A 54,060-nucleotide genomic window follows, 5' to 3' on the forward strand; every position below is an offset into this window, starting at 1 on the left:
GTGCCGGAGGGACTGGTCGAGCGCGAGGCGGAGCCGGCGCGGATCGACGCGCTGGTGGCCTCGGCACGCGACGGGGCACGCGACGGCGGCGGCCTGCTGTTGATCGAGGGCGCGCCCGGGATCGGGAAGACCCGCCTGGTCGCCGCCGCACGCGCCCGGGCCCGGGCGGCGGGTTTGGCCGTCCTGTCCGCTCGCGGCGGGGAGCTCGAACGTGACGCCTTCTGCGATGCCTGCTACGAGGTCACCGGCGGCAACCCGTTCCTGCTGCGGGAGCTCCTGGTGGCGGTGCGGTGCGAGGGCATCGGCACCGGCGGCACCGGCGTCGCCGGGGCCACCGCGGTCGGTCCGTGGGACCAGGGGGAGCTGGCCGCGGCGGTGGGTGCGGCGGGTGGACCGGGCTGCCCGGGCACGGCGGTCCGGTCGATCCCGCGAGCAGTGGGCGCGGCTGCGGCGGCTGACCGACCGGCCGTTCGCCGTGAACCACCAGATGCGACCGTTCGGCGAGGAGGCGTTCGCCGCCACGCTGGACGCCCGGGTGCCGATCGTGTCGTTCCACATGGGGGTGCCCGCCGCTCTCATCGCACGCGTCCCCGACAGCGGTGCCCTCGCCGTCCAGCAGGTGATGGACCGGCGGCGGGCGGAGGCGGCGGGCCGGGCCGGCGCCGACGTGACCATCGCCGTGGCCGCGCCGATCGGCGCATCCTGAGCTCAGGGTGCCGTCCGCCGGTCCTCTCCGGCCCGGCCGCCGTCCTCGTCCTCCGACATCCGCTCGGCCAGCTCGTCGATCACCAGGTCGTCGCGGCGCAGCGTCCCCGTGCGGTACGCCGAACGCCCGATGATCTGCGAGATCACCGGGGCGGTGATCACCTGGAACCCGATCACCAGCACCAGCGTCACGGCGCTCTCGAACTCCAGGCGTACCGCGGTGCCGAGCAGGATGAGCAGCAACCCGAGCGTCTGCGGCTTGGTGGCGGCCTGCAGCCGGGCCGGCAGGTCGGGCAACCGGACCACACCGAGCGCCCCGACCATGCAGAACAGGGCGCCGAACAGCAGCAGGACCGCCGTGACGATGTCGCCGAGGCTCACCGGTGCCGCTCCCAACGTTCGACGAGTCGTGCCGCGGTGGCCGATCCGATGAAGGTGACCAGCGCGACCGCGGCCAGCAGCGGGATGTTCGAGCTGTCCCGGTAGAACGCCACGTACACCGCCGCGGCGGCCACGATCAGCACGACGAAGACGTCGAGCGCCGCGATCCGGTCGAGCGTGCTCGGGCCACGCAGCACGCGCAGCAGCGCCAACAGGCCCGCCACGCACAGCATGATCAGCGTGATGGCGAAGACCGCGTTCATGGCTCACTCCTGACCAGCAGAGTTCGCGTCGTCACGACGTCACCAGCCCTCGGTCGCACGCCGTGAGCTCCTCCGCCGTACCGAAGGCCACGATCACCCGCCGCTGCAGGTACAGGACCATCCGGCGCACCCGCGCGACGTCGCCCGTGCCACGCAGGCCGAGCGCGTAGACGTACCAGACCCCGCGCCGCCGGTCGATCTGCAGCACGTAGCTGCCCGGGGCCAGCGAGAGCGCACCGGCCGTCATCGTGATCACCCGGTCCGATCCGGCGAGCATCGGCACCGCGATGATCCCGGCCCGGGCCCGGGGCCCGTAGCGCAGCGTCTCCCAGCTCACCTGCACCCCGGAGACGGCGAGGTCGTAGGTCAGGAAGCCGATCAGGCTCAGCAGCGGCAGCGGCCGGAACGGCAGCCGGGGTCCCGTCGACGGCATCGGGAACAGCAGCGTCACGATCACCGCGACGAGCAGGCCGCCGAGCACGATCTTCACCGAGATGGTGCCCCACAGCAGGACCCACACCACGGTCAGCCATATCACCTGCGGCCACCGGTTGGCCGCCGGGGCCGGTGTGGTCGGGACGGCACCGTCGGCTGCGCTCATGGCGTCCGCTCCTCTCCGAGCACCGCGACCTGGTAGGGCGCACGGTCGAACAGGTCCTGGCCCGCCCGCCCGGTGACCGCCGACAACGGCCCGGCCACCATGGCGATCGTCAGGCTCACCGCCACCAGTGCGCCGGTCGCGACGTACATCGGCTTCGCCGTCCGGGCGGTGCCGACGATCAGCTCGTCGGTCGGGTCGGGGTCGGTCAGCGGCGGCTTCTCCGCGCCCCAGAACACCCGGACCCAGACGCGGACCATCGCGTAGAGGGTGAGCAGGCTGGCGAGGATCACCACGCCGGCCACCAGCGACGTCTCCAGCCCCGCGCCGGCCCCGGCCTGCAACAACGCGAGCTTGGCCACGAACCCCGACGTCGGTGGTATGCCGGCGAGGGTGAGCGCGGGGACCGCGAAGAGCACGGCCAGCGCCGGGGAGGTCTTCGCGAGCCCGCCCATCGCGTCGATCGACACGGTGCCGGTCCGGCGCGTGATCAGACCGCTGACCAGGAATAGCGTCGCCTGCACCGTGATGTGGTGCACCACGTAGAGCGCGGTGCCCGCGATCCCCGCCGCGTCGAACACGGCCAGCCCGAACAACATGAACCCGATGTGACTGACCAGCAGGAACGACAGCAGCCGGTTGAGGTCGTCCTGGGCGAGCGCCCCGAGGGCTCCGATGAGCATCGTGAGGGAGGCGATGACCAGCAACAGGGTCGACGGCCCGTCCAACGGGAAGATCAACGTCTGGGTGCGCAGCAGCGCGTAGATCCCGACCTTGGTCAACAGGCCCGCGAACAGGGCGGTGACCGGCGCGGGCGCGTTCGGGTAGCTGTCGGGCAGCCAGAAGTGCAGCGGCACCATGGCCGCCTTGATGCCGAACACGACGACGGTCATCAGCGCCAGCACGGTCTGCAGGCCGGTGGGCAGCTCCCCGACGCGTTCGGCCAGATCGGCGAGGTTGACCGAGCCGGTGGCCGCGTAGACCAGCGCGATCGTCGTCAGGAACAGCAGCGACGACGTCAGGCTGATGATCACGTACGTCATCCCGGACCGGATCCGGGTCGCGCTGGTCCGCCGGGTGATCAGCACGTAGGACGCGGCCAGCATGATCTCGAACGCCACGAAGAGGGTGAACAGGTCGCCGGTCAGGTAGGCCAGCGAGACGCCGGTGGACAGCAGCAGGAAGATCGGGTGGAACGTCGTGCTCGCCGTCTCCCGGCCGTAGTCGGCGATGCGCTGGTCGATCGCGTACAACAGCACCGCGAGGGTGACCAGCGTCGAGATCAGCAGCAGCAGCGCGGCCAGCCGGTCGGCGACGAGCACGATCCCGACCGGGGCGGGCCAGCCGCCCAGCTCGGCGACCACCGGAGCCCCCTGGTCCGCCGCCACCAGCAGGACGGCCGCGACGGCGGAGACCACCGCCAGCACGACGATGCCGATCAGCCGCTGTACGAACGCCGAGCGGCTGAAGAGCACGGTCAGCGCCGCGCCGAGCATCGGCAGCAGCACCGGCAGGGTGACGAGCGCGCTCATCGGCCCACCCCCCGCCCGGAACCGGCCGGCCCGGAGGTCACCGACGGCTCGACGGGATCCCCGGACGCGGCCGCGGACCCGGGATCGTCCTCGTCCTCGCTCATGTCGTCCGAACCGGCCTCCTCGCCCATCGAGGCCTCCGGTGCGCGGCGGTGCGCGATGCGGCGGTCCTCGATGTCGTCCTGCACCTCGTCGTGCCCGACCAGCACCCACGAGCGGTAGCCGAGCGCGAGCAGGTAGGTGGTCAGCGCGAACGTGATGACGATCGCGGTCAGCGCGAGGGCCTGCGGGAGCGGGTCGGCGATCTGCTCGTCCGGCGCGGAACCGAGGATCGGGGCGCGCGCGGGTGGGCCACCGGCCAGTTGCAGGAGCAGGTTCGCGCCGTGGCCCAGGACCACGATGCCGATCAGCACGCGCATCAGCGAGCGCTGCAGCAGCAGGTAGAAGCCGACGCCGTAGAGCACCGCGACCACCACGGCCATGCTCATGTTGATCGTATTCACGAACGTTCCCCCGCCCCCTGGGCGTCGCGCTCGATACCGCTGCCCAGCGAGCGCAGCAGGTCGAGCACCACACCGATGATCAGCAGGTACACCCCGACGTCGAGGAACAGGCTGGTCACCAGGTCGACGTCGCCGACCACGGGGACCGCCACGCTGAGCTTCGCGCTGGCCAGCACCGGCGCGCCGAAGGCCGTCGGGGCCAGCGCGGTCAGCACCGCGATGCTCAGCCCCACGCCGACGAGCATCGGGGGGCGGAGGCGGATCCGGCTCCCGACGCGGGCGCCGAGGTCCGTACCGCCACCGGCGATGTAGCGCAGCACGAACGCCAGCCCGGCGACGAGCCCGCCGGAGAAGCCGCCGCCCGGCCCGTAGTGGCCGACGATCAACAGGTACAGCGAGAACACGAGCACGGTCGGGAACAGGATCCGGACCACGACCTCGAGCAGCAGCGTGCGTTCGGCGGTGGGCGGGTGCTCGCCGGGCAGCATCCATTGCCCGGACGGCTCGTCCCACTGCTTCCACGGGACCCGCTCCGGGGTGTTCGGAGAGGCGGTCACTTCGCCGCCTCCGCGGGGACACGTACGTCGGCGGTCATCGGAGTAGCTCCTCCTCGTGTTCGGGGGAACCCGAACCGCTCTTCACCTGCCCGTCCCGCCGGCGGTCGTGGCGGGTGGCGAGCACCAGGCTCGCGGTGCCGGCGGCGGCGATGAGCAGCACGGTGATCTCACCGACGGTGTCCAGGGCCCGGAAGTCGACCAGGATCGCGCTGATCACGTTCGTCGCCCCGGCCTCCGGGGCGAGCCGGACGAACTCCGCGCTCGTCGCCGGCGGGGCCTCCCGGGCGCCGCTCAGCACGACCCCCGCGATCGCCACCAGGATCCCGCCGGCCCCCGCGATCAGCGCCTTGCGTATCCGGGTCCCCGAGGACGAGGTGTTCTCGGCGAAGTGCGCGGGCAGCCGGCGCAGCACGAACACGAACGCGACCAGGGTCAGGGTCTCGACCAGGAACTGGGCCAGGGCCAGGTCCGGAGCTCCGTCGACGATGAACAGCCCGCCGATGCCGTAACCGATGGCCCCGACCAGCAGGACGGCGGTGAACCGGCGGTGGGCCCGGACCAGGGCCAGCGCGGCGATGATCACCATCAGTCCGAGGGGCAGCTGTATGAGGGAGTGGAACGGCATCTGGTCGTCGGGCCACTGCCCGCCGATCAGCAACGCCGTTCCCGGCAGCACCAGCACGGTGATCAGCAGGATCGCGAGGTAGGTCGGCAGCGAACCGACCTGCACCCGGCCGGTCACCCGCACGGCGAGGCGTTCCAGACCGGCGACGACGGCCTCGTACCCGCGCTGCGCGCTGACCGGGTGGCGCAGCCGCGTGTGCACCACGTTGACGGCGGTGCGGCGTGCATGCAGGGCGAGACCGCCGAGGACGGCGACGGCGGAGAACGCGAGGGGCAGGCCGAGCCCGTGCCAGAGCGCGAGGTGGTACCCGGCGGCGAGCGCATCGTCACCCGCCGGGTAGGCGGTGGCGTAGCCGTCGGCGAGCGCGTCGACCAGCGGGTAACCGGCGCCGAGGGCGAGCCCGCCCAGCGCGGCGATCCAGGTCGGCACGGTGAGCGCGAGCGTCGGCCGCGACACCTCACGGGCCTCGACGCCGGGTTTGGCTGCGAACGCGCCCCACAGGAACCGGGCGGTGTAGGCCGCGGTCAGCACCGAGCCGGCCAGCAACCCGAGGGCGACGGTCCAGCCACGCGTCCCGCCCTCGTGCAGGAAGGCCTCGAACGCGGCCTCCTTGCCGACGAAGCCCAGCAGCGGCGGGATCCCGGCCATCGACATTCCGGCCAGCCCGGCGACGGCCGCGAGGGCCGGTAGCTGCCGGCCCAGCCCGGAGAGCTCCCCGATGTCCCGGGTCCCGGTGATCTTGTCGATGGTGCCGACGACCATGAACAGCGGCGCCTTGAACAACCCGTGCGCCAGCAGCAACGTCAGCCCGGCCATCGCGGCGATCCGCCCGCCCGCCCCGAGCAGCACCATGAGGAAGCCGAGCTGGCTGACGGTGCCGAAGGCCAGCAGCCGCTTCAGGTCGATCTCCTGCAGGGCTCGCCAGCCACCCAGCAGCATCGTCCCCAGCCCCAGAACGACGACCGGCACCCACCACACGGCCCGGTCGGCGAAGGCCGGGGACAGCCGCGCGACGAGGTACACCCCGGCCTTCACCATCGAGGCGGCGTGCAGGTAGGCGCTGACCGGGGTCGGCGCGGCCATCGCGGCCGGCAACCACGGGTGGAACGGCAGTTGCGCCGACTTGGTCAGGGCGCCCAGCAGGATCAGGACCAGCGCCGCGGTGACCATCGCCCCGGACGGCGGCGCGGCCACGATCTGCGAGATCCGGTAGGTGCCCGCCGCCTCGCCGAGCAGGACGATGCCCATCAGCATCGACAGCCCGCCGAACACCGTCACGAGCACCGCCTGCAGCGCCGCCCGGCGGTTGGCCCGGTGCTCACCGCTCTGCCCGACGAGTAGGAACGACGCGATCGACGTCAGTTCCCAGAACACGTAGAGGGTCAGCAGGTCGTCGGCCAGGACCAGGCCGAGCATGGCGCCGGCGAAGGCCAGCAGCAGGGCGGCCGAGCGGGGGGCGTCGCGGCTCTTGCGCCCGAAGTACCCGGCGCTGTAGGCGAAGATCAATGCGCCCAGGCCGGCGACGAGGATGATCATGACGAGCCCGAGGGCGTCGAGCCGGAAGCTGAACTCCAGACCGAGCGCCGGTGCCCAGCCGGTGGTGGCCTCCAGGCCTGGACCCAGGGCTTCACGGGCGTTGGCGAGCGCCCAGATCAGGGTCGCGCCGGGCAGCACCGCGGCGACGCCGAATGCGGCTCGACGGCTGCGCGCGGAGACGACCGGGAGCAGGCCGGCCATCACGAGATGCGCGACGACGAGCGCGAGCAAACGACAACCTCCTAGGGCTCCGCCGTGGCGCCCGGCGACGATCAGCGCGCGGGCCGGCCCGCCGATCGCGGGCCGCGACCGGACTGCGCGAGCAGGCCGGCCGTCTGGCGGGGTCGGACACGGGCAAATCGGACGGGGCGGACGGCGGGGCATCCCAGCGCCGTCGCCGCCCATCCTATCGGGGGACGCCGGACGTCCGCTGTCCCACGGCCCGGATCCGATCATCCGTGTGAGAAGCCTCGCTCCGGACCGTCCGCCGGCGGCGAGCCACCGGCCCTTGGTTCAGGACTCCGGCGAGACCGGCTGAGGGACACCCGTCAGCTGCCTGACGCGCCGTCCGGCCACGGTGACCACCACCAGGCTGAGCAGCGCAAGCAGCGCCATGCCGACCAGTAGCACCGGGTACCCGGCCAGGCCGGTGAGACCAGCCAGCAGCATCGGGAATCCGAACCCGATGTAGGTGAGTCCGTAGTAGACGGCCGTCAGACCGGCCAGGTCCTCGGGCCGGGCAATCCGCTGCACCTCGAGAAGTCCCGAGACGAGCGAGATGCCGAAACCCGCGCCGAGCACGACCGAGGCGATCATCGCCAGGGCCAGCGAGCCCGACGCCGCCGTCCCGGCGGCCAGCAGCGTGCCGGTCACGACGAGGGCCAGGCCGAGGCGAAGACCGAGGGTGCGCGAGCGCCGGTCGAGCCTGCGCGCGAACGACTGGATGCCCACCCCTGCGGCGAGGGTCAGAGCGGTGAGCAGCGTCGCGAAGATCAGCCCGAAGCCCGCGGTGCGCCCGCCCAGCGCGACGGGCTGGACCGCGAAGGAGATCGACGGTGCGCCGAACGCCCAGGGAGCCGCCGGCACGACGAGGCGCAGGAACCGGCGCTGCCGTGCCGCCGGCACCGCAAGGTCCGACCACAGCGTGCCCCGCCCCGGCCCGCGGGGCACGGCCACCGCCGGCCGGGTCTCGGGCGTGCGGAGCAGCCACCCGATGGCCGGGATGGTGATCACGATGTGCACCAGGTAGGGCAGTTCCATGGGCAGCGGCGCCCACTGGGCGAGCGAACCGCCGACGGCCGGCCCGACGCCGAAGCCCGCCGACAGTGCCAGCGCGGCGCGACGGGCACCGGAGCCCTCGTCGGCAGCGGGGTCCCACGGGGGCTGCGAGAGCTCCTTGACCCACGTGCTGCCCACCGTCATCGCGACGCCGATGACCACCCCGAACAGGAACCGTCCGGTGTAGAGCGCGGCCTCGGAGATCCCGTCGACCCCGCCGAGGGCGAGCACGGCGCTCGCCGGCACGGACGCGATGACACACGGCAGCAGCAGCCGACGCCGGCCCCAGCGGTTCGAGGCCGGCCCGCCGATCAGCAGCCCGGGTGCCAGCCCGGCCACGTAGACGCCGAAGAACGCCGCGACCGTCACGGCCGTGAAGTGCGACTGCTCGCGATACATGACCATCAGCGGGCTGAACTGGTTCGCCCCGTACCCGATGGTGAACAGCACCGCCACGACCCGGACCCACGGCCGCACGTCGGCTCCTTCGTCGCCGACCGGATCAGCTGCTGCTCTTCGCCCTCTGCCGCCAGGTGGTCAGTGCCCGCTCGGTGTACCCGTTCGGCTCCGTCCGGCCCGAGAAGACCAGGTCGAGCGCGGCCTGGAACGACTCGCTGCCCTCCAGGTCCTTGCTCATCGGCCGGTACCCGGGCTCGTCGGCGTTCTGCTCGTCGACCAACGCGGCCATCCGGGCGAACGTGTCGCGCACCGTCTGCTCGTCGACCAGGCCGTGGTGCAGCCAGTTCGCGATGTGCTGGCTGGAGATCCGCAGCGTGGCGCGGTCCTCCATCAGGCCGACGCCCTCCAGGTCGGGCACGGTCGAGCAGCCGATGCCCAGCCCCACCCAGCGCACGACGTAGCCGAGGATCGCCTGCGCGTTGGTCTCCAGCTCGTGGCGCTTGTCCTCGTCGCTGAGTGCTGCGGTGGCGCTCTCGGAGAGCACCGGCACCTCGAGGAGCCTGCGGCGGTCGGTGAGCGGACGCTCGGCGAGCTCGCGCTGGCGGGCCTTCACGTCGGTGCGGTGGTAGTGCAGCGCGTGCAGGGTGGCCGCGGTCGGCGACGGCACCCAGGCGGTGTTCGCGCCGGCCTGCGGGTGTCCGCCCTTGGTCTCGAGCATCTCGGCCATCGCCGCGGGCTTGGCCCACATGCCCTTGCCGATCTGCGCGCTGCCCTCGAACCCGGCGCGCAGCGCGACGTCGACGTTGCGGTCCTCGTAGGCCTGCAGCCAGGTCGTCGACTTCATGTCGTTCTTGCGCACCACCGGGCCGGCGGCGAAGCAGGTGTGGATCTCGTCGCCGGTGCGGTCGAGGAAGCCGGTGTTGACGAAGATGACCCGGTCGGCGGCGGCCGCGATGCACGCCTCCAGGTTGACCGTGGTGCGCTTCTCCTCGTCCATGATGCCGATCTTGAGCGTCCGCGGCTCGAGCCCCAGCGCCCGCTCGACCGCTTCGAAGATCTCGACGGTGAGCCCGACCTCGTCCGGGCCGTGCTGCTTGGGCTTGACGATGTAGACGCTGCCGGCGCGCGAGTTGGAGTACCGGCCCAGCCCGCGCAGGTCGTGCAGCGCCGCGGTGGCCGTGACCAGCGCGTCGAGCAGGCCCTCACCGATCTCCTGGCCGTCGGCGGTGCGGACGGCGTTCGTGGTCATGTGGTGGCCGACGTTGCGGACCAGCAGCAGCGAGCGGCCGGGCAGGGTGAGCGGGTTGCCGCCGGCGGCGGTGTACTCGCGGTCGCCGTGCACCCGGCGCTCGATCGTCTCGCCGCCCTTGCGGAACTCGGAGACGAGCTCGCCGGTCATCAGCCCCAGCCAGGTGCGGTAGGCCTCGACCTTGTCCGGCCCGTCCACCGTGGCGACCGAGTCCTCGAGGTCGACGATCGTGGTGACCGCCGCCTCGAGCACGACGTCGGCGACCGAGGCGTGGTGCTGGCGGCCCACCCGGTGCTCCGGGTCGATGGTCAGCTCGACGTGCAGGCCGTTGCGGCGCAGCAGGATCGCGGTGCGTTCATCGCCGGTCGCCGCGCGGTGGCCGGCGAACTGTGCCGGGTCGGCGAGCGTGCTGCGTCCCGACGCGGTCTCGGCGACGAGGGCGCCGTCGGCGGCCGAGTAGGAGGTCACGTCGGCGTGGCTACCCTCGGCCAGCGGGAACAGCTCGTCGAGCAGCCGGTCGGACTCCGCGATGACCTGGGCGCCGCGTGACTCGTCGTACCCGGGGGCGAGTTCGTGGTCGAGCGGCAGCACGTCGGTGCCGTACAGCGCGTCGTAGAGCGAGCCCCAGCGGGCGTTGGCGGCGTTGAGCGCGTAACGGGGGACGGTCGCGGGGACGACCAGCTGCGGGCCGGCCACCTCGGCGATCTCCGGGTCCACGTTCGACACGTCGATCGAGGCCTCGGCCTGCGGCAGCAGGTAGCCGATCTCGGTCAGGAACGCCTGGTAGGCATCCAGGTCGCCGACACCGTGCTCGCGATGCCAGGCGTCGATGCGCTCCTGCAGCTCGTCGCGGCGGGCCAGCAGCTCGGAGATCCGGCCCGCGAAGTTCTGCTGCAGCCCGGCCAGCGCCGACCAGAAGGTCTCGGGAGCGATGTCGAGGCCGGGCAGCAGCTCGTCGGCCACGAAGGCCCGCAGCGCGGGATCGACCTGCAGCTCGCCGGTACCGGTCGCCTGATCCGTACTCACCGTGTCCACCATCCTCGCTCGACGTCCGTTCGCAAGTCTTTTCTATCAGATGGATCGTTTTTTCCGTAGTACGGAACTTTGGGGTAGCCTGGCGATGTGACGGGATCCTCATCGGCAGCCGTACCCGCTGCGACCGGCGTGCAGTCGCTGGCCCGCGGGTTCGAGCTGCTCGAGACCCTCGCCGACGCCGGTGGTGAGGCGGGGCTCTCCGAACTCGCCGAACGCACCGGACTCGCCCCGGCCACCATCCACCGGTTGGTCCGCACCCTGGTCGGGCTGGGCTACCTGCGACAGCTGCCGTCCCGTCGCTACACGCTGGGCCCCCGCCTGGTCCGCCTGGGCGACACCGCGGAACGGCTGTTCGGGCGTTGGGCCACGCCCGTGCTCGGCGACCTGGTCGGCGAGATCGGGGAGACGGCGAACCTGGCGGTCCTCGACGGCGACCACGCCGTCTACGTCGCGCAGGTGCCCTCACCGCACTCGGTGCGGATGTTCACCGAGATCGGCCGCCGGGTCCCGCTGCACTGCACCGGCGTGGGCAAGGCGCTGCTCACCACACTGCCCGACGCCGACGTGACGGCACTGCTCGGGCGCACCGGCCTGCCCGCCGTCACCGACACCACGATCACCGATCCGGTCGCGCTGCGCGCCGAGATCGCGCTGGGCCGGGAACGCGGCTACGTGATCGACGAGGGCGAGCAGGAACCCGGGGTGCGGTGTGTCGCGGCGCCCGTACCCGGCCCGCACGGGCCCGCTGCGGTGTCGGTGTCCGGGCCACAGGGCCGGGTCGACGAGGCGGCGCTGGCCCGGATCGCGCCGCTGGTCGTGGCCGCCGGGCTGCGGCTGGGCGCGATCCTGGCCGACACCTGAGGCCCGGCTAGCAGCTGGTGGGTGCGGGGAGGCCGGCGAAGCGGTCGGCGAGCCAGCTCACCGCGGCGGGCCCGCCGAGGACCGCGCCGCCCACGTGCTCGGCGCCCGGCAGCTCGGTGTACTGCACCGTCGCCCCGTGCGCGCACCAGTCGGCACGCAGGCCGCGGCCCTGCGTCGCCGGGATCAGCTCGTCGGCGCCGCCGTGGTAGACCAGCGCGGGGAACGCCGGGGCCACCGAGCCGGCGTCGTTCTCGGCCAGCCGGTCACGCACCTCGTCGCCGGCCAGCGCGTCCGGCACCGCGCTGAGTCCCTCGGCGGTGAAGGGCAGCCCCTTGGCGACGATCTCGGACACGCAGTCGTCGCGCACGTCGTCGTACAACGCCTGCCCGGCGGGGGTGAGCAGGTCACGTAGCGCGAGCTCCGGATAGGCCGCGTCGAACCCGGCCGTCGCGGCGACGATCAACCCCGTCGCCTGCGGCGAGTCAGAACCGCTGGCGAACACGGCGGCGAGATCAGCGGGCACACCCCCGGCCGCCACCCCGCGGACGTCGAGCTCGGGCGCGTACACCGCGGCCTGCTCGGCCGCGGCCGCCGCGGCGCCACCGCCCTGCGAGTACCCCCAGATCCCGACCGGCGCGTCGGCGGACAGCCCGGCCGTCGGGACGACGACCGCGGCGCGTACCGCGTCGAGCACGGCGCGCCCCTCGGAGCGAGCGACGACATAGGTGTGGTCGCCCGGCGTGCCGAGGCCCTCGTAGTCGGTCACGACCACGGCCCAGCCGCGGGCCAGCGCCTGCTGCACCAGCCCGAGCTCCTGCTCGGTACCGCTTGCGAGCTGCGCGGACGGCGCGCACTGATCACCGAGGCCGTGCGTGCCGACCGCGTAGCTCACCACCGGCCGCTCCCCCGGGCCGGTCCACTCGCCCGGCGGCAGCAGCAACGTCCCGGAGACGACGTTCGGCTCGCCGGTGGCCGAGGTCGAGCGATAGAGCAACGACCAGGCCCGGCCGGGCAGGGACACCGGCGGAGCGATGAGCGCCGGGGCCGGGTCGGCGGCGAGCAGCGCACCGGGCTGCGGGTCGTCGGCCGGGACCGCCGAGGCGGCGGGCGTGCCGGCCAGCGAGAAGGCAAGGGCGAGACCCGCGGCGATGATCAGGGTCAGCCGCAGCGATCGGCGAGGGCTCACACCCGTTCAACCCCCGGGGCGACCGGAGGTTACTGATCAGTTTCGATGAGGCCCTCACCTCCCGGAAAGCGGCACACGCTCCTCGCATCGGCGGTCGTGGCGGCGGCGACGCACGGGTACGGTCGGGTCGCATGAGCAGCGCGGACTCGGCGGACGAGGCCTCGACCCCGAGACGCGTCGCGATCGCCTGCCAGGGCGGCGGAAGCCATACGGCGTTCACTGCCGGCGTGCTCGGGCGGTTGCTGCTCGCCGAGGAGACCGCTCGGTACCCGGTGACCGGCCTGAGCGGCACCTCCGGCGGCGCGGTGTGCGCCCTGCTCGCCTGGTACGGCCTGCTCGAGAACGACCCGGACGGCCCGGCCGACCGGGCCGGCCGGGCCCGCGCCGCCCGGCTGCTGGAGCAGTTCTGGACGGACAACTCCGCGGCGGGGCCGTGGGAGCGGCTCGCCAACGCCGGGCTGATGTGGGCGAGCACCCTGCAGGACCACGGCCTGCTGCCCGTCATCAGCCCCTACGACACCCCCGTCTCGGTCACCGCACTCGAGGAGTTCCGCGGGCTGCTGCAGCGGCAGGTGGACTTCGAGCGGATCCAGGTCGACACCGCGGGGCGCCACCCTGTGCTGCTCATCGGGGCCGTCGATGTGCTCTCCGGGGAGTTCCGGACGTTCCAGAGCCGCCGGGACCGGATCACCGCCGATGCGGTGCTCGCGTCGGCGGCGATCCCGAACCTGTTCCGGGCGGTCCAGGTGGACGGTAGGACCTACTGGGACGGACTGTTCTCACAGAACCCACCCGTGCGCGAACTGGTCGACACGGCTCCGGACGAGCTCTGGGTCATCCAGATCAACCCCACTCAGCAGGACAACGAGCCGACGTCGGTCATCGACATCGCCGACCGCCGCAACGAACTGGCCGGCAACCTGTCGCTGCACCAGGAGGTGCGGTTCATCGAGAAGATCGACCAGATGCTCGCCGACGGCCGTCTCATCCCCGGCGACCGGTACAAGCAGATCGTGGTGCGGATCATCGAGCTGCCCCGGACCCCCCTGACCGAGCGCTTCGGGTCGGCGTCCAAGCTCAACCGCGACCCGGAGTTCCTCCGCGGATTGATGGCGCTCGGCCGGCGGCAGGCGGACGAGTTCCTGGCTGCACTGGCGTTCGAGCGGGCGTGGGCCGGCGGGGATCCCGACACGATGCTCGCGTCGTTCACCGACGACGCCGAGGTGGTCTCCACCGCACCGTTCCCCCTGCGGGGCGCCTTCCGTGGGCCGGAACAGGTGCGCCGGTTCGTGGAGGAACACCTCTGCGGGAGCCTCCAGGTCGATTCCACCCACAAGCAGGTCGCCCGTGACCGGGTCACCTGGCGGGTCCGGGCACGCGACGGCGACTCCGGGGCCGCGCTCGAGGGCCGCGCCGAGGCGCGGTTCCGGGACGGGAAGGTCGCCGCACTGTGGCTGGGCGGTTGAGCCCCTCGCCCCTCCCGATCACTCCCGCTCCTGCGGCCGGGTCCGCCCGGCGACGGCGACGAAGTCGGCCACCAACGGGTGCGGCGCGGTGCGCGGCCACGCCAACGTGATCGGCACCAGCGGCGCGTCGGCGACGAGCCGGTAGCGGATCGCCGGGTGGCTGTAGAGCCGTCCGGTGGACGCCGGGGTCAGCCCGACGCCCCGGCCCGCGGCGATCGCCTCCATCCACTCGTCGACGTTGCGCACCCGCACGACGGTCTCCGGGCGGCGCCCGTGTTGCCACAGGTCCAGCGTCGTCGTCCCCGACACCACGTTGATCACCACAGCCTCGGTCTCGAGATCGCGCAGCAACACCTCGTCGCGGACGGCGAGCGGGTGGTCGGCCGGTAGCGCGACGACCCGCGGCTCCTCGGCCAGGACCAGCGTGCCCAGCCGCGGATCCTCTGGATCACCGGGCAGGAACCCGACGTGGGTACGCCCGTCGGCCAGGCCGGCCACGGTGTCGTCGTAGCGGCGGATGTCGACGACGACACCCGGGTGGACCTGCTCGAACGCCCGCACGATCGGGGCGGTGTACTCCGCGGTCGACCCCCAGGTGAACCCCACCCGCAGTGCCGGCACCTCCCCGCCGGGCACGCCCACCGCCTCCTCGACGACGGCGAGCACCCGGTGCGCGTACGGCAGGAACCGGCTCCCGGCCTGCGTGAGCTGCACGGTCCGGCGGTTTCGCCACACCAGACCGGCACCGATCAGCCGCTCCAGGGCCGCGATCGTCCGGCTGAGCGCGGGCTGGGTGATCTGGAGGCGTTGCGCGGCCCGGGTGAAGTTGCGCTCCTCCGCGACCGCGACGAACGCACGCAGATGCCGGAGCTCGACGGTGCGTTCAGCCGTCATCTCCGTGATGCCTCCCGTGCATAAGAGGTGCCAGATTGGCATTTCCTCCCCACGGCCGTCGAGACATAGCTTTCCCGGCAATCCGAAACGACCTCGCGAACCAACGACGTCCCGAGGAAGGAAACGACCGACGATGGTCCAGCTCCGTGGTGTGATCCCGGCGCATCTGCTCCCGTTCACCGCCGACCTCGAGATCGACGAACCCAACCTGCGCCGGCACCTGCGCGCGCTGCTCGACATCGACGGCGTCACCGCCATCACCACCAACGCACACGCCTCCGAGGTCGCCACGCTGACCGCCGACGAACAGCGCCGCCAGCTCGACATCGTGCTCGACGAGGTCGCCGGCGCCGTCCCGGTGATCTCCGGGGTCTACCAGGACGGCACGGCCAAGGCCGCCCGCATCGCCGCCGACGCCGAGACCGCCGGCGCGGACGCGCTGCTGGTGTTCCCCTCGGTGGTGTTCGAGGGCGGCTCACAGGCCCGCCCGGAGATGGCGTTCGGGCACTACGCCCAGATCGCCGCCGCCACCAGCCTGCCGATGATCGCGTTCGTCTACCCCGCCACGTCCGGGCTACGGCTGGGCACCGACGCGATCGTGGCGATCTGCTCGCAGATCGACAACGTCGTCGCGATCAAGGAGTGGTCCAACGACATCGTGGCCTACGAGCGCAACCTGCGGGCGCTGCGCGCGCTGGACAAGCCGATCGCGGTGCTGTCCAGCTTCTCCCGCTCGCTGCTGGCCTCGTTGGTCCTGGGCGCCGACGGTGTCCTGTCCGGGCACGGCAGCGTCGTGGCCGACCTGCACGCGGAGCTGTTCGCCGCGGTGGGCAAGCAGGACCTGGCCCACGCCCGCCGGGTCTGGGACCGGATCCAGCCCTTCGCCGAGGCCTGCTACGCCGACCCGTTCCTCGACGGGCACAACCGGATGAAGGTCGCCCTCGAACTGCTGGGCCGGATCGACGCCGCGCACGTGCGACCCCCGCTGCAGGCCGTCACCGACACCGAACGCGACCGCCTGCGCGTCGCGGTGGAGCAGGCGGGGTTGGCACGTGCCTGAGACCTGCTCGCAGGGTCGAAGCGACGGCGCCGGGCTCTTCGACCCCATCGAGATCGGCGGGGTCCGGCTGCGCAACCGCACCCTGCTGCCGTCGATGACCACCCGCCTCGCCGACGACGTCGGGCACGTCACCGACGCGACGATCGCCTACTACCGGGCGCGCGCCGAGGGTGGCGTCGGCCTGGTCACCGTCGAGATGGCCTCCCCGGAGATCGCCGGCAAGCACCGCTTCCGTGAGCTGGGCATCTACGACGACACGTTCCTGCCCGGGCTGCGCCGGCTCGTCGCCGTGCTGCACGAGGCGGGAGCCGCGGCGTCGATCCAGCTCGGGCACGGTGGCAGCCGGGCCCGCGGCGCGGTCTCCGGCGTCACGCCGGTGGCGCCCTCGGCGGTGCCGACACCGGTGTTCGAGATCGAGCACGAGATCGCCGTGCCCGAGGCCATGTCGCCGGAGCGCATGCGCGAGACCATGGACGCCTACGTCGCCGCGGCGCGCCGGGCCCAGCAGGCCGGCTTCGACGTCGTCGAACTGCACGGCGCACACGGCTACCTGATCTCGCAGTTCCTGTCGCCGATGGAGAACACCCGCACCGACTCCTACGGCGGAACGCTGGCGAACCGGGCCCGGTTCGGGCTGGAGATCCTGCGCCGGATCAAGGCCGAGGTGCCCGGGCTGGCGGTGATCTTCCGGATCGGGGTGGAGGACTTCTTCCCCGGCGGTCTCACCGCCGAGGAGGGCATGCAGGTCGGGCGGTGGGCCGAGCGCGACGGCGCGGACGCGGTCAGCGTGACGGCCGGGCACTACCGGTCGCTGCCCGCCGCCGAGCGGATGATCCCGCCGATGGCCTACCCGGCCGCGACGTTCCTCGACTACGCGGCCCGGATGAAGGAGCACGTCACCGTCCCGGTGATCGGCGTCGGGCGGCTCGGTGATCCCGAGCTCGCGGCCCGGGCCGTCGCCACCGGGCAGCTCGACGTCGTCGCGCTCGGCCGCCCGCTCATCGCCGACCCGCGATGGGTGGCCAAGGCGCAGGCCGGGGAGCCGGTCCGGCGCTGCCTGGCCTGCAACCACTGCGTCACCGACATGCGCTCGGGCGCCCGGTTGTCCTGTGTGGTCAACCCGGTGACAGGGCGCGAGGCCGACTTCGCCGACGCGAGCGCACCCACGGGCCGGCGGATCGTCGTGCTCGGCGCGGGCCCGGCGGGACTGTCCTACGCCTCGCTCGTCGCCGACGGCAACGACGTCACCGTGATCGACCGGGCCGACCGCCCCGGCGGCGCGTTCCGGCTCACCGGCCTCGCGCCACGGTTCAACGACGTCGCGGCCGCCGAACCCACCTTCGCCGCCTACATCGGCGAGCTCGAGCGCGACTGCCGGCGCAAGGGCGTCCGGTTCCGGTTCGGTGCCGAGGCGACCCGTGCGGACCTGCACGACGCGGACGTCGTGGTCGTCGCGACCGGCGCGCACTACCGGCTCGGACTCGGCACGGTCGTCCCCCGGCTGCTGCACACCCGGGCCGCCCGCAGCAGCGTCGCCGCGCGGCTGTTCGCCTCGCCACGGCTGCGCGACTGGCTCTACTACCGGCTGCGAGCCGGCCGGGGTGCCGACCTGGCGCGCCGGCTCCCGATCGGCGCCTCCACCGAGGTCGTCGTGATCGGCGACGCGGCCCGGGCAGGCAAGGCCCGAGAGGCGATCACCAGCGCCTTCGACGCGGCGCTGCACCGCAGCTCCCTCCACGCACGAACCGTCTGACGAAACCCAACGAGGGGTTGTGCAATGACAGACACGTCCGTGAGCGCCCCACCGACCCCGCCGGACACCCGGCGGCAGAGCACCAAGGTCGCGTTCGCCAGCCTGATCGGCACCACCGTCGAGTGGTACGACTTCTACATCTACGGCACCGCCGCCGCGCTGGTGTTCCCCCAGCTCTTCTTCCCCGACTTCTCCCCCGGCGCCGGCCTGCTCGCCGCGCTGTCCACCTACGCCGTCGGGTTCGCCGCCCGACCCTTGGGCGGGATGGTGTTCGGACACTACGGCGACCGGGTCGGCCGCAAGAAGATGCTGGTCATCTCGCTGCTGGCGATGGGCCTGGCGACGCTGGCGATGGGCCTGGTGCCCGGCTACGCGCAGATCGGCATCCTCGCCCCGATCATCATCGTCGCGCTGCGCTTCGTACAGGGCGTCGCGGTCGGCGGCGAGTGGGGCGGCGCGGTCCTGATGGCCGTCGAGCACGCCCCGCCGGGTAAGCGCGGCTTCTACGGCTCGTGGCCGCAGATCGGCAGCGCGCTCGGGCTGGTGCTGTCCACCGCGGCGTTCTCCGCGGTCGGCGTGCTGCCCGATGACGCGTTCCTGTCCTGGGGCTGGCGGGTGCCGTTCCTGCTCAGCTCGATCCTGATCATCGTCGGTCTCGTGGTCCGGTTGCGGATCATGGAGTCGCCGGTCTTCGCCCAGCTGGAGGCCAGCGGAAGCACCGCGCGGATGCCGGTCAAGGAGGCGATCACCCGGCACGGCGGCAGCGTGCTCGGCGCGGCCGGCGCGTTCATCATCATCAACACCGTCTTCTACCTGGTCACGGTGCTCGGGCTGTCCTGGGCGACCACGCACCTGGGCGTCCCGCGCGGGGAGTTCCTCGGCGCTGTGCTCGCCGCCGCCGTGATCATGTGCTTCACCGTGCCGCTGTTCGGTGCGCTGTCGGACAAGGTCGGCAGGCGGCCGGTGTTCGCGGCCGGCGCGATCCTCGTCGCGGCCTTCGCGTTCCCGCTGTTCGCCCTGATCGAGACGATGTCGACCCCGCTGCTGTTCCTGGGCGTCATCGTGATCATGGGTCTGGGCCACCCGCTGATGTACGGGCCGCAGGCCGCGCTGTACTCCGAGATGTTCCCGCCGGAGGTCCGCTACAGCGGCGCCTCGCTGGGCTACCAGATCGGCGGCATGCTCGGCGGGCTCGTCCCGCTCGTGGCCAGCGCGTTGCTGCTGCGCTACGACAACGCGTCCTGGCCGATGGCCGCGCTGCTCGCGGCCATCGCCGTGATCAGCCTGCTGTCGCTGCTCACGATCCGCGCCCGCTACGCCGACGACCCCGCGAAGGAGACCACCGCATGAGCACACGTGTCCTCGAAGGGAAGACCGCCGCGGTCACGGGGGCGGCCCGCGGTATCGGGCAGGCGATCGCCACCGCGCTCGCCGCGGCCGGCGCCACCGTCGCCGTGATCGACAAGGACGCCGAGGGCGCCGGGACCGCCGCGGAGAAGGTCGGCGGCCCGGCCGTGGCGGCCGACCTCACCGACGCGGCCGAGGTCGAGCGGGCCCTGGCCGAGGTCGTCGACGCGATCGGCGCCCCCGACGTGTTCGTCAACAACGCCGGCATCCTGCGCGCCGGCGACCTGGTCACCTCCGCCGTCGACGACTGGGACGCCCAGTTCGCGGTCAACACCCGCGCGGCATACCTGTCGGTGCGGGCCGCGGCCGGGCACATGCGCGCCCGGGCGGGCAGCGGGTCCATCGTCGTGGTCACCTCGAACTGCGCGCGGACGCCGCGGATGGACCTCGGGGCCTACTGCGCGTCCAAGGCGGCGACCGACATGATGGCCCGCTGCCTCGCGCTGGAACTGGCGGGCGAGGGCATCCGGGTCAACACGCTGTGCCCCGGCTCGTGCGACACCGAACTGCAGCGCGAGCAGTGGCGACGCCTCGGGATCGGGCCGGAGCGCCAGATCGACGGCGACCCCGCGAAGTTCCGCACCGGGATCCCGATGGGCCGGCTCACCACCCCGCAGGACGTCGCCGATCTCGCGGTCGTGCTCGCGTCCGACGCGTCGCGGTTCGTCACCGGGCAGTCCTGGCACGTCGACGGCGGGCAGACGCTGCCGTGAACGACTTCGCAGGGAGAACGGCGCTCGTCACCGGCGGCGGCTCCGGCATCGGGCTGGCCACGGCACGACTGCTCGCCGAGCGCGGCGCGCGGGTCGCGGTCCTGGACCTCGACCCGACCGGTGTGCCCGAACCGCTCGTCGGCGTGCGCGCCGATGTCACCGACGAGGCCTCGGTGACGTCGGCGGTCGCCGAGGTGCTCGAGCGGTTCGGCGGGCTCGACGTGCTGGTGAACAACGCCGGCATCGGCGCCGCCGGCACCGTCGAGGCGAACGGGCTCGACGAGTGGTGGCGGGTGCTCGACGTCAACCTGCTCGGGCTGGTGCGGGTCACCCGGGCCGCGCTGCCCGCGCTGCGCGGCTCGGACGCGGCGGCGATCGTCAACGTCTGCTCGATCGTCGCCACGGCCGGGTTGCCGGACCGGGCGCTGTACTCCGCGAGCAAGGGCGCGGTGCTCTCGCTCACCCGCGCGATGGCCGTCGACCACGTCGGCGAGGGGATCCGGGTGAACTGCGTGAACCCCGGGACCGTCGACACGCCGTGGATCGGGCGGCTGCTCAGGGCCGCGGACGATCCCGGCGCCGAGCTCGCCGCGCTGCAGGCCCGGCAGCCGACCGGGCGGCTGGTGACGATGGACGAGGTCGCGCAGACGATCGCCTACCTCGCGAGCCCGCACGCGGCGTCCGTGACCGGTACCGATGTAGCGGTCGACGGCGGGATGTCCGGCCTGCGGGTCACGCGGCGCTGACCGATCGGCGTCCGATCAGCGGGGGCGCGCCCGGGACACGCAAGCTACGTTTGGGCCGCGACCGGATAGAGGAACGCGGATAGAGGAACGGAGGTGTGCCGTGGCGCTGGAGGCAGGCGTCCGGAGCGCGTTCGCCCGCGCGATCGGGGCCGAGAACGTGATCGACGATCCGGTGCGGTGCCGGTCCTACGAGTGCGACGGGCTCACCGGCTACCGGGTCGTCCCGGAGCTGGTACTGCTCCCCCGCGACGCCGAGGCGGTCGCGGCGGCGGTGCGGATGTGCGCGCAGCACAAGGTCCCGTTCGTCGCCCGTGGCGCGGGGACCGGGCTGTCCGGCGGCGCGCTGCCGGTGGCCGACGGCGTGGTGATCAGCCTGTCCCGGCTCAAGCGGGTGCTGGAGGTCGACCCGGTGAACCGGCGTGCGGTGCTGGAACCGGGCGTGACGAACCTGGAGATCACCGCCGCGGCGGCCCCGCACGGGCTGTACTACGCGCCCGACCCCTCCAGCCAGCAGGTCTGCACGATCGGCGGCAACGTCGCGGAGAACTCCGGCGGTGCGCACTGCCTCAAGTACGGCTTCACCACCAACCACGTGCTGTCGATGGAGGTCGTGCTGCCCGACGGTTCGGTGGTCACGCTGGGCGGCGACACCGCCGAGCAGGCCGGCCCGGACCTGCGCGGGGTGTTCCTCGGCTCCGAGGGGACCCTCGGCATCACCACCAAGATCACCGTGCGGCTGCTGCGCACCCCGGAGACGGTGCGCACGCTGCTCGCCGACTTCCCCTCCGTGAGCGCGGCGGGCGACGTCGTGAGCGACATCGTGGCCGCCGGCATCGTCCCGGCCGCGGTCGAGATGATGGACACCCTCGCGATCGAGGCCGCCGAGGAGGCCGTGCATGCGGGCTACACCGTCGGGGTGCCGGCCGCGCTGGTCGTCGAACTCGACGGCCCGGTCGAGGAGTGTGACGTCCAGTTCGAGCAGGTCAAGGCGATCTGCGACAAGCACGGCTGCACCCGGCTGCACATCGCCGGGGGCCCACAGGAGCGGGCGGCGATCTGGCGGGGCCGCAAGGCCGCGTTCGCGGCGGTCGGGCGGATCTCGCCGGACTACTTCGTCCAGGATGGCGTGGTCCCCCGCACCCGGCTGGCCGAGGTGCTCGACCGGATCGCACGCATGGGCCGCGACGCCGGGCTGCGGGTGGCCAACGTCTTCCACGCCGGTGACGGCAACCTGCACCCGCTGGTGCTCTACAGCGCCGCCGCCGGGGAGACCGAGCGCGCCGAGAAGCTGTCGGGCGAGATCGCCGAGCTGTGCGTGGAGCTGGGCGGCTCGCTGTCCGGGGAGCACGGGATCGGCACCGACAAGGCCTGCTCGATGCCCAAGATGTTCGGCGAGGACGATCTCGCGGTGATGCACCGCGTCCGCGGCGCATTCGACCCGGACGGCCTGTGCAACCCCGGCAAGGTGCTGCCCACGCCGCGGCTGTGCGGCGAGCGCCCGGGCAGGTACCGGCCCCACCCGCTGGAGGAGTCAGGAGTGATCGAGCGCCTGTGACCGCCGCCGACGACACCACCGCTCCCACCACCCTGCGCCCCACCGACCTGCGATCGGTCCGCGAGGCCGTGCTCGACTCGGCGGGCGGGCTCGCGATCGCCGGGGCCGGCACCGCCGCCGCCTGGGGCGGCGACCTCGATGCCGTCGACAGCGTCCTCGACATGACCGGCGTGACGGGGGTGATCGCGCACAACCCGGGTGACATGACCGTCTCGGTGCACGCCGGGACCCCGCTGCGCCGGCTGAACTCCGAGCTCGCACCGCACGGCCAGCAGGTGTCCCTCGACGCCGCGCGCATCGCCCGGGGCGCCACCGTCGGCGGGCTCGTCGCCACCGCCGACGCCGGACCGGCCGCGCTGGTCCACGGCTCGCTGCGTGACCTGGTCATCGGCACCACCGTGGTGCTGGCCGACGGCACGGTCGCCCGCAGCGGCGGGCACGTGATCAAGAACGTGGCCGGCTACGACCTGGCCAAGCTCGTCCACGGCTCCTACGGCACCCTCGGCGTCCTGGTCGAGGTCGTACTGCGGCTGCACCCGGTGCCCAAGCGCACCACGACCGTGGCGCTGGACTGTCCGCTCGCCGAAGCGTCCGGGCACGCCCGCCGCGTGCTCGACGGCCCCTACGAGCCGGTCGCACTGGAGTGGCGCTCGGACAGCGACGGCTCCGGGGACGGCCCCGCCGCCACCGAGGCCGGCCGGCTGCTCGTCCGCGTCGAGGGCACGGAGGACGCGTTGTCCGGGCGAGCTCGGCGGCTGCGCGCGGCGCTCGGCCCCGCCGCCACCGAGATCGCCGCCGACGCCGAGGCCGAGGAGTGGGCCGCGCACGCCGAGCGGGTCCGCGGCGGCCCCGGGCACGCGGTGCTCCGCCTCGGCGCCCTACCCTCGGCGCTGCCGGGTCTGCTGGCCGCGCTCCCGGGCGCCGCGACCCCGGACGCCGCCCTGACCATCGGTCTCGGCACCGGGGTGGCGACCGCCGCCCTCCCCGCGGACGCCGAGGCGATCGAGGCCGCCCACCGCGCGGTGCACGCCGCGGGCGGCACGTCCGCGCTGCGCGACCGTCCGACCGGTTTCGGTGGCCCCGCGTGGGGGCCGGCGCCGTCCGCCGTCGGCGTGCTGAAGGCCGTGAAGACCGCGCTCGACCCCGCCGGCCGGTTCGGGCCCGGCCGGTTCGCCCCCTGGTTCGAGCTCACGTCCCCTGGGAGGACCACGTGACCACCCCCGCCGGATCTCCCGAGACCAAGCTGCCGCAGAACGGGCCCAGCGCGTTCGACGCGCACCACCCGCCGCAGCGCGACCTGCTCGACGACTGCGTGCACTGCGGGTTCTGCCTGCCCACCTGCCCCACCTACCAGCTGTGGGGCGAGGAGATGGACTCCCCGCGCGGCCGGATCTACCTCATGGACCTGGCCGCGAAGGGCGAGATCAGCCTGGAGGGCCCCTTCACCGAGCACATCGACCGGTGTCTGGGCTGCATGGCGTGCGTGACGGCGTGCCCGTCGGGCGTCCAGTACGACAAGCTGCTCGAGTCGGTCCGCCCACAGATCGAGCGCAACGTGCCGCGGGAGAAGTCGGACAAGCTGTTCCGCGACGCGATCTTCGCGCTGTTCCCGTACAAGCGACGGCTGCGGGCCGCGGCCGTGCCCGGGGCGCTCTACCAGAAGGTGCGTGCCACCAGGCTCGGCCGGCGGGTGCTGCCGCGGATCCTGGACAAGCTCCCGGCCCGGCTGGCCGCGACCGAGTCGCTGCTCCCGCCGGTGCAGCTCAAGGAGGCGTTCGCCCGGCTGCCGGTGTACACCCCGGCCGTCGGCGAGCGCCGGGCGCGGGTCGCCCTGCTGTCGGGTTGCGTGCAGGACGTGTTCTTCCACCGGGTCAACGAGGCGACCGTGCGGGTGCTCGCCGCCGAGGGCTGCGACGTGGTCGTGCCCCGGGACCAGCAGTGTTGCGGGGCGCTGGAACTGCACGCCGGACGCGAGTCCGGCGCGCTGGCCCGGGCCAGGAGGACGATCGCACGCTTCGAGTCCCTGGACGTGGACACGATCGTCACCAACGTCGCCGGCTGCGGGTCGTCGATGAAGGACTACGCCCACCTGCTGGCCGACGACCCCGAGTGGGCCGAGCGGGCCGCGGCGTTCAGCGCCCGGGTGCGCGACGTGCACGAGGTGCTGGCCGATCTGGAGCCACGCGCGCCGCGGCACCCGATCCGCGGCCGGGTCGCCTACCACGACGCCTGCCACCTCGGACACGCGCAGAAGGTGCGGGCGCAGCCGCGCGCCGTGCTGCGCAGCATCCCCGACCTGGAGCTCCTCGACCTGCCCGAGGCCGAGCTGTGCTGCGGCTCGGCCGGCATCTACAACATGGTGGCGCCGGAGGCCGCCGCCGACCTGGGCGCCCGCAAGGCGGCCAACGTGCGGTCGGTGGATCCCGACATCATCGTCACGGCCAATCCGGGGTGCCTGCTGCAGATCGGTAAGCACCTCACCGGATCTGAAACCGATCCCGAGCGCGCTCCGGTCCCACTGCTGCACCCGGTGCAACTGCTCGACGCGTCGATCCGCGGGACGGTCGTACCGCGTACCTGATCGTGACCGGACCGTGCCGGGTTCACGGCTACCGCCCCCGGCATGGACTGGACCGAGCAGCTCGTCCGGCAGCTCGACCGGCACCGGGGTGCTCACCTGCAGCCCCAGGCTCGACGGGCTGACCGACGACGAGTACTTCTGGGAGCCGACGCCGGGCGCGTGGAACGTCCCCCGGGGGACGTCGGCGGCGCCGGTGCAGCGGGAGGCCATCCACCCCGGGGTCGAGGTACTACTGCTCCGCGATCTCCACCGCAGTCGGACACCGGGACGCGGACCGGGACGAAACCGTTCGATCATGACCCGAATGGCGCAGCTCGGCCTGCCGGTGGGCAATCGCGGGCGCAGACTCCGCGGTCATGAGGACCTGGACACCGACGTCCCTGGCGTCCGAGCAGTCCGGCGCGTTGCTCGCCGTCTACCAGCAGGATCCGGAGTTCCTGGGCGGCTCGCCGGGCCTGTCCGCGTTGGTGTCGGTGGTCCCGCTGGCGGTGGTGCTCGTGCTGCTCGGGGTGCTGCGGGTACGGGCGCAGTGGGCCGCGCTGGCCGGGCTCGCGGCGGCCCTCGGGGTGGCGATCGCCGGATTCGGGATGCCGGTCGGCATGTCGCTGTCCGCCGCGGCACACGGGGCGTTCTTCGGGCTCGTCCCGATCATGTGGATCGTGGTCAACGCCCTCTGGGTGTTCAACATGACCGTGGCGACGGGACACTTCGACGTGCTGCGGCGCAACTTCGGCACGCTCTCGGTCGACCGGCGGACCCAGGCGATCCTGGTGGCGTTCTGCTTCGGCGGCCTGCTCGAGGCGCTGGCCGGGTTCGGGGCCCCGGTCGCCATCACCTCGGTGATGCTGATGGCGCTGGGCTTCAAACCGATCAAGGCGGCGGTGCTGGCGCTGGTCGCCAACACCGCGCCGGTCGCGTTCGGCGCGATGGGCGTCCCGGTGATCACCCTGGCCCGGGTGACCGGGCTGCCGCTGGACCAGGTCGCGTCGATGGTCGGCCGGCAGACGCCGTTCCTCGCGCTGTTCGTTCCTCTCGTGCTCGTGTTCATCGTCGACGGGCGACGCGGCCTGCGGGAGGCGTGGGTGCCGGCGCTGGCGTGCGGCGTGGTGTTCGCCTTCGCCCAGTTCGTGACCTCGAACTTCGTCTCCGTCGAGCTGACCGACATCGTCGCCTCGCTGCTCGGCGCGATCACCGTCGTCGCGCTGGCCCGGGTGCGGCCGAACGCGGTGTGGGCGGCCCGCGAACCCGCGGTGGCGGCGGGGAGCGGCCCGGGGACCGCAGCCGCTCCTGATTCCCGCGCCGACGTGCGCCGGGCCTACGCCCCGTACGCGATCATCGTCGCGGTCTTCGCACTGGCCCAGCTGCCGGGCGTCAAGTCGGCACTCGACTCGTTGAAGCTCGCGTTCACCTGGCCGGGGCTGGACGTCGTCGACCGGACCGGCAAGCCGCACAGCACGACCCAGTACTCGCTGACCTGGCTCTCCACCGCCGGCACCCTGATGCTGATCGCCGGCGTGATCGTCGCGCTGGTGCTGGGCGTCGGCCTCGCCAGGTCGGTGCGGACCTACCGCCGCACCCTCGTCGAGCTGCGCTGGGCGATCCTCACCGTGGCCGCGGTGCTCGCCCTGGCCTACGTCATGAACGCGTCCGCCCAGACCACCGCGATCGGCCTGTTCGTGGCCGGGGCCGGTGGGGCGCTCGCGTTCCTGTCCCCGGTGCTGGGCTGGTTCGCCGTCGCCGTGACCGGTTCGGACACCTCCGCCAACGCACTGTTCGGGGCGCTGCAGGTGACGGCCGCCCAGGGCGCGGGCCTGCCGCCCGAGCTGCTGGCCGGGGCCAACTCCTCCGGCGGTGTGCTGGGCAAGATGCTGTCGCCGCAGAACCTGACCATCGCCGCCGCGGCGGTGAAGCTCGACGGGCAGGAGGGCGTGCTGCTGCGCAAGGTGATCGGCTGGAGTCTCGGGATGCTGGTGGTGCTCTCCACGATCATCGCGCTGCAGGCCACCCCGGTACTGGGCTGGATGCTGCCCTGACGGTGACCGGATGAACGACCGGATCGACGGGCTCGACGAGCGCCTGCGACGCATCGGACAGCACCCGTTCCGGGCCGGGTTCCGGCTCCGCGGCCGGGACCGGGCCGTCGTGGACCTTCGCGGGATCGGCACCGTCCGCCGGCACGCCGACGACCTGATCGGCAAGCGGCTCGCCCCGGCCCGGCCCCACAACGACGGCCGCCAGACCCCGTATCGCGGGCATCCCGTCTTCGTGGCCCAGCACGCCACCGCGACCTGCTGCCGCACCTGCCTGGAGCGCTGGCACGCCATCCCGGCCGGCCACGAGCTCGACGACGCGGAGCGCCACTACGTGGTCGAGGCGATCTGCCGCTGGCTCGTGGGCCAGTACGCTCCGGACGAGCCACCCCCGTGACCGGCTACCGGGCGAAGTGGTCCCATCCCGCGGGCTCCGCGTAGGGCCGGCCGTCGACCAGCACCCCGGGGCCGTCACCGGCTTCGCAGACGCGCCCGATCGCCGTCCAGCCCGGGGGCAGGGTCGCGTCCGGCGGGAACGTCGCGGCCAGGGCGTGGTCCTCGCCACCGGTGAGCATCCAGTGCAGCGGGTCGGCACCGAGCGCGGACGCCACCTCGGCCAGGCGCGCGGGCACCTGCAGGGTCGGGCTGCGGACGTCCACGAGCACGCCGGAGGCCTGCGCGAGGTGGCCCAGATCGGCCAGCAACCCGTCGGAGACGTCGATCATCGCGGTGGCACCGGCGATCGCGGCCTGGGGGCCGGCGGCGTAGGGCGGCTCGGGCACCCGGTGGGCGCCCACCACCGCCACCGGCGAGCGGAACCCCCGGCTCAGTACCGCGAGGCCCGCGGCCGCCCAGCCCACCCGGCCGCACAGCGCCACCACGTCGCCCGGGCGGGCGCCGGACCGGGTCACCGGCTCGCGGCCCTCCAGGTCGCCGAGCGCGGTCACCGAGACCACGAGGGTCGCCGACGACGCCACATCGCCCCCGACCAGGCCGACGCCGACCGCGGTCGCCTCGGCCCACAGCCCGTCGGCGAGCCCCTCCAACGTCTCCACCGGCGTCGACGCCGGGCACGCGAGGCCCACCAGCAGCGCCGTCGGCACCGCGCCCATCGCGGCCACGTCGGCCAGGTTCGCCGCCGCGGCCTTGCGGCCGACCTGTTCCGGGGTCGACCAGTCGAGCCGGAAGTGCACCGCCTCCACGAGCACGTCGGTGCAGGCCACCACCCGGCCGTCGGGCGCGGCGACCACCGCGGCGTCGTCCCCGGGACCCAGCAGGGTCCCCGCGGGCTGGCGCCGGTTCGCGGTCACACGAGCGATGAGCCCGAACTCACCCACCTCATCCAGTGTGTTCATTCCCTCGCTCGACCCGGTTGAGGCGCTCGACGATGGGGGCAACGCGGCTACCTCCGGTACGTTCGGTTTCCGACTTTCCTACCCGACACGACTCGACACACACGAAGCGACATGGAAGGGGCACGCCGTGGTGCAGGCTTACATCCTGGTCCAGACGGAGGTCGGCAAGGCGGCCGCCGTGGCATCCGAGATCGCCGCCATCCCGGGAGTGACGTCGGCCGAGGACGTGACCGGCCCGTACGACGTCATCGTCCGCGCCGAGGCCGACGACGTCGACAAGCTCGGACAACTCGTCGTCGCCCAGGTGCAGGGCGTCAACGGCATCACCCGCACGCTGACCTGCCCGGTCGTCAAGCTGGGCTGACGTGGTGACCGGCACGGAGACCGGACGGGAGCGTCTGCGCCCCGCAGTGATCGTCGCGATCACGTTGCCGGTGCTGCTGGCGGTCATCGTGGCCGCGATCGGGATCACGGTGCGGATCCGCGGGATCGACGGCGGCCCGGACGCCACGGCGGCCGCGCCGGCCGAGACCGGGCCGCTGGCGGTGGCCCCGGTCGACGCGCCGGGGGCGGGCGGCGGCGAGTGCGCCGCCCTGCTGGCGGCCCTCCCGGTCGGGCTCCCCGGCGACGACGGCGTGCTGCCGTCGCGGCCGCTCGCCGAGCCGGCGCCGGGGGTGCTGGCATGGGCGGCGTCCCCGCGGCCGGTCGTCCTGCGCTGTGGACTGCCGCGCCCTGTCGAGCTGAACCCGGCCTCGGCCCTGCTGGAGATCAACGGGGTGCGGTGGCTGCGGCTCACCGACACCGCACCGGACTCGGTCCTCGCGACCTACGTCGCGGTCGACCGGCCCGTCTACGTCGTGCTCACCGCCCCGTCGACCGTCGGTAGCGGCCCGCTGCAGGCGGTCTCCGATGTGATCCGCTCGACCCTGCCGGCCACCGAGGTCGCCGTCCGCTGACCCGCGGGCCCCGGCCGCGTCGTCAGCGGAGTCCGGTTCCCCGCGCGACGGCCGTCTCCACCAGCGTGGCCAGCAGCGTCGGGTAGTCGACCCCGGTCACCGCCCACATCCGCGGGTACATCGAGATCGGGGTGAACCCGGGCATCGTGTTGACCTCGTTGACGGTCAGCTCGCCGTCCGGCCCGACGAAGAAGTCCACCCGGGCCAGGCCCTGGCAGTCCAGCGCCCGGAACGCGGCGACGGCGAGCTCCCGCAGCCGCTCGGTGACGGCGTCGTCGAGCTTGGCCGGGATGTCGAACTCGCAGACGTCGTCGAGGTACTTGGACTCGAAGTCGTAGAACTCCGGGGAGGTGCCGCCCGGTCCGGGGCCGACCAGCCGGATCTCGGCCGGCACGCTGGCCCGCACCGAGCCGTCGGGGAACTCCAGCACCCCGCACTCCACCTCACGGCCCACGACGGCCGCCTCGACCAGAACCTTCGGGTCGTGCTCGCGGGCGGTGGCGATCGCGGAGTCCAGGTCGGCCCAGTCGGTGACCTTGGTGATCCCGACCGACGACCCGGCACGCGCGGGCTTGACGAAGACGGGCAGCCCGAGGCGGTCGCGCTCGGCGCCGGTCAGCGTCGCGGTGCCGCGGCGGAGCACGACGAGGTCGCCGGCGGGCAGCCCGTCGGCGGCCAGCAGCTTCTTGGTGAACTCCTTGTCCATCCCCGCGGCGCTGGCGAGCACCCCGGCACCGACGTAAGGCACCCCCGCCATCTCCAGGAGTCCCTGCAGCGTGCCGTCCTCACCGAACGGGCCGTGCAGCACCGGGAAGACGACGTCGACCCCGGAGAACACCTGGCCCGCCCGGTCGGACTCCAGGAGCACGAGACCGCCGCGGGTCGGGTCGCCGGGCAGTGCCAGTGCGGTACCGCCCGCGTCGACGGACGGCAGCGCCCGCTCGGTGATCTGCAGCCCCGCCGGGTCGTCGGTGCCCAGCACCCAGGCGCCCTCGGGGGTGATGCCGACCGGCACGATCTCGAAGCGCTCACGGTCCAGGTAGGACAGCACGCTCCCGGCCGACACGCACGAGATGGCGTGCTCGCTGCTGCGGCCGCCGAACACCACGGCCACCCGCAGGCGGCGCCGGCTCGGATCTGCGTGCGCGGTCATGGCCGCCGAGGGTAGCCGCGGCCCGCCCGCGCGTCGTGGGCGGCGTGACGACTCGGGGCATCCGCCCCGTTCAGGCCCCGAAGCGCTGCTCCAGTTCACCGATCTCGGGTAGCCCGATGAGGTCGGTGAACTCGCCGAACGTCGGCAGCCCGGGCAGGGCCGCTGTCGGCGTGCCGTCGGCACGGAGGGTCTCCAGCAGCGCCCGGATGCCGGCGGTCGCCGCCAGCAGGGTGCCGATCGGGAAGAGCACCAGGGAGAACCCGAGTTCGGCGATCCGTTCCAGGGACAGCGCCGGGGTCCGGCCGCCCTCGGCCCAGTTGAACACCAACGGTGCCACCCCGCGCAGCTCCTTCGCGACCCGCGCGATGTCGTCCTCGCTGGTGGGCGCCTCGACGAAGAGCACGTCCGCGCCCGCCTCGGCATAGGCCCGGGCGCGGGCGATCGCCGCGTCCAGCCCCTCGACGGCCGCTGCGTCGGTGCGGGCGATGAGCAGGAAGTCCGGGTCGCGCCGAGCGGCGACGGCGGCGCGGATCTTGCCGGCCATCTCCTCGGCCGGGATCACCGCCTTGCCGCTCATGTGTCCGCACTTCTTCGGCATCGCCTGGTCCTCGAGGTGGACGCCCGCCACCCCGGCCTGCTCGTACGCGGCCACGGTGCGCAGCACGTTGATCGCGTTGCCGTAACCGGTGTCGGCGTCGGCGATGACGGGCGTGTCGACGGCGGCGACGATCCGGCGGGCGTTGTCGACCATCTCGGAACCGGTGAGCAGCCCGACGTCGGGCCGGCCGATCAGCGACGCCGTCGTCCCGAAACCGGTCATGTAGACGACGTCGAACCCGGCCTGCTCGATCAGCCGCGCGGACAGTGCGTCGTACGCGCCGGGGGCCACCAGCGGCCGGCCGCTCGCCGCGGCGGTCAGCAGCTCGCGCAGCCGGGCCCGGGGGGGTGTCGGCGCGCTCAGCAGATCGGCCACGAAGATCCCTCATTTCCTCGTTGCATACAGATACAAGAAAACTACGACTCGTTCGTGGACATCGGAAGCACTCCCCCCTACATTGCACACAATTCGAGGCCGAGTGAAAGAGGTCACGCGTGACGCGGGCATCGGAACGGGCGCTCGAGGCGGTGCGGGAGATGATCCTGCGCGGGGATGTCGCGCCCGGGCTGCGCCTCGGCGAGGTCGAGCTGGCCGAACGCCTGGGCGTCAGCCGGACCCCGGTGCGCGAGGCCCTGACCCGGCTCGCCGCCGAGGGTCTCGTCGAGATCAGCCCGAACCGCGGGGCGCGGGTCACCAGCTGGTCGATCGCCGAGCTGGAGGGCGTGTTCGACCTGCGGGCGGCGTTGGAGCCGCGGGCCACCGCGCGGGCGGTGTCCCGGGCGGACGCCGCGGATCTCGCCGCGCTCGACGCCCTGGCCACCGAGATGCTCGCCGTCGGCTCCCCCGGCCCCGGCCAGGACCTCGACGCGCTGGTCCCGCTCAACCGCGAGTTCCACGGCCGGCTCGTCACGCTCGCCGACCACCCCGCCCTCGCCGCCGCGCTGGCCGGGGCCATCCACGCGCCGATCGTGCTGCGCAACTTCCACGCCTACGGCGACGCGTCGCTGCTCCGCAGCCTCTCCCACCACGCCGAGATCGTCGCCGCGGCGCGCGCCGGGGATCCGGAGTGGGCACGGGCCGTGATGACCGCACACATCCACAACGCCCGGGCCGTGATGGTCCGCGCCGCCGCTGATGCGCAGAACGAGAAGGAGACAGGCTCATGACCTACCGGCTCGGTGTCGACGTCGGCGGTACCTTCACCGACGTGCTGCTGGTCGAGGAGGCCAGCGGCGCGACATGGCGGGCGAAGACCGCCTCCACCCCGGCCGACCAGGCGGTCGGGGTGCTCAACGGCGTCGGCAAGGTGTGCGCCGAAGCCGGCATCGAGCTCAGCGACGTCGCCCAGGTTCTGCACGGCACCACGGTTGCGACCAACGCGATCCTCGAGGGCAAGGGCGCGGTCGTCGGGCTCGTCACCACCAGGGGCTTCCGGCAGGTGCTCCAGATCGCCCGCTCCTACGTCCCCGGTGGGCTCGCAGGCTGGATCATCTGGCCCAAGCCGGAGCCGCTGGCGGCGCTGGAGAACACCGTCGAGGTCGACGAGCGGATCGGCAGCGACGGTTCGGTCGTCCGCGAGCTCGACGAGGACGACGTCCGCACCCAGCTCCGCAAGCTCGCCGGTCGTGGCATCCAGGCCCTCGCCGTCGCACTGATCAACTCCTTCGCCGACCCCACGCACGAGAAGCGGATCGCCGTGATCGCCGCCGAGGAGTTGCCCGGCGTGCCGGTGTCGCTGTCCTCCGATGTGCTCCCCGAGCTGCGCGAGTACGAGCGCACCGTGACCACGGTGGCCAACGGGTACGTCCAGCCGCAGGTCAAGCGCTACCTCGAGACGTTGTCGGGCCGGCTCGGCGCGGGCGGGGTGGCCGGCGAGCTGGCGATCCTGCGCAGCGACGGCGGACTCTCCGCCGCCGCTGCCGCGGTGTCGGCCCCGGTGACGATGCTGCTGTCGGGGCCGGCGGGCGGCGTGACCGGCGCGGTGTGGGTCGCGGAGCAGTGCGGTTACTCCGATCTGATCACCTTCGACATGGGCGGCACGTCGACCGACGTCGCACTCGTCCAGGGCCTCACCCCGCGGATCGGCCGGGAGACCAAGGTCGGCGACCTCACCGTCCGGGCCTCGAGCGTGGACGTCCGCACGGTCGGAGCGGGTGGCGGCTCGATCGCGCACGTACCCGAGCTGACCAGGGCGCTGCGCGTCGGCCCGCAGTCCGCGGGCGCCGACCCGGGCCCCGCGGCCTACGGCAAGGGCGGCACCGAACCGACCGTGACCGACGCGAACGTCGTGCTCGGCTACCTGCCCCCCACGCTGGCCGGCGGCGAGATCACACTCGACGTCGAGGCCGCCCGGACCGCCGTGTCGAAGGTGTCCGAGGCGATGGGGCTGCCCTCGCCCGAGGCCGCCGCGGCCGGGATCGTCGACATCGTCAACGAGAACATGCTCGGCGGGCTGCGGCTGGTCAGCGTGCAGCAGGGCTTCGACCCGCGCGAGTTCGCCCTCGTCGCGTTCGGCGGCGCCGGTCCCCTGCACGCCAACGCACTGGGGAGGCTGACCGGGGCCTGGCCGGTGATCGTCCCGCCGTCCCCGGGGGTGCTCTGCGCACTCGGCGACGCCACGACGTCGCTGCGCGACGAGACCGCACGGACCGTGTTGCGCCGGTTCGCCGACCTGTCGGGGGCGGAGCTCGGCACGATCCTCACCGAACTCGCCGACGAGGCGGGTGAGCGGCTGGCCGCCCAGGGCGTGGCCCGCGCCGACCAGACGGTCGGGTTCCAGGTCGACGTCCGCTACCACGGGCAGGGCTTCGAGATCGCCGTCGACGTCGACCCGAGCTGGCTGGAGGACCGGGGCAAGGCGCTGGAGCGGCTCGCGGGCGGCTTCGACGCCGAGCACGAGCGGCTGTTCTCGTTCCTGCTCGACGTGGACCACGAACTGGTCAACGCCCGCGCCACGGTGTCCGGGCCGCGGCCCGAGGTCGCGGCGGTGACGCTGCCCGAGGGCGACGGGGACCCGGCCGCGGCGCTGGTCGACACCCATCCGATCCACGTCTCGGGTGCGAGCGTGCCGGCCGGCATCTACGACCGCGCCAAGCTGCGCGCGGGCGACGTGGTCACCGGACCCGCAATCGTCACCGAGATGGACTCGACCACTCTCGTGCTGCCCGGCCACGCCGCCACCGTGCACCCGTCCGGCAGCCTGTTGATCAACCCCGTGCAGGAGGGCTGACGCGACATGGCACGCATCATCGAGACCGCGACCGGGCCGATCGAGAAGGTCGAGAGCGGTGCGGTCGACCCCGTCACGCTGGACCTCATCGAGAACGGGCTGCGCAATGCCCGCTACGAGATGGACGAGGTGCTGTTCCGCACCGCCCTGTCCCCCGGCATCCGCGAGCAGCACGACGAGTTCCCGCTGATCGGCGACCCGAGCGGGAAGATGGTCGTCGGCCAGTTCGGGCTGTCCATCCCGGACTTCCTGGAGGGCTTCGACGACACCGTCGAGGAGGGCGACGTCCTGCTGACCTCCGACCCGTACGCCTGTGGGGCGGCGATCAGCCACGCCAACGACTGGCTGATCGTGCTGCCGATCTTCCACGAGGGCCGGGTGGTCGGCTGGGCGTCGATGTTCGGGCACATGTCCGACGTCGGCGGCAAGACGCCCTGCTCGATGCCCACGGACGCGCGGACGATCTACGAGGAGGGCGTGGTCATCCCGCCCTTCAAGCTGTACTCACGCGGGACGCTCAACGGGGACGCACTCAAGATCATCCTGAACCAGGTCCGCATGCCGGACTGGAACCGTGCCGACCTCAACGGTCTCGTCGCCGCCTGCCGCACCGCGGGCCGCCGCGTGGTCGAGATGTGCGAGCGGTTCGGCACCGCGACGTACCTGTCCGCGCTCGACGCCCTGCTCCAGCGCAACTACGACGCCATGAAGATCCTGCTGGCCGCGGTGTTCGAGGAGGGCAGGACGCTGCGCTTCACCGACTACATCTGCGACGACGGCGTCGGCAACGGGCCGTACGAGCTGACGCTCTCGCTCACCCGGCACGGGGACAAGGTGCACCTGGACTTCACCGGGTCCTCGCCGCAGGCCGCCGGGCCGATCAACTACTACATCAACGAGAACCTCACCCGGATGTTCTTCGGGATCTACATGATCACGGTGGCCGACCCGCAGATCCTGTGGAACGACGGCTTCTATCCGCTGGTCGACGTGACGATCCCGGACGGGTCCTACTGGAAGCCCAAGCACCCGGCGTCGCTCAACGGCCGCAACCACGGCATCGGGCGGGTGTTCGACCTGTTCGGCGGGCTGCTCGGGCAGACCAACCCGGCGCTGCTCAACGCGGCCGGCTTCTCGTCCAGCCCGCACTTCATGTACTCCGGCCACTACTCCTCCGGGGAGCGGAAGGGGGAGTGGTTCCAGCTCTACTCGATCGGCTTCGGCGGCATCCCCGGGCGCCCACTCGGTGACGGCCCGGACGGCCACTCGCTCTGGCCGAGCTTCGTCAACATCCCGTGCGAGTACCTCGAGTCGTACTACCCGTTGCGCATCGACAAGTGGGAGACCGTGGCCGACACCGGCGGAGCCGGCCTGCACCGCGGCGGCAACGGCGTCGACGTCGCCTACGCCTTCGAGGAGCCGGGCACGATCGCCATCCACGACGACCGCTGGCTGACCTACCCCTGGGGAGTCAACGGCGGCGCACCGGGCGCCCGCGGCACCAAGTGGATCGAGCGCGCCGACGGCAGCCGCCAGGTGCTGCCCTCCAAGTGCCACGACGTGCCGGTCTCGCCGGGTGACGTGCTGCACTTCGTCACCTGGGGCGGCGGCGGCTGGGGCGACCCGCTGGAGCGCGATCCCGCGCTCGTCGGGCTCGAGGTGGCCCGTGGACTGGTCACCGTCGAGGGCGCCCGGCGCTACGGCGTCGTGTGTGCCGCCGACGGCACCGTCGACGACGCCGCGACCGCGACGTTGCGCGCCGAGATGCGGGCGTCGCGGCCGGCGGAGCTGCCGACCTTCGACATGGGCCCGCCCATCGAGGTGCTCCTGGAGCGCTGCGAGGCCGAGACCGGGCTGCCGGCGCCGAAGCGCCCGGTGTGGACGGCGCAGTCGTCGTGACCGGCCCGCACGGCACCGCGTTCTCCGGGCGGGTCGGCTGGGGGTCACGACCGGCCCTGCTGGTGATCGACATGGTGCGCGCCTACACCGCGCCGGGCGGGCCGTTCGAGCTGCCCGAACCGGGCCCGGCGCTCGCGGCGTGCGCCGAACTGGTGGACACCGCCCGTGCCGGTGGCCACCCGGTCCTCTGGACGGTCGTGCGGTACGCGTCCGGCCTGGCCGACGGTGGGCTGTTCGTCCGGAAGGTGCCCGCGCTGGCGGCGTTCGCCGAGGACGCCGACGGCGGCTGGGGGGAGATCGCGCGGCCGCTGAAGCCCCAGTCCGGGGAACCGATGGTGGTCAAGCAGTACGCGTCGGCGTTCTTCGCGACCTCGCTCGCCTCCACCCTGGCCGCGGCCGGGGTGGACACCGTCGTCGCGTGCGGCGTGTCCACCTCCGGCTGCGTCCGGGCATCGGCCACCGACGCGCTGCAGCACGGGTTCCGCCCGCAGGTGGTCCACCAGGCGTGCGCGGACCGGACACCGGAGCTCCACGCGGCGAACCTCGCGGACCTGGACGCGAAGTACGCCGACGTGGTCGATCTCGACGATGCGCTGGCCCGGCTCCGGGGGGACTGACGTACGGAGTTGTCCACAGGTTCGTCATGCCACCGCACCCGGAACCGCAGCTCCTGACCGGTCTGGCTCAGGTTCTGGCCGGGCTGCGCGACGAGCTGATCGCGTCGCCGGACCCGGGATCGGCCCTGTTCACCCTGGAACGGCTGGGCCACGACGTACCGCGGCCTGCCGACCTCGCGTGGGCCGAGGCGCTCGGGACGGCCTGCGGCCGGGCTGAGGTGCCGCTGCCCGGGGTCTTCCTGAGCACCGGCAGCGGCGTGCAACGACTTCGGTGAGAGCGCGGTCAGTCGCCGGCCTGTACCGCACCGCCGTCGAAGGGCTCGACGGTGAAGAGCACGTGCCCGCCGGACCCACCGGGCGTCCGGTCCGCGGCTGCCTTCAGCACACCGGCGGTATCCGTCGCATCGAGTTCGGCGAGCAGTCTGGCGAGCGCGAGGGGGGCACCGCTGGGCTGGGCGGGGGTCTGTACGACCGTGCGATGCAGGGACGTGATCTCCCAGCCCCCCGGGCCGCCGCTACCGGCCGGCAGCGCGACCACGATGTCGAGCAGCCAGTGGGAGGGCTTCCCGGCCAGTTCCGGGGTCGGGTGCGAGTCGATGCCGACGATCTGGTCGGCGCGGAGCAGACCGTCGTGCTGGGTCTGGATCCACAGGTGGGTCAGAACCATGCCGTCCTCCTGGGCCTCGAACGATGCCAGCTACCGAACCGAGTCTCACGTCTCGGAGCAAGAGCAGGCCGGTCCCACCGCCCGCCACCGCGCTACAGCATCGACCGCACCGCCACCGCCATCTCCCGGGGCGCCTCCAGCGGCACGAAGTGCCCGACGTCGTCGAGGACGGTCATCGTGTGCCCGGGCAGGGTCTCGTCGAGACCCTCGGCGAAGGGCAGGGGGAAGATCGGATCGGCCGCCCCCCACAGGACCGCCGCCGGTACCGCGACCCCGGGCTGCGGTGGCGCGGACCGGGCCGCCATCGCGGCGAAGACGGTCGAGGAGCCCGAGCGGTACCAGTTGAGGCTGGCCGAGAACGCCCCCGGTTCTGCGTAGGTGCGGACCAGCGCGGCCATGTGATCAGGGCCGAAGGACGCGTGACGGTGGCCCCAGTGGTCGTAGAAGTACCGCAGGTAGGCCTCGATCGCGGCCGGCTCGCCGTCGATCAGCTCGTCGGCCAGGCTGAGCCGGTGGAAGTCCTGATACCAGAACTCGCCCCGGTGGTCCGGCGACAGGGCGAGCCGCCCGGCGCCGGGATGCATCGGGTTGCCGAGCACCAGGCCCGTGACGCGCTCCGGCACGTCGCGGGCGACCTGGATCGCGACCGCCGACCCGATGTCATAGCCGACCAGCACCGCCGCGGCGATGCCCAGGTCGTCGAGCACGCCCCGCACCACGGCGGCCTGAGCGTCGCGCCCGTACTCCCGGACGTGCAGGTTCGGGCGGTCCGACGCCCCGAAACCGCGCAGGTCGATCGCGATGACGTCGGCGTCCTCCTCCAGCAGCGGCCGCAGCCGCCTGTAGTCGAACCAGAACCCCGGCCACCCGTGCAGGCAGACGACCGGCGGGCCCGAGCCACCGCGCGTGTAGTGCACCCGATGGCCCTGCCGGTCGAGCAGGAATCCGTGTCCCCAGGCTTCGTGCTCCGGCTCGCCCGCGAGCCAGGACGTCACTCCATCTCCTCCAACTGCTTGCCCTTCGTCTCCGGCACCGGGCGGAGGACGAAGACGAACGACAGCACGGCGAACGTGGTGTAAGGACCGTAGGCCAGACCGAGGCCGCCGGCGGCCGGCGGCGGGAACGTCGTCGAGACGAGGAACGCGGTCGCGGCCAGGAGCACCGCGCGTCCGGTGTCGTACCCCTCGGCCTGCTGCGTGCTCGCCCGTGCGATCTGCGTACGCGACCGGGGCGGGCCGATCCCGCCGGATCGGGGTAGGCCCGGCCGGGTCAGGGCGAACCCGGCTGCCCCGCTCTGACCAGCACCGCCCGGGCCATTCGCACATGCACGTCGTCGATCATCTCGCCATCCAGCAGGCCCACCCCGCCGGTCGCCGCCGCGAGCACCGCGCGGGCGTGCGCGACCTCCTCGGCGGACGGGGTGAACACCCGGTGCGCGAGGGCGACCTGCTTCGGGTGCAGGCACAGCTTGCCGGGGTAGCCCAGCGCTCGCGCCCGCTCGGCGTCGGCGAGGAACGCGTCGTCATCGTGCACGGCGACGACCACCTGGTCGAGCGCGATCACCCCGGCCAGCCGGGCGGCCAGCGCGACCTGGCTGCGGGCGTACAGCACTTCGGCGCCCTCGGCCGTGCGCCGACCGCCGAGGTCGGCGATGTAGTCCTCGGCACCGAAGTACGCCGCGACGACACCCATCGCCGCACCCGCCGCGAGCAGCTCGCGACTGTCGGCGACGCCCAGCGCGGTCTCCAGGCCCGCGACCACGACCGCGTCCGGGCGGCCGTGATCGGCGAACAGCGCCCGCAGCTCCGCGAGCTGGCCGGACCGCTCCAGCTTGGGCAGCACCACCCCGTCGGCCCGGGTGCCCGCGACAGCGGCGACGTCGTCGGCGAACCAGGGACTGTCGGGCACGTTGACCCGGACCAGAACCAGCGTCGAGGCAGGCACCTCGAGCCCTGCGAGCGCCTCGACCACGGTGCGCCGCGCGGAGCCCTTGTCCCCCGCGGCCACCGCGTCCTCGAGGTCGAGCACCACGCCGTCCGGCCCGGGCCGGCCGACCTTCGCGATCATGTCCGCCCGGCCGCCGGGGACGAAGAGCAGGCTGCGCAGCGCTCCGATCTCAGTCACCCGCGGACCCCTGCGGGCGGCACCGCATGAACGCCGCGCGGGTGGCCCGGCAGACCACTTCGCCGTGCTGGTTGATGCCCTCGTGCCGGAAGGTGACCACCCCGGCGTCCGGCCGCGACGACGACCGCCGGGCGTCGGTGACCTCGGTGACCACGTGGATCGTGTCCCCGGCGAACACCGGCTTGGGGAACGCGATCTCGGAGAACCCGAGGTTGGCGATGGTGGTGCCGAGCGTGAGCTCCGGGACGGCCAGACCCACCACCAGCGCGACCGTGAACATCGAGTTGACCAGCGGCCTGCCGAACTCGGTGCCGGCCGCGAACTCCGCGTCGAGGTGCAACGGCTGCGGGTTCATCGTCATCGTGGTGAACAGGACGTTGTCGGTCTCGGTGACGGTGCGGGTGATCGCGTGCTCGATCACCGTCCCGACGGGCAGTTCCTCGAACCAACGGCCCATCGATCGGTCCGGGCGTGCGCTCACGACCACCTCCAGCCTGCGTGACGACGCCGAGTGCGCCGTGAGCGCATCCTGCCCGAGCCGCCGGAGATGATCGAGAGGTCAGCCGACCCAGACCGCCGGCCGGCGGTCCGCCCAGCCGATCGCCCGCTCGAGATCGCCGGCCAGCGCGAGGAGTACCGACTCGCGCCCCAGCCCCGTTCCGAACTGCACGCCGATCGGCCAGCCCTCGGCCGACCACCCCAGGGGCAGCGAGACCGCCGGCATCCCGGTCACGTTGGCGACCCCGGTGAACCCGGCGAAGGAGAAGATGCGCTCGTACCAGCCACGCGCGTCCAGCGTCGGGTCGTTCGCGTTCAGGTACCCGAGCGGCGTGTTCGGGGCGCACGCGGTCGGCGTGAGCAGCACGTCGTGCTCGGTGAAGAACGCGGCGACCGCGCGGGTGGTCGCGTTGAACACCCGGTCGGTGGCGTAGAGGTCGGACGCGCGCAGCGTCCGGCCGTGCTCGGCGCAGGCCAGCGTCGTCGCCTCGAGGGTGTCCGGTCCGGGTGTGGCGCCCAGCGCCGCGGCGAGCGTGTCCACCGCGTCGGCGAGGAAGCTGCACCAGGCCACCAGGTTCGCGGCGTCGAACTGCTCGGCGTCGACGGCGGGCGCGGCCTCGACCACCAGGTGGCCCATCGACTCCAGCTGGTCGGCGACGCGGCGCACGGCGTCGACGCACTGCTGATCGGTGGACCCGGGCCCCGAGGACGGGGTGGTGCTGACGGCGACGCGCAACCGCGGGCTACCGGCGCGCACCTCCTCGGCGTAGGGGCGCACCGGGGCGGGCAGCAGGTAGCGGTCGCCCGGCTCGGCGCCGTGCACGGCGTCCAGCAACGCCGCGCAGTCACGCACCGTGCGGGTCAGCACGAACTCGATACCGAGGCCCAGCAGCGGATCGGCATAGTCCGGGCCGACCGTGGTCCGGCCACGCGTCGGCTTCAGCCCGACGAGCCCGCAGGCCCCGGCCGGGATGCGGATCGAGCCGCCGCCGTCGCTGGCCGACGCCACCGGCAGCGCCCCGGCCGCCACGAGCGCGGCCGAGCCGCCGCTGGACCCGCCAGGACTGCGTTCGGTGTCCCACGGGTTGCGCGTCGACCCGTTCGCCACCGGCTCGGTGTTCGCGTTGAACCCCATCTCCGGGGTCGCGGTGACGCCCATCGTGGCCAGGCCCGCCGCGCGGAAGCGCGCCATCAGGTAGGTGTCCTCGGGCATCACGATCCCCTCGCCGAGCAGCCGGGTACCGGCCCGCTGCGGGACACCGGCCGCATGGATGATCAGGTCCTTGATCGCGAAGGGCACGCCGCCGAACGGACCGTCCGCGTTGTGTGCCAGCGGCTCGGTGAACCGCTTGTCCACCAGCGCGTTGAGTTTCGGCTGCACCGCGTCGAGCGCGGCGGCCGCGGCGGCCTGCACCTCCCCGGCCGAGACCGCACCGTTCCGGATGAGCTCCGCCAGGCCCGTGGCGTCGTGCGCGGCGTACTCGTCGACCCGCATGGTTCCTCCTCGCGCTCCGACCGGGCGGCCAGGGCGCGGCGACGATAGGCGGCACCCCGCGCGCCGACATCGGCCGATCAACCGATGTGCATCCGGACGGCCCCTTGTGCGCATCCGCACGACCCGTAACGTCGGCGCAGTGACGCCGGACACACGACTGCAGACCGCGCGTGAGCTGCGTGGCTTCCTGCGCCGCAGCCGCCGTCCGGCGACCGGCCCGACCGGTGTGCTCTGCACGGCGCTCGAGACCCTGCACGGCGTCCTGCCCTACGACTGCGCCGCCTTCGCCCGCTGGGACCCGGTGGCCTGCCGGCACGTCACCCTGGCCGGCATCGGCTACCCGGCGGCGGTACTGCGGTTCCTCGACACCCGGATGCACGCCGACCCGCTGTTCGCCGAGGTGCACCGCAACGGCGGCCCGTTGCGGGTGCGCGACATCCCGCGGCCCCGGCGCCGCGGGGAGATCTTCGAGACGGTCATCGAGCCGCTCGGGTTCGCCGACGGGCTCACCCAGTGCCTGTTCGCCCGTGACGGCCGGTACCTCGGCATGCTCAACGCCAGCACGATGGACCGCCGCCATCCCGACGACGACGCGGTCGCGCTGCTCGACCTGCTCGCCGACGACCTCGCCGCGACCCTGGACCCGTTGCCCGCGGCGGTTCCCGCGACCGGGGCGCTGGCCGACGGCCGCACCGAGGGGATTCTCGTCACGGCGGCCGCACGGACGGTGGCGCTGTCCGGGGGCGCCCGGCCGGAGCTCGCGGCGCCCGGCTCCCCGCTGCGCCCGCTGCTCGACGACCTGCTGGCCGGCCGGGAACCGCCGGGAGCCCTGCTCGTGCTGCTCGGCACCGATCTGCTGGCGGTGAGCCTGTGCGGCGGCGCGCACGGTGTCGTCGTCCTGCACCGCACGGCCGATCCGCCGTTCGGCCTGACCCCCCGTGAGCTCGAGGTGCTCGACGCGGTGTCCCGCGGCCGGACCAATGCCGAGACGGCCCGCGCGCTGCGGGTCTCACCGCGGACCGTCGCCACGCATGTCGAGCACGTGCTGGCCAAGACCGGCTGCCCCAACCGGGCGGCCGCCGCGCGGTTGGCCACTCGGCTGGGCCTGCTGGTCCGAGGCCGGCCGGTCAGGACGCCGGGGTCACGTTGTTGTTGACCTGGAACAGGTTCGTCGGGTCGTACTGTGCCTTCACCTGCCCCAGCCGCAGCAGGTTGCGCCCGAAGGCGGTGTCCGTCCCGGCGCGCACCGGCTCGTCGTCCAGGCCGGTGAAGTTCAGGTACACCGCGCCGGTGCCGTGCTTGCGGACCTCATCCCAGCGCGACCGCACCCACGACACGATCGAGCGGTCCTGGTCGGGATCGGTCCACATGCCGTCGATCGAGACCATGTAGGGCGGCTGCCGCTGGGCGAAGGCGGTGGACTCCGGGTCGACCGCGCTGAGCGCGCCGCCCATGTGGAACGTGTTGACCAGCGTGATCGGTGCCGGCCGGTCCTGCGCGGCCGCGTCGATGGCCGCGATCGCCTCGTCGGACAGGCTGTCGAGGTACTGCGACTTCCAGTACGAGCGCAGCGTCTGCCGCGGGAAGAAGGCGTCGAAGCCGGACTGCACCGCGGTGAAGGGCGTCGGCCCGGACATGTCGAACAACGGGGTGGCGAGTTCCCGCAGCGGGGCCAGGACCTCGGCACCGCGATCCGGGTCTCCCGCGTACACCCCGCCGACGATCGCGACCCGCCGGTCGTGGATCACCTCGGGCATGCCGGGTACTGCGGGGAAGGTGATGGTCAGCACGACCGAGGTGACGTCGTCGGGCGCGGTCGCGGTGTAGTCGCGCCAGCCCTCCAGGATCTGCCGCAGATCTTCCAGCGGGTAGAACGGCGCCGCGAAGGCGACGATCGGGCCCACCGGGTGCAGCCGGAACGTGAAGGACGTGACGACCCCGAAGTTGCCGCCGCCGCCGCGCAGCGCCCAGAACAGGTCCGGTTCGCTGTCCGCCGACGCCGTCCGAACGGTCCCGTCGGCACACACCACCTGCGCCTCCACGAGGTTGTCGCTCGACAGCCCGTACCGGCGCCGCAGCCACCCGTAGCCGCCGCCCAGGGTGAGCCCGGCGACGCCGGTGTCGGAGACGACGCCACCGGGGGTGGCCAGCCCGATCACCTGCGTCTCGCGGTCGACGTCCCCCCACAGCGCACCGCCCTGCACGTGGGCGAGTCGGCGGAGCGGGTCCACCTGGACGCCGTTCATCGCGGAGAGGTCGATGAGCAGGCCGTCGGAGACGGTGGACAGCCCGGAGACGGAGTGACCACCGCCCCGCACGGCGACGAGCAGGCCGTGCTCCCGGGCGAACCGCACGGCGTCGACGACGTCCGCCGTGCCGCTGCAGCGCGCGGTGAGGGCGGCCCGGCCGTCGTGCATCGGGTTCCAGGCGGGCCGCGGCTCCTGCTCGGGGTCGAGCGGCCGGTCCAGCAGGGAACCGCGCAATCCTGCTCGCAGGGCCTCCACGGCCTCGTCGGTCAACTGCCTGCTGGCGCCGTCGACGCCGGTGAGCGTGATGGTCATCGTCGGGTTACCTCCCGTGGGGGTGCTGCGGGAACACCGGATGGCCCGTCCGGTTCACCGGCGGGCTCGGGGCACAGCGAGCGGGCGAGGTTACTCCGGGTCGGATGGGCCCACAGCCGCCGTTCGGCCCTTCGCCGGCCTGCCGACCGGCCCTGCTCAGCGGGGGGGGTGCGCGGCGAGGACGTCCGCGACCACGGGCAGCGCGCGTGCGAGATCGGCGCGGCCGGGGCCGGCGTAGCCGAGCACCAGGCCGGCGACCCGGGGATGATCCCACCCGTGGTGGCGGGCGAGTCCGTCCAGCGCGATGCCACGGTCGGCCGCCGCCGCGATGACCGCACGCTCGGCGGCCGCATCGACCAGCGGGACGACGACGTGCGCCCCCGCGGCGTCACCGGTCACCGCGTGACCCACCGCGCCGATCGCGGCGGCGACGGCCGTGCGACGCCCCGCGAGCTCGCGGCGCAGGCGGCGCAGGTGGCGGGCCAGATCGCCGTGCGCGGCGATGGCGGCGAACACCCGCTGGCCGGCCGGGGACGGCCGGGAGCCGGTGCGATCGCGGTGGTCGAGGACCGCGGCGCGCACCGCGGGTGGGCCGACCAGCCACCCCGTCCCGAGGGTCGGGGTGAGCAGCTTGCTCGCCGTGCCGAGATGGACGACCACGTCGGGCCCCAGCGCGGCGAGCAGCGGCAGCGGGGCGACGTCGTAGCGCAGCTCGCCGTCGTAGTCGTCCTCGATGATCAGGAATCCCTCGGCCCGGGCCCGCTCCACCAGCGCCATCCGCCGCGCGGCCGGCAGCCGCCCGCCCAGGGGGAACTGGTGGGCCGGAGTGCAGTAGACGGCGGCCGTCCCGGCCGGCAGCGCGTCGACCACGAGACCGCGCGCGTCCACCCGGGCGGGGACGATCTCCAACCCGGCTTCGGCCAGCGCCCGCGCCGCCCGCCGGTATCCGGGTTCCTCGACGGCCACCCGCGCGCCCCGCGGCAGGGTACGGGCCAGCTCGGCGATCGCGGCCGTGCTGCCCGCGGTGCCGAGGACCTCGGCCGGGCGGGCCGGCAGCCCGCGGTGCCGCAGCAGGTGCTCGACGACCGCGGCCCCGAACTCGGGCAGCCCCTCCGGCCTGGGCTCCGCGTCCGGCACGGCGTCGGCGGCGGCCCGCCAGGCCCGCCGCCACGCGGAGCGGTCCAGCACCTCGACGCACGGTGTCCCCGGCCGCAGGTCGATCAGCGCGGCGGAGACCGGGGCGGGCACGGTGGGTGGTGGACCCGCCGCCGGCGCCGTGACCGCCGGGACGGCCGTGACGAACGTGCCCGACCCGGTCCGGCCCGTCACCCAGCCCTCGGCCAGCAGTTGTTCGTAGGCCGCGGCCGTCACCGTCCGGCTGAGGCCCAGCGTCGCGGCGAGCGAGCGGGTCGAGGGCAACCGGTCCCCGGCCCGCAGCACTCCGCTCGCCGCCGCCGACCGCAGCGCCGCCGCGAGCTGCACGCCCAGCGGGGCGGCGCCGTCGCGGTCGAGCACGATCGGCGGGATGTCCGGGACGTCCACCGAAACGGCCTCTCAGATTCGATGCGGATTGGCTCTCCCAGGATGCCACTGGATCCCGCACCCTGACACGCGTGACGACGACCGCAGCTCCGCTGTCCCCGACCTCCCGCAGCTCCGTCGGCCGGCACCGCGAGCGGGCCCGCACCGACCGCGCCGACCTGTACGCGGTGCTCGACGCCGGGCTCGTGTGCCACCTCGGCCTGGTGGTCGACGGCGCACCCGTCGTCCTGCCCACCGGGTACGGCCGCATCGGCGACACCGTCTACCTGCACGGATCGACGGGAGCGCGCTACCTGCAGGCCGCCGGGCAGGCCGTCCCGGTCTGCCTGACCGTGACCCATGTCGACGGCGTCGTGTACGCGCGCTCGGTGTTCAGCCACTCGATGAACTACCGCAGTGCGGTGGTGCACGGCGTCACCCGCGCCGTGACCGACGACGACGAGCGGCTCGCCGCGCTGCGGGCGATCGTCGAGCAGCTCTCCCCCGGATCCTGGGGACACGCCCGGCTGCCCACCCGCCGGGAGCTCGCCGCCACCGCGGTGCTGGCCGTCGACCTCGCCGAGGCCAGCGTCAAGGTCCGCACCGGCCCACCCGCCGACGACGAGGAGGACGTGGCCGCCGGCGGCCGGTGGGCCGGGGTGCTGCCGGTGCGTACGGTGTTCGGCGCTCCGGAGCCGTGCCCGCGCCTGGCCTCGGACGTCCCGGCGCCGCCACACGTCGTTACTCGCTGAAGTCCGCTGTGGTCACTCTCTGACATCTCGACTGTTCGCGACGGGCACCAAAGCACCGCACCGGGTGAACTACGCTCAGGTTGCGTGAGACCTGCTCCCCCGCGGCCGTGCTACCCCGAGGCCGAGCGCCTCGATCTGGTCGAGAACGTCCACGGGCACGCGGTTGCCGATCCCTACCGCTGGCTCGAGGAGCCCGACGACCCGCGCACCCGTTCCTGGTCGGCCGCGCAGGACGAGCTCGCCCGCGGTCACCTGGACGGGCTCCCGGGACGCGACCGGCTGGCGGACACCGTGCGGCAGCTGCTCGCCTCGGGTTCGGTCTCGGCCCCGCTGTGGCGGGCCGGGCGGGCGTTCTTCACCCGCCGCCGGCCCGACCAGGAGCATGCCGTGCTGCACGTGCGCGAGCCGGACGGCACCGAGCGGGTGCTGCTGAACCCGACGGGGATCGACCCCAGCGGCCTCACCACGCTGGACGCCTGGGTCCCCGACCTGGAGGGCCGGCGGCTGGCCTACCAGCTCTCGGTCGGCGGTGACGAGAACTCGGTCCTGCACGTGCTCGACGTGGCGACGGGAGACGCCGTCGACGGACCGATCGACCGCTGCCGCTACTCCGACGTCGCGTGGTTGCCGGGCGGCGAGGAGCTGTTCTACGTGCGCAAGGTCGCGCCGGGTGAGGTCGGCCCCGGTGAGGAGGACTTCCACCGACGGGTCTGGCGGCACCGCATCGGCACCGCCGACGAGGACGACGAGCTCGTCGTCGGTCCGGGCCTCTACTGCGACCACACCTACTACGGCGTGCGGGTCTCCCGGGACGGGCGCTGGTTGCTGGTCAGCGCGAACGTCGGCACCGCCCGCCGGGACAGCCTCTGGATCGCCGAGCTCACGCCGGGCGGGTCGACCCCGGAGCTGACCCCGATCCTCACCCAGGCCGACGACGTCCGCGCCGCGGCCTGGGTGGACCGCGACGGCCGGCTCTACCTGCACACCACCGACGGAGCCCCGCGTTTCCGGCTCTGCGTCACCGACCCGCGCACCCCGCAGCGGGAGCACTGGCGCGAGCTGGTGGCCGAGGACCCCGACTCGGTGCTCGACGGCGCCCGCTGGTTGCAGCCGGCGGGCACCACGGAGCCGGCGGACGCGTTGCTGGTCCTGGCCCGCAGCCGGCACGCGGTGGCCGAGCTCGCACTGCACACCGCGACCGACGGGACGCCCCGGGGCACCGTGCCGCTGCCCGGCACCGGTTCGCTCACCGGCCTGTCCACCGCCGACCTCGCCACCCCCGGTGAATGGGGGAAGGTGTGGATCGGCTGGACCGACCTGATCACTCCGCCGCAGGTCCTGCGCTTCGACCTGACGGCGATGGAGACCGTGCTCGAGACCGCCGCACCCGGGGCGGTCGTCGTTCCGCCCACCCACAGCGAGCAGCGCGAGTTCACCTCGGCCGACGGCACCACGGTCCGGATGTTCGTGGTCACCCCGAGCGGCCCGCCGCAGGCACGTCCCACGCTCGTCACCGGTTACGGCGGCTTCGGCATCGCCCGGGAGCCCGCCTACACCCCGTCCGCCCTGGCCTGGGTCGCCGCCGGCGGCAGCTACGCGCTGGTCTCGCTGCGCGGCGGCGGCGAGGAGGGCGAGGAGTGGCACCTGGCGGGTAATCGCGGCAACAAGCAGAACGTGTTCGACGACCTGCACGCCGCGGCCGAATCGCTCATCGCCTCCGGCACCACCACGGCGGACCAGCTCGCGATCATCGGCGGCTCCAACGGCGGGCTGCTGGTGGGCGCGGCGCTCACCCAGCGCCCGTCGCTCTACCGCGCGGTCGTCTGCTCGGCCCCCCTGCTGGACATGGTCCGCTACGAGGAGTTCTCCCTGGGCCGGACATGGAACGACGAGTACGGCACCGCCGCCGATCCGACCGAGTTCGGTTGGCTGCTGTCCTACTCGCCGTATCACCATGTCCACACGGGCACCGAGTACCCGGCCGTGCTGTTCACCGTCTTCGACTCCGACACCCGGGTCGATCCCCTGCACGCCCGCAAGATGTGCGCGGCGCTGCAGCACGCCACCTCCGGGGACATCACCCGTCCGATCCTGCTGCGCCGTGAGACCGACGTCGGGCACGGCACGCGCTCGGTGTCGCGGACCGTCGCTCTGACCGTCGACCAGCTCGCTTTCCTCGCTGCCCACACCGGATTGGAACTCGTGTGATCCCTTTCGCCCAACCGGACAGCATGGCCCCCGAGCAGCCGGTCTGCGCCGCGGATCCCGGAACGTGGTGCGCGCGGTTCTACCAGTGGACCAACAACGACTTCCTGGCGCAGTCGGCCGACACGATCATGAGCAAGACGTTCGCGATCACACTGATCGTGGTCGTGGCCCTGCTGGCGCGGTACCTGATCCACCGGGCCATCACCCGGCTCATCGAGGGTGCGACGAGCGGAGCCGTGTCCCGGCTGGTGCGCAGCCGGATCCAGCAGCGGAGGCGTCCCGGGGCCGCCCCGATGGTCTCTCAGCGCCGGTCACAACGGGCCCGCACGATCGGCTCGGTGTTGCGGTCGATCACCTCGGCGGTCGTGCTGCTCATCGCGACGGTGATGATCCTCGCCGAGTTCGGGGTGGCGCTCGGCCCGATCCTCGCCTCGGCCGGGATCGTGGGTGTGGCCATCGGTTTCGGTGCGCAGAACCTCGTCCGTGACTTCCTGTCCGGCATGTTCATGCTGCTGGAGGACCAGTACGGGGTCGGTGACATCGTCGACCTCGGCGATGCGAGCGGCACCGTCGAGGCGGTCGGGCTGCGGATCACCACTGTGCGCGACCTGCAGGGCACGGTCTGGTACGTCCGCAACGGCGAGATCCTGCGGGTCGGCAACATGAGCCAGGGCTACGCGGTCGCCGTGGTCGACGTGCCGCTGGCGCATACCGCGGACACCGGCGAAGCCTCCGAGATCGCCGCGAAGGCGGCGGGCGAGCGGCTGGAACGCGACGACCTGTCCGACGACGTGCTGGAGCCGCCGGAGGTGCTCGGCGTGGACCGGGTGACCAACGAGGGCGTGATCCTGCGGCTGACCGTGCGGGTCAGCCCGGGCCGGCAGTGGGCGGTGCAGCGCGCGCTCAACGCGGCCATCACCGACGCGTTCGACGACGCCGGCATGCCCCGCCCGCTCATCTTCCCGCGGCCGGTGGACGGTGCGAGCCCGACCGCGGCGGGCAAGGGATGATGGAGGGGTGAGTACCCCGCAGAACTTCTACGCCGAGGTCGGCGGCGCCCCGGTCTTCCGCAAGATCGTCTCACGTTTCTACGAGCAGGTCGCCGAGGACGAGGTGCTCCGGCCGCTCTACCCGGAGGAGGATCTGGGGCCGGCGGAGGACCGGCTCCGGATGTTCCTTGAGCAGTACTGGGGCGGCCCGCGCACGTACTCCGACCAGCGCGGCCACCCGCGGCTGCGGATGCGGCACGCGCCGTTCAAGGTCGGACCCATCGAGCGGGACGCCTGGCTGCGCTGTATGAGGATCGCCGTCGACGAGGCCGGTCTGGACGCCGAACACCGCGACCAGCTCTGGCACTACCTGACCTACGCCGCCGCGAGCATGGTGAACTCCGAGTTCTGACCGGGCTTGGCTACATTGCCCCTCGTGCGGTGGTGGCGGGACGCGGTCTTCTACCAGGTCTATGTCCGCAGCTTCTCCGACTCCGACGGGGACGGCGTCGGTGATCTGGACGGCATCCGCAGCCGGCTGGGGTATCTCGAGCTACTGGGCGTCGACGCACTGTGGCTCACCCCGTTCTACCGCTCGCCGATGACCGATCACGGCTACGACGTGGCCGATCCACGCGACGTCGACCCGGTGTTCGGCAACCTCGCCGCCTTCGATGCGCTGGTCGAGGAGGCGCATCGGCACGGCATCCGGGTCACCATCGACCTCGTGCCCAACCACTCCTCCAGTGAGCACGAGTGGTTCCGGGCCGCGCTGGAGTCGGCGCCGGGCAGCCCGGAACGGGCCCGCTACCACTTCAAGCCCGGTCGCGGCCCGGACGGCGCGGAACCGCCGAACAACTGGCACAGCGTCTTCGGCGGCCCGGCCTGGTCCCGGGTGCCGGACGGCGAGTGGTACCTGCATCTGTTCGCAGCCGAGCAGCCGGACCTGAACTGGACCAACCCGGAGGTCTGGGCGGATCTGGAGAAGACGCTGCGGTTCTGGTGCGACCGCGGTGTCGACGGCTTTCGCATCGACGTCGCGCACGGCATGTCCAAGCCGGAGGGCCTGCCGGACCACGCCGGGCCCGGGGCGGCGCTGCTGGCCCACACCGACGACGACCCCCGCTTCGACCACGAGGGCGTGCACGACGTGCACCGGATGATCCGTGCCGTGCTCGACCACTACCCGGGGCGGATGGCGGTCGGCGAGGTCTGGGTCCGCGACGACGACCGGTTCGCCCGCTATGTGCGGCCCGACGAGCTGCACCTCGGGTTCAACTTCCGGCTGGTGCAGACCGCGTTCGACGCGGCCGAGGTGCGGGAGGCGATCGAGCACTCCCTGGAGTCGGTCGCGGGCGTGGGCGCGCATCCCACGTGGACGCTGTCCAACCACGACGTCTCCCGGCCGGTGACCCGCTACGGGGGCGGCGCCCTGGGGCTCGCCCGGGCGCGGGCGATGGCGCTGGTGGTGCTCGCGCTGCCCGGCGTGGTCTATCTCTACAACGGAGAGGAGCTCGGCCTGCCCGACGTCGAGCTGCCGGACTGGGCACTGCAGGACCCGGTCTGGGAACGCTCGGGCCGTACCGAGCGGGGTCGCGACTCCTGCCGGGTGCCCGTGCCGTGGGAGGGCGACGGGCCGGGCTTCGGGTTCACCTCCGGCGAGCCGTGGCTCCCGATGCCCGACGACTGGGCCGCGCTGACGGTGGCCGCGCAGATCGAGGACACCGACTCCACGCTGTCGTTCTTCCGGCGGGCACTGGAGCTGCGCGACGAGCACGCGGTGTCCGCCGGTTCCGGGGTCGAGTGGTTCGGCGCCCCGCCCGGCTGTCTGGCGTTCCGGCGTTCCGGTTCGACGCTGGTGTGCGCGCTCAACACCTCCGACGAGCCGGTGCCGCTCCCCCCGGGTGACGTGCTGCTGACCAGCGGGCCGCTGTGCGACGACGGCCGGCTGCCCCCTGACACCGCCGCCTGGCTCGCCTGACCCGGCCCGCTCGCGCGGTGGTCAGCCGGTGAACAGCGGCAGGGACGTGATGCGACGGCGCACGACCGCGCCGTAGCGGGCGTCGAGCCGCAGCCACGACCCACTGGCCGAGACTCGCACGACCGGCTCGCCGCCGCCACCGGCGCCGGTGTCGGCGCCACCGAGGAACCCCATCCCCGACAGGGCGAACAGACACCGCATCGGCACCTTCACCGCCGGGCCGGACCCGGCGCTCACGGTCAGCACCGTCTGGTCCAGCAGCGACGCGGGCGGTCCGAGCGGCCCGCTGTGCTCGCGGGCCAGCGCCAGCCCCTGCTCGGTGAGGCGCTCCAGTTCGGCGGCGGGCACGTCGTCGACGATCGACCAGCCCTCGTCGGGCGGCAGCATGGCCTGCCACAACCCGCCGCCCGGCCCCGGGTCGATCGACTCGGACCGCTCGACGGCCAGCGCGGTGAGCAGGCCGGACGCCGGCACGGTGACGTCATCGGGTTCGAGCGAGCCGTGCACCGACCGGGTGGCCAGTACGTCGAACGGCGTCGCCGCCCACGCCGTCACGCGGTCCCGGGCGGCCCGCAGCCGCACGAGCGCGACCGGGTCGAGCCGGACCACCCGCGCGGTGAAGGCGCCGAGGTCGTCGCGCTCGGTGGGATCGGACAGCCGCAGCTCGGTCACGCTCCGTCCGCCCAACGTTCCAGGAACTCCCGCTCGGGCGGGCTCAGCCGGCGCGGGCGCTGTGCGTCGAGGTCGAACAACGCCATCCGGGTGCGGGCACCGACGGCGACCGCGTCGTCCGCCCCGGGACCGTCGTGCATCTCGTAGCTGATCGAGAACGAGGCGGCCCGCACCTCGTGCACCCACATCGACACCCGCAGCGTGCTCGATCGGTACGGGATCTGCCGGCGGTAGTCGACCTCCAGCCCGGCGACGAGCAGCCCGTCCGCGAATCCGGTGATCCCCTCCCCCGCCGCGGCGTCGAAGAACAGGCCGATCCGGGCCTCCTCCAGCAACGTCACCGTCCGGGCGTGGTTGAGGTGGCGGTAGGAGTCCTGGTCGGTCCAGCGCAGCGGGACCTGCGCGACGTAGCGAGCCACGCCGGAAAGCTTCTCAAACGCCCGGCGTCAACCGATCAGCGAGCCAGGCCTCGCAGCTGCCGCGACACCACCGACAGCGTCGCCAGGTCGAGCTGGCCGGCCGTGCCGATCTCGTGCAGCGCCGCCCGCGCCCGCACCAGCCGTGAGGCGTTGGCGCGCTCCCACTGCGCAATGGCCTCGACAGCCGGTGTGCCCGGCGCCGCCTCCCGCAGCGTGTCGAGCGTGATCGCGCGCAGCGACCCGTACAGGTCGTCCCGCAGCGCGAGCCGGGCCAGCCCGTGCCACCGGTCACCGCGCTGCAGCGCCGTGACGGAGGTCAGCGCCAGGTCGATGCCCAGGTGTTCGGACAGTGCGTAGTACAGCTCGGCGACCTCCCGCGCGTCCCGCGGTTCCCGATCACGCTCGGAGAGCTCGGTCAGCTCGACGACATCGAGGAGCCCGTATGCGTACATCAGCTCGGCCGAACGGCGAGCCAGCTCCGGCGGCGCGCCCTGCGCCTGCAGCGCCTCGGCCCCGGCGGTCACCGCCTCGCGCTCGCGGCCGCACAGCAGCTCGGAGAGCTGCGAACGCAGGGCCCGTACCGTCGCAGTGAACCGCGCGGCCTCGGCGCCCACCGCGAGGGGTTGCGGACGGTTGGTCAGGAACCAGCGGGAGGCCCGGTCGAGCAGCCGCCGCGAGTCGAGGATGATCCGGTCGGCGACCGCGATCGGCACCTCGACCGAGCGGGCGGCGGCCCACAGCGCGGGCAGCTCGAACACCGCGGTGGTCACGGCGTAGGCACGCACGGCGTCGGCCGGCCCGGCCGCGAGCTCCTCACCCAGCCGGAAGGCGTAGCTGATCCCGGCCCCGTCGACCATCTCGTTGACCAGCATCGTGGTGACGATCTCCCGCCGCAGCGGGTGCCCCGCGACGGCGGCCGGGAACCGCTCACGCAGCGGCCGGGGAAAGTACTCGGCGAGCCGGCCGGCGAACGCCGGCACGTCCGGCAACTCGGTGTCCAGCAACCGCCGGGTGAGGTCGAGCTTGACGTGCGCGAGCAGGGTGGCCAGCTCCGGGCTGGTCAACCCGAGACCCGCCGCCGCCAGGTCGGCGAAACCCGCCTCGTCGGGCAACACCTCCAGCTCCCGGTCCAGCCCGGTCCGGGCGACCAGGTCGGCGACCATCCGCCCGTGCACCCGGACCATCTCCGGGGCGTGCGAGCGGGCGATACCCAGCACCGCGTTCTGGTCCCGGTTGTCGGCCAGCACCAGATCCGCCACCTCCTCGGTCATCTCCACCAGCAGCGCCTCCCGCCCACCGCGGTCGAGATCCCCGGCCGCGACCAGCCGGTCCAGCAGGATCTTGATATTCACCTCGTGGTCCGAGCAGTCCACCCCGGCCGAGTTGTCCAACGCGTCGGTGTTGATCCGCCCCCCACCCCGGGCGAACTCGATCCGCCCCCGCTGGGTCAACC

General features: G+C 73.2%; 51 protein-coding genes and 1 pseudogene. 27 read left to right on the top strand and 25 right to left on the bottom strand.

Annotated features, from left to right (window positions below; genetic code table 11):
- A pseudogene (locus HF519_RS33245) lies at positions 1 to 213 on the top strand (AAA family ATPase); the annotation flags it as partial.
- A 175-nt stretch (positions 214 to 388) separates the two neighbouring features.
- Positions 389 to 706: a nitronate monooxygenase family protein gene (locus HF519_RS09190; RefSeq protein ID WP_169412164.1), complete on the top strand. Its 318-nt coding sequence runs from the start codon at positions 389 to 391 to the stop codon at positions 704 to 706.
- Positions 707 to 708: 2 nt separating this feature from the next.
- Here HF519_RS09190 and mnhG read toward each other — a convergent pair whose 3' ends face one another.
- The 9 genes from mnhG to HF519_RS09235 form a co-directional block, all read right to left on the bottom strand.
- On the bottom strand, positions 709 to 1,086 hold the full coding sequence (gene mnhG, locus HF519_RS09195; RefSeq protein WP_169412166.1) for a monovalent cation/H(+) antiporter subunit G: 378 nt from the start codon (positions 1,084 to 1,086) through the stop codon (positions 709 to 711).
- Positions 1,083 to 1,349: an MrpF/PhaF family protein gene (locus HF519_RS09200; protein ID WP_169412168.1), complete on the bottom strand. Its 267-nt coding sequence runs from the start codon at positions 1,347 to 1,349 to the stop codon at positions 1,083 to 1,085. The genes mnhG and HF519_RS09200 overlap by 4 nt, the downstream gene beginning before the upstream one ends.
- A gap of 31 nt (positions 1,350 to 1,380) precedes the next feature.
- Positions 1,381 to 1,950 carry a Na+/H+ antiporter subunit E gene (locus HF519_RS09205; protein ID WP_169412170.1) on the bottom strand — a complete coding sequence of 190 codons (570 nt, stop codon included), beginning with the start codon at positions 1,948 to 1,950 and terminating at the stop codon, positions 1,381 to 1,383.
- Positions 1,947 to 3,479, bottom strand: coding sequence for a Na+/H+ antiporter subunit D (locus tag HF519_RS09210; RefSeq protein WP_169412172.1), 1,533 nt, complete (start codon positions 3,477 to 3,479; stop codon positions 1,947 to 1,949). The genes HF519_RS09205 and HF519_RS09210 overlap by 4 nt, the downstream gene beginning before the upstream one ends.
- Positions 3,476 to 3,967, bottom strand: coding sequence for a Na(+)/H(+) antiporter subunit C (locus HF519_RS09215; protein ID WP_169412240.1), 492 nt, complete (start codon positions 3,965 to 3,967; stop codon positions 3,476 to 3,478). The genes HF519_RS09210 and HF519_RS09215 overlap by 4 nt, the downstream gene beginning before the upstream one ends.
- Positions 3,968 to 3,978: 11 nt before the next feature.
- Positions 3,979 to 4,539: an MnhB domain-containing protein gene (locus tag HF519_RS09220; RefSeq protein WP_312860002.1), complete on the bottom strand. Its 561-nt coding sequence runs from the start codon at positions 4,537 to 4,539 to the stop codon at positions 3,979 to 3,981.
- 34 nt (positions 4,540 to 4,573) lie between these two features.
- A complete protein-coding gene (mbhE, locus tag HF519_RS09225) occupies positions 4,574 to 6,931 on the bottom strand; it encodes a hydrogen gas-evolving membrane-bound hydrogenase subunit E (RefSeq protein ID WP_169412174.1) in 2,358 nt (785 codons plus the stop codon).
- A 282-nt stretch (positions 6,932 to 7,213) separates the two neighbouring features.
- Positions 7,214 to 8,455 carry an MFS transporter gene (locus HF519_RS09230; protein WP_169412176.1) on the bottom strand — a complete coding sequence of 414 codons (1,242 nt, stop codon included), beginning with the start codon at positions 8,453 to 8,455 and terminating at the stop codon, positions 7,214 to 7,216.
- A gap of 25 nt (positions 8,456 to 8,480) precedes the next feature.
- Positions 8,481 to 10,652: a malate synthase G gene (locus HF519_RS09235; RefSeq protein WP_312860003.1), complete on the bottom strand. Its 2,172-nt coding sequence runs from the start codon at positions 10,650 to 10,652 to the stop codon at positions 8,481 to 8,483.
- A gap of 96 nt (positions 10,653 to 10,748) precedes the next feature.
- Here HF519_RS09235 and HF519_RS09240 point away from each other — a divergent pair, with 96 nt between their 5' ends.
- Entirely contained in the window at positions 10,749 to 11,522 is a 774-nt protein-coding gene (locus HF519_RS09240) for an IclR family transcriptional regulator (protein ID WP_169412179.1), read from the top strand.
- 7 nt (positions 11,523 to 11,529) lie between these two features.
- On the opposite strand, the gene HF519_RS09245 is transcribed toward HF519_RS09240, so the two are convergent.
- Complete coding sequence (locus HF519_RS09245) at positions 11,530 to 12,708, bottom strand: lipase family protein (protein WP_312860004.1); 1,179 nt, start codon at positions 12,706 to 12,708, stop codon at positions 11,530 to 11,532.
- A 131-nt stretch (positions 12,709 to 12,839) separates the two neighbouring features.
- On the opposite strand from HF519_RS09245, the gene HF519_RS09250 reads away from it, so the two are divergent.
- Positions 12,840 to 14,174 carry a patatin-like phospholipase family protein gene (locus HF519_RS09250; protein WP_169412181.1) on the top strand — a complete coding sequence of 445 codons (1,335 nt, stop codon included), beginning with the start codon at positions 12,840 to 12,842 and terminating at the stop codon, positions 14,172 to 14,174.
- A gap of 18 nt (positions 14,175 to 14,192) precedes the next feature.
- On the opposite strand, the gene HF519_RS09255 is transcribed toward HF519_RS09250, so the two are convergent.
- The gene (locus HF519_RS09255; protein ID WP_169412183.1) at positions 14,193 to 15,068 is read right to left on the bottom strand and encodes a LysR family transcriptional regulator; all 876 of its coding nucleotides are present in this window, start codon (positions 15,066 to 15,068) and stop codon (positions 14,193 to 14,195) included.
- 133 nt (positions 15,069 to 15,201) lie between these two features.
- Here HF519_RS09255 and HF519_RS09260 point away from each other — a divergent pair, with 133 nt between their 5' ends.
- From HF519_RS09260 to HF519_RS09305, 10 genes are all read left to right on the top strand, one after another.
- Entirely contained in the window at positions 15,202 to 16,128 is a 927-nt protein-coding gene (locus HF519_RS09260; protein ID WP_169412185.1) for a dihydrodipicolinate synthase family protein, read from the top strand.
- Positions 16,121 to 17,881 (top strand): oxidoreductase, encoded by a 1,761-nt coding sequence (locus HF519_RS32760; protein WP_169412187.1) that lies wholly within the window; start codon positions 16,121 to 16,123, stop codon positions 17,879 to 17,881. Before HF519_RS09260 ends, HF519_RS32760 begins: the two co-directional genes overlap by 8 nt.
- A gap of 39 nt (positions 17,882 to 17,920) precedes the next feature.
- Entirely contained in the window at positions 17,921 to 19,231 is a 1,311-nt protein-coding gene (locus tag HF519_RS09270) for an MFS transporter (protein ID WP_312860005.1), read from the top strand.
- Positions 19,228 to 20,001 carry an SDR family oxidoreductase gene (locus tag HF519_RS09275; RefSeq protein WP_169412191.1) on the top strand — a complete coding sequence of 258 codons (774 nt, stop codon included), beginning with the start codon at positions 19,228 to 19,230 and terminating at the stop codon, positions 19,999 to 20,001. The genes HF519_RS09270 and HF519_RS09275 overlap by 4 nt, the downstream gene beginning before the upstream one ends.
- A complete protein-coding gene (locus tag HF519_RS09280) occupies positions 19,998 to 20,747 on the top strand; it encodes an SDR family NAD(P)-dependent oxidoreductase (protein ID WP_169412193.1) in 750 nt (249 codons plus the stop codon). The genes HF519_RS09275 and HF519_RS09280 overlap by 4 nt, the downstream gene beginning before the upstream one ends.
- A 100-nt stretch (positions 20,748 to 20,847) precedes the next feature.
- The gene (locus tag HF519_RS09285) at positions 20,848 to 22,302 is read left to right on the top strand and encodes an FAD-linked oxidase C-terminal domain-containing protein (protein ID WP_169412195.1); all 1,455 of its coding nucleotides are present in this window, start codon (positions 20,848 to 20,850) and stop codon (positions 22,300 to 22,302) included.
- Positions 22,299 to 23,516, top strand: coding sequence for an FAD-binding oxidoreductase (locus tag HF519_RS09290; RefSeq protein WP_169412197.1), 1,218 nt, complete (start codon positions 22,299 to 22,301; stop codon positions 23,514 to 23,516). The genes HF519_RS09285 and HF519_RS09290 overlap by 4 nt, the downstream gene beginning before the upstream one ends.
- A complete protein-coding gene (locus HF519_RS09295; RefSeq protein WP_169412199.1) occupies positions 23,513 to 24,883 on the top strand; it encodes a (Fe-S)-binding protein in 1,371 nt (456 codons plus the stop codon). The genes HF519_RS09290 and HF519_RS09295 overlap by 4 nt, the downstream gene beginning before the upstream one ends.
- Before the next feature lie 356 nt (positions 24,884 to 25,239).
- Positions 25,240 to 26,916, top strand: a complete 1,677-nt coding sequence (locus tag HF519_RS09300; RefSeq protein WP_169412201.1) for an L-lactate permease — start codon at positions 25,240 to 25,242, stop codon at positions 26,914 to 26,916.
- A 10-nt stretch (positions 26,917 to 26,926) separates the two neighbouring features.
- Positions 26,927 to 27,310, top strand: coding sequence for a DUF4186 domain-containing protein (locus HF519_RS09305; RefSeq protein WP_169412202.1), 384 nt, complete (start codon positions 26,927 to 26,929; stop codon positions 27,308 to 27,310).
- 4 nt (positions 27,311 to 27,314) lie between these two features.
- Here the strand turns inward: HF519_RS09305 and HF519_RS09310 are convergent, their stop codons facing one another.
- Entirely contained in the window at positions 27,315 to 28,268 is a 954-nt protein-coding gene (locus HF519_RS09310) for a thiamine-phosphate kinase (RefSeq protein WP_169412204.1), read from the bottom strand.
- Positions 28,269 to 28,395: 127 nt separating this feature from the next.
- Between HF519_RS09310 and HF519_RS31140 the strand changes: the two genes are divergently transcribed.
- Both HF519_RS31140 and HF519_RS09320 read left to right on the top strand, forming a co-directional pair.
- Complete coding sequence (locus HF519_RS31140) at positions 28,396 to 28,632, top strand: Lrp/AsnC ligand binding domain-containing protein (protein WP_169412206.1); 237 nt, start codon at positions 28,396 to 28,398, stop codon at positions 28,630 to 28,632.
- A gap of 4 nt (positions 28,633 to 28,636) precedes the next feature.
- Positions 28,637 to 29,224 (top strand): DUF3515 domain-containing protein, encoded by a 588-nt coding sequence (locus HF519_RS09320; protein WP_312860006.1) that lies wholly within the window; start codon positions 28,637 to 28,639, stop codon positions 29,222 to 29,224.
- Positions 29,225 to 29,246: 22 nt separating this feature from the next.
- On the opposite strand, the gene HF519_RS09325 is transcribed toward HF519_RS09320, so the two are convergent.
- The gene (locus HF519_RS09325) at positions 29,247 to 30,377 is read right to left on the bottom strand and encodes a D-alanine--D-alanine ligase family protein (RefSeq protein ID WP_169412208.1); all 1,131 of its coding nucleotides are present in this window, start codon (positions 30,375 to 30,377) and stop codon (positions 29,247 to 29,249) included.
- Positions 30,378 to 30,447: 70 nt separating this feature from the next.
- Positions 30,448 to 31,350 (bottom strand): isocitrate lyase/PEP mutase family protein, encoded by a 903-nt coding sequence (locus tag HF519_RS09330; RefSeq protein WP_169412210.1) that lies wholly within the window; start codon positions 31,348 to 31,350, stop codon positions 30,448 to 30,450.
- A 119-nt stretch (positions 31,351 to 31,469) separates the two neighbouring features.
- On the opposite strand from HF519_RS09330, the gene HF519_RS32765 reads away from it, so the two are divergent.
- The 5 genes from HF519_RS32765 to HF519_RS09355 are packed head-to-tail and all read left to right on the top strand — an operon-like array spanning position 31,470 to position 36,995.
- On the top strand, positions 31,470 to 32,141 hold the full coding sequence (locus HF519_RS32765) for a GntR family transcriptional regulator (RefSeq protein WP_169412212.1): 672 nt from the start codon (positions 31,470 to 31,472) through the stop codon (positions 32,139 to 32,141).
- Complete coding sequence (locus HF519_RS09340) at positions 32,138 to 34,204, top strand: hydantoinase/oxoprolinase family protein (RefSeq protein ID WP_169412214.1); 2,067 nt, start codon at positions 32,138 to 32,140, stop codon at positions 34,202 to 34,204. The genes HF519_RS32765 and HF519_RS09340 overlap by 4 nt, the downstream gene beginning before the upstream one ends.
- A gap of 6 nt (positions 34,205 to 34,210) precedes the next feature.
- Positions 34,211 to 36,103 carry a hydantoinase B/oxoprolinase family protein gene (locus HF519_RS09345; protein WP_169412216.1) on the top strand — a complete coding sequence of 631 codons (1,893 nt, stop codon included), beginning with the start codon at positions 34,211 to 34,213 and terminating at the stop codon, positions 36,101 to 36,103.
- Positions 36,100 to 36,720, top strand: coding sequence for an isochorismatase family protein (locus HF519_RS09350; protein ID WP_169412248.1), 621 nt, complete (start codon positions 36,100 to 36,102; stop codon positions 36,718 to 36,720). Before HF519_RS09345 ends, HF519_RS09350 begins: the two co-directional genes overlap by 4 nt.
- 26 nt (positions 36,721 to 36,746) lie before the next feature.
- On the top strand, positions 36,747 to 36,995 hold the full coding sequence (locus tag HF519_RS09355) for a hypothetical protein (protein WP_169412218.1): 249 nt from the start codon (positions 36,747 to 36,749) through the stop codon (positions 36,993 to 36,995).
- 8 nt (positions 36,996 to 37,003) lie between these two features.
- On the opposite strand, the gene HF519_RS09360 is transcribed toward HF519_RS09355, so the two are convergent.
- The 6 genes from HF519_RS09360 to HF519_RS09385 form a co-directional block, all read right to left on the bottom strand.
- Positions 37,004 to 37,387, bottom strand: a complete 384-nt coding sequence (locus HF519_RS09360; protein WP_211169767.1) for a hypothetical protein — start codon at positions 37,385 to 37,387, stop codon at positions 37,004 to 37,006.
- A gap of 92 nt (positions 37,388 to 37,479) precedes the next feature.
- Positions 37,480 to 38,382, bottom strand: a complete 903-nt coding sequence (locus HF519_RS09365) for an alpha/beta fold hydrolase (RefSeq protein WP_312860007.1) — start codon at positions 38,380 to 38,382, stop codon at positions 37,480 to 37,482.
- Positions 38,379 to 38,549: an MFS transporter gene (locus HF519_RS09370; RefSeq protein WP_169412220.1), complete on the bottom strand. Its 171-nt coding sequence runs from the start codon at positions 38,547 to 38,549 to the stop codon at positions 38,379 to 38,381. The genes HF519_RS09365 and HF519_RS09370 overlap by 4 nt, the downstream gene beginning before the upstream one ends.
- A gap of 107 nt (positions 38,550 to 38,656) precedes the next feature.
- Positions 38,657 to 39,511: an HpcH/HpaI aldolase/citrate lyase family protein gene (locus HF519_RS09375; protein WP_312860008.1), complete on the bottom strand. Its 855-nt coding sequence runs from the start codon at positions 39,509 to 39,511 to the stop codon at positions 38,657 to 38,659.
- Positions 39,504 to 39,992, bottom strand: coding sequence for a MaoC family dehydratase (locus HF519_RS09380; RefSeq protein WP_312860009.1), 489 nt, complete (start codon positions 39,990 to 39,992; stop codon positions 39,504 to 39,506). The genes HF519_RS09375 and HF519_RS09380 overlap by 8 nt, the downstream gene beginning before the upstream one ends.
- Positions 39,993 to 40,070: 78 nt before the next feature.
- Positions 40,071 to 41,504, bottom strand: coding sequence for an amidase (locus HF519_RS09385; RefSeq protein ID WP_169412222.1), 1,434 nt, complete (start codon positions 41,502 to 41,504; stop codon positions 40,071 to 40,073).
- 139 nt (positions 41,505 to 41,643) lie between these two features.
- Here HF519_RS09385 and HF519_RS32770 point away from each other — a divergent pair, with 139 nt between their 5' ends.
- Complete coding sequence (locus HF519_RS32770) at positions 41,644 to 42,660, top strand: helix-turn-helix transcriptional regulator (protein WP_169412224.1); 1,017 nt, start codon at positions 41,644 to 41,646, stop codon at positions 42,658 to 42,660.
- On the opposite strand, the gene HF519_RS09395 is transcribed toward HF519_RS32770, so the two are convergent.
- Both HF519_RS09395 and pdxR read right to left on the bottom strand, forming a co-directional pair.
- A complete protein-coding gene (locus HF519_RS09395; RefSeq protein WP_169412225.1) occupies positions 42,632 to 44,065 on the bottom strand; it encodes an FAD-binding oxidoreductase in 1,434 nt (477 codons plus the stop codon). The genes HF519_RS32770 and HF519_RS09395 overlap by 29 nt on opposite strands.
- Before the next feature lie 156 nt (positions 44,066 to 44,221).
- Positions 44,222 to 45,607, bottom strand: a complete 1,386-nt coding sequence (gene pdxR, locus HF519_RS09400) for a MocR-like pyridoxine biosynthesis transcription factor PdxR (protein WP_169412227.1) — start codon at positions 45,605 to 45,607, stop codon at positions 44,222 to 44,224.
- A 71-nt stretch (positions 45,608 to 45,678) separates the two neighbouring features.
- Here pdxR and HF519_RS09405 point away from each other — a divergent pair, with 71 nt between their 5' ends.
- The 5 genes from HF519_RS09405 to HF519_RS09425 all read left to right on the top strand — a co-directional run bounded on the left by HF519_RS09405 (position 45,679) and on the right by HF519_RS09425 (position 51,516).
- Complete coding sequence (locus HF519_RS09405) at positions 45,679 to 46,338, top strand: pyridoxamine 5'-phosphate oxidase family protein (protein ID WP_312860010.1); 660 nt, start codon at positions 45,679 to 45,681, stop codon at positions 46,336 to 46,338.
- An 84-nt stretch (positions 46,339 to 46,422) separates the two neighbouring features.
- Entirely contained in the window at positions 46,423 to 48,546 is a 2,124-nt protein-coding gene (locus HF519_RS09410) for a prolyl oligopeptidase family serine peptidase (RefSeq protein WP_169412229.1), read from the top strand.
- Between the two features lie 23 nt (positions 48,547 to 48,569).
- Positions 48,570 to 49,556: a mechanosensitive ion channel family protein gene (locus HF519_RS09415; RefSeq protein WP_169412231.1), complete on the top strand. Its 987-nt coding sequence runs from the start codon at positions 48,570 to 48,572 to the stop codon at positions 49,554 to 49,556.
- Between the two features lie 7 nt (positions 49,557 to 49,563).
- On the top strand, positions 49,564 to 49,947 hold the full coding sequence (locus HF519_RS09420) for a globin (RefSeq protein WP_169412233.1): 384 nt from the start codon (positions 49,564 to 49,566) through the stop codon (positions 49,945 to 49,947).
- A gap of 24 nt (positions 49,948 to 49,971) precedes the next feature.
- Positions 49,972 to 51,516, top strand: coding sequence for a glycoside hydrolase family 13 protein (locus HF519_RS09425; protein ID WP_169412235.1), 1,545 nt, complete (start codon positions 49,972 to 49,974; stop codon positions 51,514 to 51,516).
- Between the two features lie 21 nt (positions 51,517 to 51,537).
- On the opposite strand, the gene HF519_RS09430 is transcribed toward HF519_RS09425, so the two are convergent.
- The 3 genes from HF519_RS09430 to HF519_RS09440 form a co-directional block, all read right to left on the bottom strand.
- Entirely contained in the window at positions 51,538 to 52,188 is a 651-nt protein-coding gene (locus tag HF519_RS09430; protein ID WP_169412237.1) for a DUF8185 domain-containing protein, read from the bottom strand.
- On the bottom strand, positions 52,185 to 52,607 hold the full coding sequence (locus HF519_RS09435; protein ID WP_169412238.1) for an acyl-CoA thioesterase: 423 nt from the start codon (positions 52,605 to 52,607) through the stop codon (positions 52,185 to 52,187). Before HF519_RS09435 ends, HF519_RS09430 begins: the two co-directional genes overlap by 4 nt.
- Positions 52,608 to 52,642: 35 nt before the next feature.
- Positions 52,643 to 54,060 (bottom strand): NAD-glutamate dehydrogenase domain-containing protein (locus HF519_RS09440; RefSeq protein ID WP_211169769.1); only part of this gene is annotated, 1,418 nt, incomplete at its 5' end.

Origin of the sequence: Pseudonocardia bannensis, from assembly GCF_012911875.1 — a bacterium.
In the GTDB taxonomy this organism is placed as follows: Bacteria; Actinomycetota; Actinomycetes; order Mycobacteriales; family Pseudonocardiaceae; genus Pseudonocardia; species Pseudonocardia bannensis.

What these genes read in the sequence shown, in the direction of transcription:
- HF519_RS09305 (WP_169412202.1), top strand. Translation starts at nt 26,927, where the DNA reads ATGAACGACCGGATCGACGGGCTCGACGAGCGCCTGCGACGCATCGGA.
- HF519_RS09215 (WP_169412240.1), bottom strand. Translation starts at nt 3,967, where the DNA reads ATGAGCATGGCCGTGGTGGTCGCGGTGCTCTACGGCGTCGGCTTCTAC.
- HF519_RS09310 (WP_169412204.1), bottom strand. Translation starts at nt 28,268, where the DNA reads ATGAACACACTGGATGAGGTGGGTGAGTTCGGGCTCATCGCTCGTGTG.
- HF519_RS09325 (WP_169412208.1), bottom strand. Translation starts at nt 30,377, where the DNA reads ATGACCGCGCACGCAGATCCGAGCCGGCGCCGCCTGCGGGTGGCCGTG.
- HF519_RS09200 (WP_169412168.1), bottom strand. Translation starts at nt 1,349, where the DNA reads ATGAACGCGGTCTTCGCCATCACGCTGATCATGCTGTGCGTGGCGGGC.
- HF519_RS09300 (WP_169412201.1), top strand. Translation starts at nt 25,240, where the DNA reads ATGAGGACCTGGACACCGACGTCCCTGGCGTCCGAGCAGTCCGGCGCG.
- HF519_RS09395 (WP_169412225.1), bottom strand. Translation starts at nt 44,065, where the DNA reads ATGACCATCACGCTCACCGGCGTCGACGGCGCCAGCAGGCAGTTGACC.
- HF519_RS09250 (WP_169412181.1), top strand. Translation starts at nt 12,840, where the DNA reads ATGAGCAGCGCGGACTCGGCGGACGAGGCCTCGACCCCGAGACGCGTC.
- HF519_RS09275 (WP_169412191.1), top strand. Translation starts at nt 19,228, where the DNA reads ATGAGCACACGTGTCCTCGAAGGGAAGACCGCCGCGGTCACGGGGGCG.
- HF519_RS09360 (WP_211169767.1), bottom strand. Translation starts at nt 37,387, where the DNA reads ATGGTTCTGACCCACCTGTGGATCCAGACCCAGCACGACGGTCTGCTC.
- HF519_RS09345 (WP_169412216.1), top strand. Translation starts at nt 34,211, where the DNA reads ATGGCACGCATCATCGAGACCGCGACCGGGCCGATCGAGAAGGTCGAG.
- HF519_RS09260 (WP_169412185.1), top strand. Translation starts at nt 15,202, where the DNA reads ATGGTCCAGCTCCGTGGTGTGATCCCGGCGCATCTGCTCCCGTTCACC.
- HF519_RS09385 (WP_169412222.1), bottom strand. Translation starts at nt 41,504, where the DNA reads ATGCGGGTCGACGAGTACGCCGCGCACGACGCCACGGGCCTGGCGGAG.
- HF519_RS09205 (WP_169412170.1), bottom strand. Translation starts at nt 1,950, where the DNA reads ATGAGCGCAGCCGACGGTGCCGTCCCGACCACACCGGCCCCGGCGGCC.
- HF519_RS09340 (WP_169412214.1), top strand. Translation starts at nt 32,138, where the DNA reads ATGACCTACCGGCTCGGTGTCGACGTCGGCGGTACCTTCACCGACGTG.
- HF519_RS09415 (WP_169412231.1), top strand. Translation starts at nt 48,570, where the DNA reads ATGGCCCCCGAGCAGCCGGTCTGCGCCGCGGATCCCGGAACGTGGTGC.
- HF519_RS09355 (WP_169412218.1), top strand. Translation starts at nt 36,747, where the DNA reads ATGCCACCGCACCCGGAACCGCAGCTCCTGACCGGTCTGGCTCAGGTT.
- HF519_RS09210 (WP_169412172.1), bottom strand. Translation starts at nt 3,479, where the DNA reads ATGAGCGCGCTCGTCACCCTGCCGGTGCTGCTGCCGATGCTCGGCGCG.
- HF519_RS09255 (WP_169412183.1), bottom strand. Translation starts at nt 15,068, where the DNA reads ATGACGGCTGAACGCACCGTCGAGCTCCGGCATCTGCGTGCGTTCGTC.